This is a genomic window from Variovorax sp. DXTD-1 (genome assembly GCF_003984625.1).
Classification (GTDB): domain Bacteria; phylum Pseudomonadota; class Gammaproteobacteria; order Burkholderiales; family Burkholderiaceae_C; genus Variovorax.
The window spans coordinates 55,235-110,981 of sequence record NZ_RWKH01000009.1 but is presented as its reverse complement, the minus strand read 5'-3'; the positions used below and the strand labels follow the sequence as shown (position 1 = coordinate 110,981).

Here is a 55,747-nt window from a genome sequence, read left to right as displayed (position 1 = left end):
CCGGGTCGATCTAGTGCAGCTCAGCCGCGGCGTGAATGGTTTCGCGCACGCGCGGATAGATCTGCGCATTCCACTTGCTGCCGCTGAAAACGCCGTAGTGGCCCACGCCGGCCTGCAGGTGGTGCGCCTTCAGGTAAGGCCGGATGCCGGTGCACAGGTCTTGCGCCGCCACCGTCTGGCCGACAGCGCAGATGTCGTCGCGCTCGCCTTCGACCGTGAGCAGCGCGGTGCGGCGGATGGCGGCGGGGTTGACCGTGCGGTCGCCCACGATGAGCACGCCGCGCGGCAGGTCGTAGGTCTGGAACACGCGCTCCACCGTCTCCAGGTAGAACTCGGCCGGCAGGTCGTTCACCGCCAGGTATTCCTCGTAGAAGGCGGCGATGGTGCGCGCCTTCTCGATCTCGCCCTCGACCAGGTGCTTGGCCATGTCCTCGAACTGCTTCTTGTGGCGCTCCGGGTTCATGCTCATGAAGGCCGAAAGCTGCAGGAAGCCCGGGTACACGCGCCGCATCATGCCGGCGTGCGGCCATGGCACGTGGCTGATCAGGTTGCGCCGGAACCACTCGATAGGCTTGCTGGTGGCGAGCTTGTTCACACCAGTGGGGTTGATGCGGCAATCGACCGGGCCGGCCATGAGCGTGAGGCTGCGCGGCGTGGCGGGGTTGTCGTCTTCGGCCATGAGCGCTGTGGCGGCCAGCGCAGCCACGCAGGGCTGGCACACGGCCACCATGTGCACGCCCGGGCCGACCGCTTCCAGAAACTGGATGAGCTGCAGCGTGTAGTCGTCAAGGCTGAAGCCGCCATGCCACAGCGGCACGTCGCGCGCGTTGTGCCAGTCGGTCAGGTACACGTCGTTGTCGCGCAGCAGCGTGCGCACGGTTTCGCGCAGCAGCGTGGCAAAGTGGCCCGACAGTGGTGCAACCAGCAGCACGGGCGGGTGCACGGCCTTCGTGTCCTTGCGGAAGTGCAGCAGCGTGCCGAAAGGCGAAACCAGTGTTTTCTCTTCGTGCACGGCGGTTTCCACACCGTCCACCACAACGCTGCGAATGGCGTAGGCCGGCCGCGAATGGGTGAGCCGCATGCGCGAAAACACCTCGAACTGCGCGGCCATGCGCCGCACCATGGTGCGTTCGGTGCCGTCCTTCCAGAGTGCCTGGCCGAGGTACTGGGCTGCGAGCCGGGAGGGCGAGAGCAGGTCGGCTTGGTTCTGGTAGGCCCGGTACAACATATAAGCAGTACAGGCAAGTTGCGGGCCAAGCGGTGGCACAGGCCTTGCACGGCAATGGGAGCCAACCCGGCAGCTAGGCAGACCCGCCAAGGAGACCCACGATGGCCAAACCCGTTCTCACCATCAGCAGCAAGAACTACGGCGCCTGGGCGCTGCGCGGCTGGCTGATGTGCAGGCTGGCCGGGCTGGACTTCAGCGAAAAGATCATTCCGCCCGACGACCCGGCCATGAAGGCCGAGATGCTGCTGCTCTCGTCGTCGATGCTGGTGCCCTCGCTGCAGCACGGCGGCGTGAAGGTGTGGGACACGCTGGCCATCGGCGAATACCTGAACGAGATCAAGCCCAAGGCCGGATTGCTGCCGGCGGACATCCAGGCGCGCGCGCATTGCCGCGCGATCTGCGGCGAAATGCATTCCGGCTTTGCTTCGATGCGCGGGGCCTTGCCGATGAACATCAAGGCCCGTTTTCCGGGTTTCAAGATCTGGTCGCGCGCGCAGGCCGACATCGACCGCATCGTCGCCATCTGGCGCGAATGCCTCAAGACCTACGGCGGCCCCTTCCTCTTCGGCAAACAGCCCGGCATGGCCGACGCCATGTACGCCCCGGTGGTCACGCGCTTTCTGAGCTACGACGTGCCGCTCGACACCGTTTGCGCCTCTTACTGCAAGCGAGTGATGGACTTGCCCGCCATGCAGGAGTGGGTGGCCGCCGCGAAGCAGGAACCCGAGGAAATCGACGAACTGGATGCGGAGTTCTGAGCGGAGCCGGCCGCCTAGTGCCGGAACATCCGCAGGTCGAGGGCGCTTTCCTCGCCCAGCCACATGGCATGCGCCGTGTGGTCGGCCAGGTCGTCGCCCGTGACGCCGTGCACAAAAATGTCGAGACCGTTGCGGTTGGCCTCCAGCCATTCGATCACCTGGTCGAACTCGGCCGCGTCGAACGCCAGCTGGCAGCTCCAGTGCGGATGCGGCCCGACCAGGCGCTCATGCACCCGGCCGACCACCACCATCAGCTCGCGGCCCGCGCGCTCGCACAGCTGCCTTGCCTGTGCGACGGTGTCGGGGCCGAAGTAGACGTGGGCGTGGTATTGCGGATAGAGGTTTTCAGGGCGGCGCGGCATAGCGGCTCATTGTGGCCCTAACCTGAAGCGCCCGCTGTAGCGGAACACGTCGCCGAACCAGCGGTGGCGCAGCACCATCTTCATGGTGAAGCCGTCGGCATCGGCCGGGTCGGGCCGCTCCTCGACGTAGGCCGTGCCCAGCAGCAGGCCCAGCGGCAGCGGCAAGCGCATCCTGCCAAGGCGCCAGATGTAGCCTTTGTCGCGAAACACCAGCGCGCCTTCCTCCGCGCTCACGGCCAGGCGCATGCCGATGCCGAAGCGCACGTATTCGACGACCTCGCTGCCGCGCTCTGCCACATGGGCCATGTGCGAGCGAAAGTGAAACGGCGCGCGGCCTTCGAAGCGGAAGACACGGTCCCAGTACAAGAGAGCATCGTCCGGCCGGCAGCGGTAGTGCACATCGATCGGCACGCCGGTGCCGGTGTAGGGAACCAGCGCCCCGAACAGGCGGCCGAAGGGCATGAGCAGCCTTGCCCACGGTGCGTGGTGCACTTCGTCCATGGTGCCACGCACGCAGACGTGGGCATTCGAGAACGGCGCCATGGTGTAGTGGCGGCGGATCACCTCGCCCAGCCGCTCCCAGGCGGGGCCGAGCACTTGCTGGAACACGGGCCGGATGTCGCTCATGCGGCCGCCGCGGCCGCTTCGCTGCGCACCTTGTAGAAGCGCAGGATGTGCTCGGAAAAATCGCCGAGGAGAAAGTGCGCCACGCGGTCGGCATACCAGTTGAAGCGCGTGCTCACGCGCCATGAAACGTCGATGCGAAGTTCCGTGCCGCCGTCGCGCGGCGTGAGCGTGTAGGCCGAGTCGCGCAGGTCGAAATAGTGGCCGCCGATGACCACGTGGTCGTCGAGCGCACCGGCCGGAAAAGAGTCGGGCGAGAAGCGGTAGCGCCACTTCACGCGCTGCAGCGGCTGCCAGTCGGTGACGATTTCATCGAAGTGCACGTTCTTCTGCCACTGCACCTTGCGCACGCGGCCTTCGGGCGTTTGCTCGGTGACGGCCGCCACCGGCATGGGCACGCCGATGCGATACGCCCAAGCGTCGCCGACTTCGCTGGGGCGGATGTCGCGCGCATCGTTGAGCTCATTCCACACGCGTTCGGCGGGCGCGGCGATGAAGACCGTGCGCGACGTTTTCGAGATCAGTTCCGGGTTGGGCAACTGCGGCTCGATGGCGCCAAGCAGCAGCGGCAGCACCGCAAAGCTGTAGAGCGCGGGCTTGGGCCAGTTGGTAACGCGGCAGACCAGCCCCATGGCCAGCCCGCCGAGGCTGCCCATGAAGGCGAACATCGGCACGATCACGATGGCGCAGATCATTCCCTCGATGTAGACCAGCAGCGTGCCGACCACGAACAGCGCGGTGGCGACCCAGGGCGCCCAGATGTAGTAGCCCCAGCCGCGGCGCTCGATGCGCTCGGCCATGTAGACCGTGACGGCACCGCACACCGCGGGGGCAAGGTAGATGAAGGAGCCCAGCATGGCCGAGAAGCGTTGGCCCGGCAATCCGCTGAAGGCAATGCGCAGCACGAAGGCGGCCGCGGCGCCCACCAGCAGTGGCCAGAACCAGGCAAAGGGCATGCGGCGCTCCGGCGTCTCCTGCATTTCTGCTGAGCTGGCCGCGGCGGGTGGCAACTCGCGCGGTGCGGCGTCTTCGGGTTCGGTGCTCATGAAGGTTTCTTCTCCTCTTTGTGTTTGCTGTCTTGTTGTTTCGGTGGCGCTTGTTGTCAGCCGCTGCGCCTGGCGGTCACCATGCAGTAGTCGAAGTCGCGCCAGAAAGCGCCCAGCACCAGGGCGCAGTAGCTCGCGACGATGTGCTTGCGGCGCCAGGGGCTGAGCTTGCCGCGCGCCTTCCAGAGCTCGGCCAGCGCAAAGCGCGTGGCCAGCGCCGGAATGTGCAGCGCGCTGGGCGCCACACGCCACCGCAAAGACCTCACCTCGATGTCTTCGAACCCGTTGTCGCGCAGCGCGGCCACAAAGTCTTCCTTTACGGCCAGCGTGGGCACGGCCCAGCTGTCGGCCCACAGGCGGTGCAGCCAGCCGGCAACGCGACCGGGCTGGCGCCGCAGCAGAAAGCCATCGACCACCGCCAGCCGGGCGCCGGGCTTCAGCAGGCGGGCCGCCTCGCGCACGAAATCGGCCTTGGCCGTACCGCTGGCGTAACAGGCGCTCTCCACCGCCCACGCGCCGTCGGCTTGCGCTGCCGGCAGCCCGGTGCGCGTGTAGTCGGCCTCGATGTGCGCCATGCGATCGGCCACGCCGGCCCGGGCGTCGAGCCGCGCGGCGATGCTGTTCTGCACGGCCACGTTCGTGACGGTGACGGCATACAGCGACGGGTCTTCGCTCACCAGCGTGCGCGCGGTGGCGCCGGCGCCGCAGCCCAGGTCGATCACGCAGCGGCGTGGATGTGCGGCCTCCTGCTTCGAATTCGGAGCGTCGGCCTCGTCGAGCTTCAGTGCGCGGCCGACCGTTCGGTTCATCTCCACGAGCATGCCTTCGCGCCGCAATGGGTTGAGGCCGAGCCGCCAGAAGCCGAAATGCATGTTGTAGCTGGGGCTCCATGCGCGGTAGTCGTCGGCCACCTCGGTGAAGTAGTCCTGCGTGTCCGCGCGTGTGATGGCCGGGTTGGACAGCGGAGCTTCAGGCGTCTGCGCCGCGTGGAAATCGGGCTGAAAAACAGTGGGCACAAAAGCTCCTTTTTTCTTTTCAGATTCGGCAATTGCCGCCGGCACATGTGGCCGACGAGCGGGCGGCCTTTCCGGCCAGCAGGGTGACCAGCCAGCGCGGCAGCCGGTAGCGGTTGCGCGCGAGCACCGCATAGGCGCGGTCGGCCAGCGGCGCGACGAGCGGCAGGTCGAGAAGGAAGCTTCCGCTCGGCAGCCCGACGGCATCGCGGCAGGCCCGAAGGGCGGGGACGCCCGCGAACACCTGGCCGGCGGCGTCTACCGCGTGAATCGCCGTCATCAGCGCCTCGCGCGGCGCGGGCCCTTCGCTGAAGCCGGACGGCGAGCAGTCGACCAGTTGAAGGCGTTCCGCGGCATCGCGCGCTTTCATGCCGTTCATCTCGGCCGTGCAGAGGGCGCAAGTGGCGTCGTAGTAGACCGTGAGAGGGTAGGTGACAGCAGGGTGCATGGTTTTGTTTCGTTATTTCTGTCAAAACAGAAATGCAGGGCAAAAAAGAGAAGCTCAGATCATCGGCGGGCTGGCGTGATGGGCGTCCGGGTCATCGTCGTTTTTCATCGATGCCGCGGGCGCTGCCGGAGGCACATCGCCGCGAACGAACTTCTGCACGCTGGCGCCCAGCGTCAGCACCTTGTCGAGCGTGCCGGGCGAGAGCCGCAGCATTTCGTCGGCCCAGGTGGCAAGCTTGGTCATCAGGTCCATGGTGGAGCGGATGCGGTCTTGCGCATCGGCGGGCTCCTTCTGGAAGTCGGGGCTCGAGACGATTTCGCGCAGCACGCGGATGGTGGGATCGAACTCGCGTTCCTTGCGCTCGCGCACCACGGTGCGAAACAGCTCCCACACGTCCACGCTGGTTTCGAAGTAGTCGCGGCGGTCGCCAAGGATGTGCGTGACCCGCACCAGGTTCCACGCCTGGAGTTCCTTCAGGCTGTTGCTCACGTTGGAGCGGGCCACGCCCAAAGTGTCGGCGAGCTCTTCGGCATGCATGGGCTTGCCATGGGCGAACAGCAGCGCATGAATTTGCGAGACCGTGCGGTTGACACCCCACATGGAGCCCATTTCGCCCCAGTGGAGGACGAACTTGCGTTGGATGTCGGTGAGTTCCATGCTTCGAAGTCTAGGATTCTTGAAATTTCTGTCAATAGAGAAATGAAAATTCATTTGCGCATGCTGCTGGTTTGGAATACTGTATGAATAAACAGTATCTTCAGCTGAAAGAAGGAACCGCCATGCCAGCTGCCCGCATTCCCATCCACGCCATCAAGGGCCGCGGCGCGGCCACGCACCTGGCGCACCGCTTTTCGCGCGATGAGCGTAACGCCTTCGACGACGGCTGGGGCACGCTCGAAGAAGGCGCGGCCGAAGCGGAAGACCTGCCTCCGCTGGCGACCGAGGTGCGTTTCGAAGACGTGAAGTCGGTGCTCAACGAAAACGAATCGCCCGACGTGTCGTTCGATCGTTCGCTCAACCCGTATCGCGGCTGCGAGCACGGCTGCATCTATTGCTTTGCACGGCCCACCCACAGCTACCTCAACCTCTCGCCGGGGCTCGACTTCGAAACCAAGCTCATTGCCAAGCGCAACATCGTCGAGGTGCTGCGTGCCGAACTCGGCCGAAAAAGCTACAAGCCGAGCCATGTCGCCATCGGCACCGCCACCGATTGCTATCAGCCCATCGAGCGCGACTTGCGGCTCACCCGTTCGATCATCGAGCTGCTGCAAGAAACGCAGCATCCGTTTGCGCTGGTCACCAAGTCGAGCGCGGTGGAGCGCGACCTCGACCTGATCGCGCCCATGGCCGCCCAGCACCTGGCCGCGGTGTACGTGACAGTGACCACGCTCGACGGCGAACTGGCCCGCAAGCTCGAGCCGCGCGCGGCCGCGCCGCATCGGAGGCTGCGCACTATTCGCACTTTGGCCGAGGCGGGCGTGCCGGTGGGCGTGAGCGTGGCGCCGCAGATTCCGTTCGTCAACGAAGACATGGAACAGGTGCTCGAAGCGGCCTGGGAGGCTGGTGCGCGCAGCGCCTTCTACACGGTGATACGGCTGCCGTGGGAGGTGGCGCCGCTCTTCAAGGAGTGGCTGGCATTGCACTACCCGCAGCGCGCCGACCGCATCATGGCGCGCATCCACGAAATGCGCGGCGGCAAGGACTACGACGCCGACTTTGCGACGCGCATGAAGGGTACCGGCCTCTGGGCCGACCTGATCCGCCAGCGATTCGAGAAGGCGGCAAACCGTATCGGCTTCAACCGCGAGCGCATTCCACTCGACTTGGGCGCCTTTCGGCCGCCCGGGGCAGCGGGGCAGGGCAGTCTTTTCTGAGGGCTCTTCGCGTGCGGCCCGCAGCCGGGTATCGGATCGAATCCGCTTCAAAATAAGCGGTAGATTCAACCCGCCGGCGGCATCGACCGTCCGGCCTTGGCTGCAAAGGTACGCATGAACGGGATATGGATGGTGGTAATGGGAGTTTCAGGCTGCGGCAAATCGAGCCTGGGGGCGGCGCTTGCCACCGCCTTTGCGCTGCCGCTGATCGAAGGGGACGACCACCACCCTGGGTCGAACGTCGAAAAAATGCGCCAGGGCATTCCGTTGACCGATGCCGACCGCGCCGGCTGGCTTGCCACGCTGGGTCGCGCGCTTGCCGACAAGCCGCAGGGTGCGGTGCTGACATGCTCTGCGCTCAAGCGTGCCTACCGCGAGCAGTTGCGTGCGGCCGTGCCGGACCTGCGGTTCGTGTTCATGTCCATCGAACGCGACGAGGCCGAGCGCCGCGTGGCCGCGCGTGCGGGGGCGGGCGAGCACATGTTTCCGGCCAGCCTGGTGGCCAACCAGTTCGCGACGCTTGAATCGCCGGTGGGCGAGGCGGGCGTGGTGGCCGTCGACGCCACCGCGCCGCTCACGGAACTGGTCGCACAGGTGAAGCGCGAAATACCCGACGCAGCGCGCCGCTAGAGCGCAAGTACCTCGCTCTCTGCGCCGGCCGTCAGATCACATCAGGCCAGTTGGTATGGAAGAACTCGCCCGCGGGCTTGTCGACCCGCTCATACGTGTGCGCGCCGAAGAAGTCGCGCTGCGCCTGCAGCAGGTTTGCCGATAGCCGCTCGGTGCGGTAGCTGTCGTAGTAGGCGAGCGATGCGCTGAACGCCGGCACCGGTATGCCGTTGCTCACTGCCAGCGCCACCACTTCGCGCCAGTTCTGCTGCGTTCGGTTGAGCAGGTCCTTGAAGAACGGGTCTAGCATCAGGTTGCCCAGCGCGGGATCGGTGCGGTAGGCATCGGTGATGCGGTTCAGGAAGCGGGCGCGAATGATGCAGCCGCCGCGCCATATTGCCGCGATGCGGCCGAGGTCGAGCTTCCACTCTTTCTTTTCGCCCATCGTCTTGATGAGGTCGAAGCCTTGGGTGTAGCTGATGACCTTCGAGGCATAGAGCGCATCGTGCACCTTGGCAACGAGCGCCTTCTTCTCGAGCGAAAGCTCGGCCTTCGGCCCCTGCAGCAGCTTGCTTGCGGCCACGCGCTGCTTCTTCTGCGAAGACAGCACGCGTGCTTCAACGGCTGCGTTGATGGTGCTGATGACCACCGCGTTCTCGGCCGCGTTGATGAGCGTCCATTGACCCGTGCCCTTCTGGCCCGCCTTGTCGAGAATCACGTCGACGATCGGCTTGCCCGTTTCCGGGTCTTTCTGTTCGAGTGCCTTGGCGGTGATCTGGATCAGGTAGCTCTGCAGCTCTCCGTCGTTCCATTCGTTGAAGACCGCGGCCATTTCGTCGGTGGTGAAGCCCGCGGCCTTGAACAGGCTGTAGGCCTCGCAGATCAGCTGCATGTCGCCATATTCGATGCCGTTGTGCACCATCTTCACGTAGTGGCCCGCACCACCGGGACCGATGTGAATCACGCAAGGCTCGCCGTCGACCTTGGCCGCGATGCTCTCGAAGATCGGCTTCATCACTTCCCAGGTGGAAAGCGGTCCGCCCGGCATGATCGAAGGGCCCTTGCGCGCGCCTTCCTCGCCGCCCGACACGCCCGCGCCGATGAAGCGCAGGCCCTTGTCCGCGAGATACGCATCGCGGCGCTCGGTGTCGGTATAGAGGCTGTTGCCGCCATCGATGACGATGTCGTCCTTGTCGAGCAGCGGAATCAGCTGTTCGATGACCTGGTCGACTGGCGCGCCGGCCTTCACCATGATCTGGATCTTGCGCGGCTTGGCAAGGCTCTGAACGAACTCCTCCAGCGTCTTCGCGCCTACCAGCTTCTTGCCCGGGTTCGCGGCAATGAAGGCCTCGGTGGTGGCTTCGGTGCGGTTATACACGCTGACCTGGAAGCCGCGGCTTTCCACGTTCAGCACCAGGTTCTGGCCCATCACGGCCAGGCCGATCAAACCGAAATCGCTTTTGTTGCTCATGGCCCTTCTTTCGTGTGCGATAGATGTGACCGGCATTGTGCCGGGGGTGCCGCGGAGCTGCTGCCGGAGCGCGCCTATGGCCGAGCGGGCCGCAGGGGCGGCAGTTCAGCCGCCGAAGAGCGCATCGAACACGCGGATCGAGGCATACGCATCGTTGGCCGCATAGCGGATCTGCGCCTCGGTCAGCTGCTTGTTGGCCCAGTTCGACGTGGTCGCCTTGCGCGACTTGACGAAGCGCCGGTTGAACACCAGCGCCACGGCCGTCTTCACGCCCACCGATTTGCGGTAGCCCTGGCGGCGAAACTCGGTGTCGATGTCGAACACCGCCTTCGGCTCGATGTCGAGGCGGTTGCGTATGAGCGTGAGGTCGCTCGAAAGCCCGAAGCCGACCTTCTTGAGTTCGGTCGAGGCGAGCAGCGCCGCGACGACCGGGTTGCATTCGGTGCGGTGCAGCTGGAACAGCCAGGCCTTCTCGCGCGTGGAAAACTGCACCACGTGCGGGCCGCCAGACACTTCGTTCTTGGCGAAGGTGGGTTTCGATTCGGTGTCGAAGCCTGCAACGCCGGCGGCCAGCAGCGCGGCGGCGGCGTGCTCGGCGTCTTGCAGCGTCGCGACGACGACGATGTCCTGGAGGCCGAGGCCTTCGAAGGCTTCCAGGAGCGCGATCTGCTCGCGTTCGGGAAGGGGCGGCAATGCGGTGACGTCGCCGCTCACGAGGTGGCTGCTTTCTTTTTCTTCACTGGGGCTTTCTTTGCTGGTGTTTTCCTGGTGGCCGACTTGCCGGCGGTGATTTTTTTCTGCTTTGGCGGCTGGCCCGAGCGCAAGGCTGCCTCGTAGGCCCGGCGACCCCAGAGCGCGGCTTCGTGCCGGTCCTCGAAGAGATCGGCAGGGGCCTGCCGGTACGACATCGGCATGGTCTTGCCGTTGCGCTCGTAGGTGAAGGGCGGCAGATTCAGTTTGTCGAAATGCTCGGCGCTGTCGGCATCGGACTTCAGGTAGAGCGTGTCCTTCAGGACGATCGCGATCATGCGCCCCTCATGAAAGATGCCATGGCCGCCGAACATGCGGCGCGTCTGGATGCGGCCGAGGCGCTCGAAAATCTCATGCAGGCTTTCTACGAATTCACTCATCGCGCAAGCCGCTCATGACGTGATCTCGACCCGGTTGCCATCCGGGTCGAGCACCACGCTTTCGTAGTAGCCGTCGCCGGTGCGGCGCGGGCCATCGAGCAGCGGGTAGCCGTCGGCCTTCAGGCGCTGCGTGAGCTCGTCCACCGCCGCGTCGGACCCCACGCTGATGGCCAGGTGCGTCCAGCCCATGCGCTGCGCGCCGGGTTCGGCGGGCACGGGCGAGAGGGTGCTGGTGGTCATGGCTTCGATGCGGGCCCCATCGCCCAGGCTCAGGAAGCACGATGCAAAACCCTTGGCCGGGTTGACATAGCCCGCGCCGGCCGTGGCACCGAAGTAGTCGACGTAGAAGCGCTTGCAGCGTTCGAGATCGGTGGTCCAGAGAGCGATGTGATCGATGCGCATGGAAAGACAAGACGAAGGAGATGAGCGTTCAGCCGATGCGTCGCGGCTGGCGTGGCGTGCCCTGCGGAAACCAATGGTAGGCGACCCGCTCGCGTCCGCTCGTGGGATGCCGGTCGACCGCGCCGCGCACGAGGCCGTAGCGCTCGTAGAAACGCTGTGCCGCGGTGTTGTTGATGGCAACGTGCAGCTTCCAGCCGAGCGGCATGCGCACGCTGGCCTCGTCGAGCAGCGCCTGCCCCAGGCCCTGGTTACGCAGATGCGGTTCGACGAACAGTTGGGCCACGTATTCGCGCCGGGCGAGCATCACCATGAAGGCGAGCACCTGGCCTTCGCGCTCGGCCAGCACCACGTCGGCCGGCGGTACGAATTCCGTTTGCACGCGCCGCAGCCAGTGCGTGATCGGCTCGATCACGGTGGCCCTGCGGTTGGCCGCTATCCAGGCCCGGCGCCAGATGCCGGCCAGCACCAGGCTCTCTTCGGGGGCGCCGTCGCGAGAGCGCAATTGAAACGCGGGAATCTGTGCTGCGGACATGCGACTCATGATACGGCGCCCGTGTGCCGCGGTCGATACGAGTGGCCGATCAGCCACGCAAGGTTTGGGCGTGGTGAGCGAGGTGGTCCGCCATGAAGGTCTGGATGAAGTAGTAGCCGTGGTCGTAGCCCGCGTGGCGGCGCAGCGTGAGCGGCTGGCCCGCGGCAAAGCAGGCGGCTTCGAAGGCTTCCGGATACAGCTGCTCGGCAAGGAATTTGTCGGCCAGTCCCTGGTCGATCAATATGCCTTGCGGGTACGGCGCGGCGGTCTGCGATTTCATGAGCGCGCTGGCGTCGTGCGCAAGCCATTGCGCACGGTCGCCGCCGGGCTCTCCCAGGTAGCCGCTGAACGCCTTTTCGCCCCACGGGCATTGCGTGGGCGCACAGATGGGCGCGAATGCCGAGAGCGACTTGAAGCGCCCCGGGTGCCGCATTGCCAGCGTGAGCGCGCCGTGGCCGCCCATCGAATGGCCGAAGATGCCAAGGCGCTGGTCGTCGACCGCGAAGTGCTTTGCCACGAAGGGCAGCAGCTCATGCACGATCCAGCTTTCCATGCGCCAGTGGGCAGACCACGGGGCCTCGGTGGCGTCGAGGTAGAAGCCCGCGCCAATGCCGAAGTCCCAGTTGGCGGTGGCGCCGGGCAGGCCTTCCACCGCGCTTCCGCGCGGACTGGTGTCGGGCGCGATCAGCGCCAGGCCCAGGCTGGCCGCCATGCGCTGCGCGCCCGCCTTCACTGCGAAGGTTTCTTCGTTGCAAGTGAGCCCTGCAAGGTAGAGCAGGGCCGGCACCCGCTCGTGCGCGGCTTGCGGCGGCAGGTAGACCGAGAAGCGCATCGGCAAGCCGATTTCGTGTGAGGCATGCTCGTGAAAACTTTGCACGCCGCTGAAGACATGGTGCTCGGAAAGGGTCTTGAAGATGTCGGTCATCAGGAGTTGTTGTTGGGCCGTAGCGCGGGCACGAGTTCGAGCACGGCGTCGGCAAATGTGCGCGGCGCCTCTTGCGGCATGTTGTGGCCCACGCCGGGCACCAGCCGGTGCGAGCGCGGCCCGCTGAAGCGGTGCGCGTGGGCAGAGGCTTCGGCGGGCGGGCGCACGCCGTCGTCCAGGCCGTCGAAGGTGATGGTGGGCACCGATATCGCAGGCTGCGCGGCCAGGCCGCGTTCGATGTCGGCGTAAGCCGGGTCGCCCGCCACCAACCCGAAGCGGTGGCGGTATGAATGAATCACCACTTCGACGAAGTCCGGATGGTCGAACGCCGCCGCGCTGCACTCGAAGGTGGCGTCGTCGAACTTCCATGTCGGCGACCAGAGCTGCCACAGCAGGCGGGTGAGCGCCTTGCGGTCCTTCGCCAGGCCGGCGCGGCCGCGCTCGCTGTGAAAGTAGTACTGGTACCAGAGGCTGTGTTCGTTCGCCGGCGTGTCGGGCTCCATCGCCTTGGCGATGTCCTGGATGTTGTAGCTGTTGAACGAGACCAGCCCCGCGCAACGCTCGGGCCAGAGCGCCGCCACCACGCACGCAGCGCGGCCGCCCCAGTCGTAGCCGGCAAGCACCGCGCGCTGGATGCCGAGCGCGTCGAGCAGCGCGAGCAGGTCGGCGCCGAGCGCGGCCTGTTCGCCGGAGCGCGGCGTGGCATCGCTCAGGAAGCGCGTGGCGCCGTAGCCTCGCAGGTAGGGCACGATGACGCGGCAGCCCTTGTCGGCGAGCATCGGCGCCACTTCGGCGTAGGTGTGAATGTCGTAGGGAAAGCCGTGCATCAGCAGCACGGGCGGGCCGTCGTCGGGCCCGGCTTCGTAATAGGCGATGTCGAGAACGCCCGCTTCGATCTTGCGCAAGGGCTCCATGCGGTTCATGGCCGGCGTTCTCCTCGAGAGGCTAGTAAAGAACCACGCCGCGGATCGACTCGCCGCGCTTCATCAGGTCGAAGCCCTTGTTGATGTCTTCGAGCGGCATGGTGTGGGTGATCAGGTCGTCGATGTTGATCTTGCCTTCCATGTACCAGTCGACGATCTTCGGCACGTCGGTGCGGCCGCGCGCGCCGCCGAAGGCCGAGCCTTCCCATTTGCGGCCGGTGACCAGCTGGAACGGCCGCGTGCTGATTTCCGCGCCGGCCTCGGCCACGCCGATGATGATGCTGCGGCCCCAGCCCTTGTGCGTGCATTCGAGCGCCTGGCGCATCACCTTGGTGTTGCCGATGCACTCGAAGCTGTAGTCGGCGCCGCCGTCGGTCAGCTGCACGATGGCATCGACCACGTTCTCGGTGTCCTTCGGGTTGATGAAATGCGTCATGCCGAACTTGCGCGCCATGGCTTCGCGCTCGGGGTTCAGGTCGACGCCGATGATCTTGTCGGCGCCCACCATCTTGGCGCCCTGGATCACGTTCAGGCCGATGCCGCCGAGCCCGAACACCACCACATTGGCGCCGGCTTCCACCTTGGCCGTGAAGATCACCGCGCCGATGCCGGTGGTCACGCCGCAGCCGATGTAGCAGACCTTGTCGAACGGGGCGTCTTCGCGGATCTTGGCCAGCGAAATCTCGGGCGCGACCGTGTAGTTGCTGAAGGTCGACGTGCCCATGTAGTGAAAGATCGGCTTGCCGTCGAGGCTGAAGCGCGAGGTTGCGTCGGGCATCAGCCCCTTGCCCTGCGTGCCGCGGATCAGCTGGCAGAGATTGGTCTTGCGCGACAGGCAGAACTTGCACTGGCGGCACTCGGGCGTGTAGAGCGGAATGACGTGGTCGCCCTTTTTCAGCGTGGTGACGCCGGGGCCCACGTCGACCACGATGCCCGCGCCTTCATGGCCGAGGATGGCCGGAAAGATGCCTTCGGGGTCGGCGCCGGAGAGCGTGTAGTAATCGGTGTGGCAGATGCCGGTGGCCTTGATCTCGACCAGCACCTCGCCGAATTTCGGGCCCTCGAGGTCGACGGTTTCGATGGTGAGGGGGGCTCCGGATTTCCAGGCGACGGCAGCTTTTGTTTTCATGGGCTTGAGGGCAAAAAGGAGAAGAGGGGCAAGGATACCCAGACCGGCGCTCAGGCCGGGCCGGCAGGAAAGATACCCGACATGCCGATGAAGCCGGGCAGATGGCGAAAGTCCCACATCCAGGTACGCAGCGCAGGGTATTCGTCCAAAGGGATGCCGCCTTCGCCGGCCAGCGCCACATACGGAAAACAGGCCAGGTCGGCCACGGTGGCGTGTTGCCCGACCAGCCATTGCAGCCCTTCGCAGGCGCGCTCGGCCAGGTGGTCGTCCAGCAAACGAAAGGCCGCGTGCGCGCCGCGCCGGCAGGCTTCGATGTCGAGATTTTCGTAGCCGAACGCGTCGTGCAGCCGGGCCGCCGATGCGGTGCGGGTAATTTCATCGGCGGTGGCGAACCACATCGCAACCTGGCCGCGCAGCTGCGGTTCGTCCGGGTACCAGCGGTGCTGTGCGTCGTACTTGCTCGCAAGATAGACGAGGATGCCTTGCGCTTCGCGCAGCACAAAGCCGTGGTCGTCGATCACCGGAATCTGCCCGAGCGGGTTGACGTGCGCCAGGAACGCAGCCGACTTGTGCTCGCGGCCGGGGTGAAAGTCGACCGGCACGCTCTGGTAGCCGAGGCCCAGCCAGGCCAGCATCTGCCGCACCTTGAAGCAGTTGCCGGAAAGGGCGTAGTCGTAGAGCTTGATCATGCGGCTTGCCTCACGCCAAAGCGCATGCCGCGCTCGCGCAGCCAGCGCCGGTAGGTGACGGAGGTCGTGTCGCCGCGCGTCGGCGTTTCGGCGCGGCCTTCGAGCGGCATGCGCTTGAAGGCGTGGTTCTCGAGAATCGGCTTGTCCTGCCCGAAGATCGTCTGCTGGAAAGCGATGAGTTCGGCGTCTGTCGAGGTGTCGTCGTAGCAGGCGAGCAGTGTGTGGGCGATCACGCGCTCGTCATCGAGTGGCTGCAGGAACAGCGCGATGGCATCGAGCTCACCGGCGCGGTGGCTCGATTTGTAGAGCATGGCCGTGAGCGGCTGCATGACGCGGTATTTGTAGGTCACCTCCGCCCCGCTGTCGTGGGCGGCCGAGGCGCGGGGTTGCCAGAAGCGGCAATCGGTGGCCCAGATTTCCTGGGTGGCCGGGTCGACCTGCACCTGGTACTTTGCCACTTCGGTGTGCGGCACCTTGCCCAGGAAGCCGGCGTGCACGAAGGGGAAGTGCGCCATGTCCAGAAAGTTCTCGATCACGCGCAAGCCCGATACGGCCACGCCGATGCTGCCGCAGTCGACCATGCGGCGCCCCTGTTCGCCATATTCGGGAAAGTCGAACAGGGGCCGCGTCGGCTTGCCGCTTGGGCAGACCCAGAGGTAGCCGTAGCGCGACTGGACGGCGAGCGTTTGCGTGCCGAGCCGGCACTGCGGTGCACCGGACCCGTTGCTCCACACGTGCAGTGTTTCGCCGAGCAGGCGAGTCGTGCGGGGATGCACATCGGAGGTGCCGGCGAGCGTCGTCGAAGGGCCGACGACCAGCCAGTCGTCGAGCATGTTGGGATCGTCTGTGGTGAAGGGCATGGTTCTCTTCAGGCTGCCGATTGCGGTCGTCGACTTTCTTCTTCTTCTTCTTCTTCGATCTCGCTGCGGAGGCTGCGTGCGGCGATGTGCAGTGTCTTCATTGCGGCGGTGCCGGGCGCGGCATCTGTCCAGAGGTGGATGAAGGCCAGCAGCGGTTGTGCGTCGAGCACCAGTGCCACTGTGCCGGACTGGCCGAGCGGGCCGCGCCATGCCGCCGTTGCGGTGTCGCTCGCGAAGCCGCGCCGGGCGAGTGCATCGTGCAGGCTTGCCGCATCGGCGCGCACGGCGAGGGTGCGGCAGAACGACCATCCCGCAGGCACGATGTCGTCTTGCGGCTGGGCTTGTGCGGTCTCACCAGCGAGGTTCACCCACAGCATGCCCGCTGCATCCACGGCGCTGAACACCTTGGCGCACAGGTTGCTTGGCGGCGGCATATCGGGATGCGCAGGGATGCTCTTGCACTGCCCGCTGCCGGCGGCGTACTGCCAGCCGTGGTAAGCACAGGAGAGGCGGTTTTCCACCACCTGGCCGAGCGTGAACCGCACGCTGCGATGGGGGCAGCGGTTCTCCCATGCCTGGGGCGTGCCGTCGGCCGAACGCCAGAGCGCAAGCTCCTGCCCCTGCGCGAAGCCTGCAAAGATGTTGGCGCCGGGGCGCACATCGGCCGAACGGGCCACCGGATGCCAGGCTGAAATGCTGTCTGCGCTCATCATGATGCGCGCTACCTTAGCGCAAGTCCCAGGCGGGGCGCACACTCATAATGGAGGCATCGCCAGACGCTACTCATCATGAAGAAAATACTCGTCCTCAACGGCCCCAACCTCAACCTGCTTGGCACACGCGAACCCGAGCAATACGGCCGCGACACGCTGGCCGACGTCGAACGACTGTGCAAGGAGGCGGGCGCCGCGCACGGCGTGGAAATCGAGTGCCGCCAGTCGAACCACGAGGGCGTGCTGATCGACTGGATCCATGAGGCCGGCCGCGAGGTGGCCGCGGGCAACATGCTGGGCGTGGTGATGAACCCCGGCGCCTACACCCACACATCGATCGCGCTGCACGACGCCATCAAGGGCGCGAGCGTGCCGTTGATCGAACTGCACATCTCGAACGTGCACGCGCGCGAGGAGTTTCGCCACCGCTCGTACATTTCGCCGGCGGCGCGCGGCATCATCGTCGGCCTTGGCGTAAAGGGCTACGCACTGGCCATCGCGGCCCTGTTGCCCTGAGCCCTTCGGGCCGTTCCGATCAGTCGGTTTGCCTTGGAGCCGCGGCCTTCCAGCTGCGGCTGATGTGGCCTTGGGCGTCGACGCTCTCCAGGTGAACGTCAAAGCCCCACAGCCGGGCGACGTGCTTCAGCACTTCTTCCGCATCGTCGTGCAGCGGCAGGTTGTTGCGCTGCGTGTGGCGCAGCGTCAGGGCGCGGTCGCCTCGCATGTTGACGTTCCACACCTGGATGTCGGGCTCCCTGCTGCTGATGTCGTACTGGCGTGACAGCGATTCGCGCAGCGCGTGATAGCCGCTGTCGTCGTGAATGGCGGACACCTCGAGCTCGGGCTCGCTCTGGTGGTCGCGGATCGCGAACAGCCTGAAATCACGCATCGTCTTCGGGCTCAGGAACTGTCCGATGAAGCTCTCGTCCTTGAAGTTGCGCATTGCATAGTCGAGCGTCTTGACCCAGTCGGTGCCCGCAAAGTCGGGGAACCAGCGCTTGTCTTCGTCGTTGGGCTTTTCGCAGATACGCCGCAGCTCGGTGAACATGGCAAAACCCAGCGCGTAGGGGTTGATGCCGCTGTAGGCGCGGTGCCCCACCGGCGGCTGAAAGATCACGCCCGTGTGCGAACTGAGCCATTCCATCATGAAGCCGTCGGCGAGCTGGCCGCGGTCGTACATGGTGTTGAGCAGGGTGTAGTGCCAGAAGGTTGCCCAGCCTTCGTTCATGACCTGCGTCTGGCGCTGGGGATAGAAGTACTGGGCGATCTTGCGCACGATGCGCACCACCTCGCGCTGCCAGGGCTCGAGCAGCGCGGCGTTCTTCTCGATGAAGTAGAGCAGGTTCTCCTGCGGCTCCGAAGGAAAGCGGCGGGAAGCATCGGATTCCGTGGCCTGTTCGCTGCGGCGGGGCAGGGTGCGCCACAGGTCGTTCACCTGCTGCTGCATGTGGCGCTCGCGTTCGGCGCGCTGCATGCCCTCTTGCGCGAGTGAACGCTTCTGCGGACGGCGATAGCGGTCGACACCGTAGTTCATCAGTGCGTGGCAGGAGTCGAGCAGCTGCTCCACCGCATCGAGGCCATGGCGCTCTTCGCATTCGGCGATGTAGTGCCGCGCGTACACGAGGTAGTCGATGATCGACGACGCATCGGTCCACATGCGGAACAGGTAGTTGCCCTTGAAGAAGCTGTTGTGGCCGTAGGCCGCATGCGCAATCACCAGGGCCTGCATGGCCATGGTGTTTTCTTCCATCAGGTAGGCAATGCAGGGATCGGAGTTGATGACGATCTCGTAGGCCAGCCCCATGTGGCCGCGGCGGTAGTTCTTCTCGGTAGCGATGAACTGTTTGCCGTACGACCAGTGGCGGTAGATCATGGGCATGCCCACGCTGGCGTAGGCATCCATCATCTGCTCGGCGGTAATCACCTCGAGCTGGTTGGGGTACACGTCCAGCCCGAAGCCCTTGGCGGTTTTCGCTATCTCCGTGTGATAGGTCTCGATGAGGTCGAAGGTCCAGTCGGACGGGCTGGCCAGCCGCTCCAGGCGTCCGGTGGAGTTCATGCGCTCGAAGGGAGGGTGTTCGGAGGTCATGCGGGCACCCCTTCCTTCTTGAAGAGGTCGCGGAACACGGGGTAGATGTCGCTTGCGTCCGATACCTTGCGCATCGCGAAGTTGGGCTGCAGGCCCTCCAGCTGCGCGTATTCCTGCCACAGGTTCTGCTCGGTTTCGGCCACCTGCACGTAGGCGTAGTAGCGCACCACCGGAAGGATGTTTTCGACCAGCAGCTCGCGGCAGCGACCGCTGTCCTGGTGCCAGTTGTCGCCGTCGCTCGCCTGCGCGCCGTACACGTTCCACTCGCCGCTCGGGTAGCGAGCCTTGATGATCTCGTCCATCAATACCAGCGCGCTCGACACCACGGTGCCGCCGGTCTCGGTGGCATGGAAGAATTCTTCCTCGTTCACCTCCTGCGCCTGCGTGTGGTGGCGCAAAAAGACGAGGTCGATGCGTTCATAGTGCCGCGTGAGAAACAGATAGAGCAGCATGAAGAAGCGCTTCGCCATGTCCTTGCGGGCCTCGTCCATGGAGCCGGAAACGTCCATCAGGCAGAACATCACCGCCTTGGCGCTGGGCACAGGAGTCTTCACGCGGTTGCGGTAGCGCAGGTCGATCGGGTCGATGTAGGGCACATGCCGCGCGGTTCTACGCAGCTCTTCAATGTGCTCTTCAGTCTCGCGGATTTCTTTCTGGATGAAGGGCTGCTCCGCCTGCGGATGCTGCTTCAGGTGCAGCAGGTGCGCCTCCAGGCGCCGCAGCTCCTTGCGCGGCTCCCCGCCGAGCGCAATGCGCCGCGCAAGGGCGCCGCGCATCGAGCGCACCACGTGTAGGTTGTTGGGCGTGCCGTCGTTCGTGAAGCCGGCTCGGTGGCTCTTCCATTCGGGCACTTCGGCAATCTGCGTGCGAACCAGGTGCGGCAGCGCCAGGTCGTCGAAGAACACGCGCATGAACTCTTCGCGCGTGAGGCGGAACACGAAGTCGTCTTCGCCTTCGCCTCCGTCTCCGGCCTCTCCACTGCCCGAGCCGCCGCCGGCCTGCCCTTCGGGGCGTGCAATGCGGTCGCCCTTCAGGTATTCCTGGTTGCCCGGGTGCACGTACTCGCGGTCGCCGCCGCGCGCATGGCCGAACACTGGTTCGGACACATCGTGGCGCGGCAGGGTGACATCTTCGCCTTGCTCCAGTTCGCGGATGTTGCGCCCGCTGACCGCGCGCCGCACGGCTTCCTGGATCTGGCCTTTGTAGCGCCGGAGGAAGCGCTCCCGGTTGCCGATGGATTTGTTCTTGCCCGAGAGCCGGCGGTCGATGATCTGCTGCAGGATGGCCACGATGATGTCAAAGCTCCTTGCAAAAAGGGGGCGAGGCCCCGGCCTCGCCGCTATGGACTACCGCTATGAACTCTTGCGTACCCGCAGGTACCACTCGCAGAGCAGGCGAACCTGCTTGGCCGTATAGCCCTTTTCGACCATGCGGGTCACGAAGTCTTCGTGCTTCTTCTGTTCGTCGGCACTGCTCTTCGTGTTGAAGCTGATCACCGGCAGGAGTTCCTCGGTGTTGGAGAACATCTTCTTCTCGATGACGGCGCGCAGCTTTTCGTAGCTCGTCCATGCAGGGTTGCGCCCGGCGTTGCCGGCACGCGCACGCAGCACGAAGTTGACGATCTCGTTGCGGAAGTCCTTCGGATTGCCGATGCCTGCGGGCCGCTCGATCTTCTCGAGTTCGGCGTTGAGCGCGGCCCGGTCGAACACCTCGCCGGTGTCCACGTCGCGGAACTCCTGGTCCTGGATCCAGTAGTCGGCGTAGGTGACGTAACGGTCGAAGATGTTCTGGCCGTATTCGCTGTAGCTCTCCAGGTAGGCCGTCTGAATTTCCTTGCCGATGAATTCGGCATAGCGCGGCGCCAGCAGCTCCTTGATGTAGCTGATGTACTTCTGTTCTGTTTCCGGCGGAAACTGCTCACGTTCGATCTGCTGCTCGAGCACATACATCAGGTGCACCGGGTTGGCGGCCACCTCGGAACTGTCGAAGTTGAACACCTTGGAGATGATCTTGAACGCAAAGCGGGTGGAGACGCCGCTCATGCCTTCATCAACCCCGGCGTAGTCGCGGTATTCCTGGATCGACTTGGCCTTGGGATCGGTGTCCTTCAGGTTCTCGCCGTCGTACACCTGCATCTTGCTGTAGATGCTGGAGTTCTCGGGCTCCTTCAGCCGCGTGAGCACCGAGAGCTGGGCCATCATGCGCAGCGTGCCGGGAGCGCAGGGCGCCTTGGCCAAGGATGAGTTGCGCACCAGCTTCTCGTAGATCTTGATTTCTTCCGAGGCGCGCAGGCAATAGGGAATCTTGACGATGTAGATCCGGTCGAGAAAAGCCTCGTTGTTCTTGTTGTTGCGGAAGGCCTTCCATTCGCTCTCGTTGCTGTGCGCCAGCACGATGCCGTCGAACGGAATGGCGCCGAAGCCTTCGGTGCCCTTGAAGTTGCCTTCCTGCGTGGCGGTAAGCAGCGGGTGCAGCACCTTGATGGGTGCCTTGAACATTTCCACGAATTCGAGCAGGCCCTGGTTGGCCAGGCACAGGCCGCCGGAGTAGGCGTAGGCGTCGGGGTCGTCCTGGGCGTAGGTCTCGAGCTTGCGGATGTCGATCTTGCCGACCAGCGAGGAGATGTCCTGGTTGTTCTCATCGCCCGGCTCGGTCTTGGCAACGGCAATCTGCCGAAGCACGGAAGGGTAGCGCTTGACCACCTTGAACTGGCGGATGTCGCCGCCGTACTCTTCAAGGCGCTTGACGGCCCACGGCGAGAGGATGCGGTTCAGGTAGCGGCGCGGAATGCCGTATTCCTTTTCAAGGATCTCGCCGTCTTCCACCGCGTCGAAAAGGCCGAGCGGCGTTTCGTTGACCGGCGAACCCTGGATGGCATAGAAGGGCACATGCTCCATGAGCTGCTTCAGGCGCTCGGCAATCGAGCTCTTGCCGCCGCCGACGGGGCCCAGCAGGTAGAGGATCTGCTTCTTTTCCTCGAGGCCCTGGGCCGCATGCCTGAAGTACGACACCACCTGCTCGATGGCGTCCTCCATGCCGTAGAACTCCTTGAACGCGGGGTAGATCTTGATGACCTTATTCGCGAAGATTCGCGAAAGCCTGGGATCGTTGCGCGTGTCGACCAGCTCGGGTTCGCCGATCGCCTTGAGCATCCGCTCGGACGCAGTGGCATACGCTGTGGGATCGCGTTTGCAAATATCCAGGTAGTCCTGCAGCGAGAGGACTTCCTCGCGGGTGCGCTCGTAGCGGGCGGCAAAGTTGCTGATCACATCCATGGTCACGCCTCCATCAAGTCTGCGGGTTTTAATAACCCGAAGCCTGCAGCCGCAATGCGTCGCAACTTTTTAAAGGTGTGCCCGCCCCATGGCTGCAAGCCGTGGAAAACTCCCTTAATCACATCTGCACAAACAGCATAAAGCAAAGAGTGCACCCGGAATATTGTTTGTTAAATCAGAACCACAGTGCCGAGTAAAGTTCCCAAGAAAAACCCGCACCATTTCTCAATTCCAGCTAAATTCCAAGGTTCGGCAAACGGACTCGGTGCTATCCCGATGCCCAGTGAAAATACCTATGGCAATCGGTCTATGCACTCATTGCTTCTTTTCCGGGGAAAGCACCTCCTATTGAGCCCCCCGCGGCCCAAAAACGGTTACACCACAATAACGCGCCATGTGCTGTTTGGGTTTATTGCTCAAACCAAAAATATATAAAAGCAATCTGCGCGCCATCTTTTGATGGGCAAGTCGCGCATGTCCGCGTGGGAACGCGCGCCAATCGCCGGTCGGCGTGGTTCTGGCGGGAGCCTTCATGGTGCGCGGCACCGAACAAGGTCGGCAGGCACCGTTCGCGTGCATGAACGAAGACAGGGGCCGCATGGGCCCCTGTGTTTGCTACTTCAGCTTCTTCAGCTGAAGAATTCCTTGGCCTTGTCGAGCCAGCCCTTGTCGGTGGGGCTGTGCTTGTCGCCACCCTTCTTGAGCGACTCATCAAGCTCCTTCAGCAGCTTGCGCTGGTGCTCGGTGAGCTTGACCGGCGTTTCGACACGCACGTGGCAATACAGGTCGCCCGGGTAGCTTGACCGCACGCCCTTGATGCCCTTGCCGCGCAGGCGGAACTGCTTGCCGCTTTGCGTGCCGTCGGGAATGTCGATGGCGGCCGGTCCCTTGAGCGTGGGCACGCTGATCTCGCCGCCCAGCGCGGCCGTGGTCACGCTGACGGGCACCACGCAGTGCAGGTCGTCGCCGTCGCGTTCGAAGAGCTCGTGCTTCTTGAGGCGGATCTCGATGTAGAGGTCGCCCGGTGGCCCGCCATTGGTGCCCGGCTCGCCGTTGCCGGTGCTGCGAATGCGCATGCCGTCGTCGATGCCCGCCGGGATCTTGACCTCGAGCGTCTTGTTGTTCTTGATCTTGCCCTGGCCGTGGCACACCGTGCAGGGCTCGGGAATGATCTTGCCGCTGCCGTGGCAGGTGGGGCAGGTCTGCTGCACGCTGAAGAAGCCCTGGCGCATCTGCACGGCGCCGGCGCCGTGGCAGGTGGTGCAGGTGATGGGCTTGGTGCCGGGCTTGGCGCCCGAGCCGTGGCAGGTGCCGCAGTCATCCCAGCTCGGAATGCGGATCTGCGCTTCCTTGCCTTCTGCGGCCTCTTCGAGCGTGACCTCCATGGCGTAGCTCAGGTCGCTGCCGCGGAACACCTGGCGCCCGCCGCTGGTGCGGCCGCGGCCGCCGCCGAACACGTCGCCGAAGATGTCGCCGAACGCTTCCGCGAATCCGCCGAAGCCCTCTGCACCCGGGCCGCCGCGCATGTTGGGGTCGACGCCGGCGTGGCCGTACTGGTCGTAAGCCGCGCGCTTCTGGCTGTCCGACAGCATTTCATAGGCTTCCTTCACCTCCTTGAACTTGGCCTCGGCGTCCTTGCTGGTGTCGCCGTGGTTGCGGTCAGGGTGGTGCTTCATCGCGAGCTTGCGATAAGCCTTCTTGATTTCTTCCTCGCTCGCATTCTTGGGAACACCGAGGGTTTCGTAGTAGTCGCGTTTTGTGGCCATGGCTGGTTCGGTCGGGGCGGGCGTGAAGCCGTAACTTGAAGCGAGAAAGGCTGGAACACCCGCTCAGGTATTCCAGCCTTGTTCGAAGGGCTGAGGATCAGTCCTTCTTGACTTCCTTGACTTCGGCGTCGACCACGTTGTCATCGGCCGGTGCGCTCGCAGCTTCCGGGCCAGCGGCAGCGCCCGGGCCGCCGGCGGCGCCTGCCGCGGCCTGCGCCTCGGCATACATCTTTTCGCCTAGCTTCTGGCTTGCGGTCATCAGCGTGTTGGTCTTATCCTCGATCGAGGCCTTGTCCTCGCCCTTCAGGGCTTCTTCCAGGTCCTTGATCGCGGCTTCGATCTTTTCCTTCTCGCCGGCGTCCAGGCTCGCGCCGTGTTCGCCTAGCGACTTCTTCACGCTGTGCACCATGGCTTCACCCTGGTTGCGGGCCTGCACGATCTCAAGCTTCTTCTTGTCGTCGGCCGCGTTCAGCTCGGCGTCCTTCACCATCTTCTGGATCTCGTCTTCCGAGAGGCCCGAGTTTGCCTTGATGGTGATCTTGTTTTCCTTGCCGGTGCCCTTGTCCTTGGCGCCCACGTGCAGGATGCCGTTGGCGTCGATGTCGAAGCTCACCTCGATCTGCGGCGTGCCGCGCGCTGCCGGCGGAATGCCCTCGAGGTTGAACTCGCCGAGCAGCTTGTTGCCCGCGGCAATGTCGCGCTCGCCCTGGAACACCTTGATGGTCACGGCCGGCTGGTTGTCCTCGGCCGTCGAGAAGGTCTGCGCGAACTTCGTCGGGATCGTGGTGTTCTTCGTGATCATCTTGGTCATCACGCCGCCCATGGTCTCGATGCCCAGCGACAGCGGGGTCACGTCGAGCAGCAGCACGTCCTTGCGGTCGCCCGAGAGCACCTGGCCCTGGATGGCGGCGCCGACGGCCACGGCTTCATCGGGGTTCACGTCCTTGCGCGGCTCCTTGCCGAAGAAGGCCTTCACCTTTTCCTGCACCTTGGGCATGCGGGTCATGCCGCCGACCAGGATCACGTCGTTGATGTCCGAAACGCTGATGCCGGCGTCCTTGATGGCCAGGCGGCAGGGCGCAATGGTGCGCTCGACCAGCTCGTCGACCAGGCTCTCGAGCTTGGCGCGCGTGAGCTTGATGTTCAGGTGCTTCGGGCCCGAGGCATCGGCCGTGATGTACGGCAGGTTGATGTCGGTCTGCGCGCTGTTCGAGAGCTCGATCTTGGCTTTCTCGGCCGCTTCCTTCAGGCGCTGCAGTGCCAGCACGTCCTTGCTCAGGTCGACGCCTTGCTCTTTCTTGAACTCGGCAATGATGTAGTCGATGATGCGCTGGTCGAAGTCTTCGCCGCCCAGGAAGGTGTCGCCGTTGGTCGACAGCACTTCGAACTGCTTCTCGCCGTCCACGTCGGCAATTTCGATGATCGACACGTCGAAGGTACCGCCGCCCAGGTCGTACACGGCAATCTTGCGGTCGCCCTTGTCCTGCTTGTCCAGGCCGAAGGCCAGGGCCGCGGCGGTGGGCTCGTTGATGATGCGCTTGACGTCCAGGCCCGCGATGCGGCCGGCGTCCTTGGTGGCCTGGCGCTGTGCGTCGTTGAAGTAGGCCGGCACCGTGATCACGGCTTCGGTCACGGCTTCGCCGAGGTAGTCTTCGGCGGTCTTCTTCATCTTGCGCAGGATGTCGGCGCTCACCTGCTGGGGCGCGATCTTCTTGCCGCGCACTTCCACCCATGCGTCGCCGTTGTCGGCCTTGGCAATGGTGTAGGGCATCAGGTCGATGTCCTTCTGGACTTCTTTTTCTTCGAACTTGCGGCCGATCAGGCGCTTGATTGCGTAGAGCGTGTTCTTGGGGTTCGTCACCGCCTGGCGCTTGGCCGAGGCACCGACCAGCACTTCGCCGTCTTCCTGGTAAGCCACGATCGAGGGCGTGGTGCGCGCACCTTCCGAGTTCTCGATCACACGCGTGGTGTTGCCTTCCATGATCGACACGCACGAGTTGGTGGTGCCGAGGTCGATGCCGATGATCTTTGCCATGTTCTTTACTCCTGAAAGCCTGAAAAATATGTTGTTATGAACTTGTGGATAACCCGGCGCGATTCAAGGTATGAAGCGGGGATTTCCTGTGGGAATCGTGTGTATCGTTAGAGCGGATTACTTGGGCGCGCTGACCGTGACCAGCGCCGGGCGCAGCACGCGCTCGTTGATGGTGTAGCCCTTCTGCAGCACGCTCACCACGGTGTTGGGCTCCTGGTCGGGCGCGGGCACCACCGAGATGGCCTGATGCTGGTGCGGGTCGAACTTGGTGCCGGGGGCCGGAGCCACCTCGATGACCTTGTTGCGTTCGAGCGCGCTCTTCAGCTGGCGCAGCGTGGCTTCGGCGCCTTCGCGGATTTGTTCAGGCGTGGCGTCCATGATGGCCAGGCCGGCTTCGAGGCTGTCCGTCACTGGCAGCAGGCTCTCCGCAAAGGCTTCGACTGCAAACTTGCGCGCCTTGGTGATCTCGTCGTCGGCACGGCGGCGCGCGTTCTGCACGTCGGCCTGCGCGCGCAGGTATTGATCGGCCAGTTCGGCATTCTTGGCCTGCAGTGCGGCGAGTTCGCCTTGGGCTGCAGCCAGGGCGTCTTGCGCCTCGGCTTCGTTGGCAGCCTGTGCGGCCTCCAGTTCTTCGGGGCTTGGCTCGCCTTGCAGCATTTGAGAATTCTGTGCGGATTGTTGCGGGTCAGACATTTTTCAAAGAACCGGCGTGTGCCGGGAAACAAACGATAGCCAGCCACTTGGGGCTGGTCAGGGGCATTTCAAGCGAAAAAATGCGGCCTAAGTGGCCGCAACAGGGGGTGCGAAGTGAATTTCACGTGGGACACCGCGGAACCGGCTTTGCCGGGCCGCTGGTGTCGCCCCCGGTAGGGGGTGGGCGAAGCGGACACGAAGTGCCGCGCAGCCTGGGGGCGAGCCTGGCCTGTTCAGTGCGCGTCGAGCAGCTCGACGTCGAACTTCAGCGTGGCATTGGGAGGAATCACGCCGCCGGCGCCGCGTGCGCCGTAGCCCAGCGAGGCGGGAATGATCAGCGTGCGCTTGCCGCCGATCTTCATGCCGGCAACGCCTTCGTCCCAGCCCTTGATGACTTGTCCGGCGCCCAGCGAAAACGCGAAGGGGTCGTTGCGGTCGCGGCTCGAATCGAACTTGGCGCCTTGCACACCGTCGTTGTAGAGCCAGCCGGTGTAGTGCACGTGCACGTGCTGGCCGGCCTTGGCTTCGGCGCCGTCGCCCACGGTGGTGTCTTCGTATTGGAGGCCGGAGGGAGTGGTAGGCATGTGAACGCTCCTTGCGTCAATTTGGATGATGAATGGATGGACCAGCGAAGGCGCGAAGTTTACCGATGCCCCGCGGCCGGCCTGCCGGCCTGCTCAATTGGCAGGGTCGGCGGGCGGGGTAGATGATGAGGGCGGGGCGGACGGTGCCGGCGCCGGAGATTCCGCCGAGCCGGAAGCAGCGGGTGCCGCAGGCGTGGCAGCCGCCGGCGATGAAGCAGGCGCGGCAGGCGCCGGTGCCGCGGCCTTCTTGACCTGGCCCAGCTGCCACTTGCTCGCAAAGGCCTGCAGGTCGGACAGCCGCTTGAGCAGGTCTTGCCCGCTCACCGTGAGGCTGTAGCCGTCGCCGCCATGGCTGACGAGACCGGCCTCGCGCAATTCCTTGATGCGCGTATTGAGCGTGTTGGGAGTAATGCCGCCGACACTGTCCTGTAGCAGCCTGAAGGTTTGCGCATGCCCGTCCCGTAGCGCCCAGAGCACGCGCAGTGCATAGCGTGCTTCGAGCAATGCGAGCAGCTGGCTGATGGCTGCGTTTTCCTTGGTACTCATCGACATCATCTCCTCGGGGCTGGGCGGGCCATCGGTCCTGGCGGCAGGGCCGGTGCCTCGCGTTCTTGTTGGCTTGCTATGGCCGCTCGTTGGTCGGCGACTATAGCGCAAGGATCACGATGCTACTAGTTTTATAGCTACGGGTGCATGCTGCATGCGGGCCCTGAGACAAAGCCTCACAAACTGACAAAATCGGCCATGGCTTCGCCCAGGCGAACGGCACGGGTCGGCGACCAATCGGGGTTGAACACCAGCGCGGGCGCCGGGAACAGCATGACCACGGTGGAGCCGAGCAAGAAGCGACCCATCTCCTCGCCCTTCTTGAGCACGATCTCTTGGTCGGCGTAATTCCATTCGCGCAGCTCGCCGCCGCGCGGCGGATTGATCACGCCATGCCACACGGTGGCCATGCTGCCGACGATGGTGGCACCCACCAGCACCAGCACGAAGGGGCCGCGCGCGGTTTCGAAAACGCACACCACGCGCTCGTTGCGCGCAAACAGGCCGGGCACGCCGCGCGCGGTGGCCGGGTTGACCGAGAACAGGTCGCCGGGCACGTAGATCATGCGCAGCAGCCGGCCGTCGCACGGCATGTGAATGCGGTGGTAGTCCCTGGGGCTCAGGTACAGCGTGGCAAAGCTGCCGTGCGCGAAGCGGGCCGCCAGCGTCGAGTCGCCGCCGACCAGCGCGGTGGTCGTGTAGTTGTGGCCCTTGGCCTGGAAGATCTGGTCGCCCTCGATGGCGCCGAACTGGCTGATTGCGCCGTCCACCGGGCACACCAGGTCGGCATCGGCCAGGGGGCGCACGCCCGGCTTGAGCGCGCGCGTGAAAAACTGGTTGAAGCTCTTGTAGTGGTTGATGTCCGACTCGAGCGCTTCGTCCATGTCGACACCGTACTTGGCCACGAAGCGCCGGATGATCCAGGTGGTGACGGCGCCGCGTTCCTTGCCTGCGACCCAGCCGGCAAAATTTGTCAGTGCCTGCTTGGGAAACAGGTATTGGTGCAGTACGGCTGAGCGGTCGGACACGTGTGAATGGCCGGGCAGGCCTGGAATGCAAATCGGAGGGGCATTCTATAAAGGCCCCCGGCGTCCGGACGTAGGAAGCTTCCCTTGTATTGCGCACCGGCTAACCGGGCGCGCAAGCGGGCAGGGGGCTCGCCGGCCCCCGGGGCGAAATCAATCCGCCTTGATGCCCGCCGCCTTGATTACCTGAGCCCACTTCTCGACTTCGGATTTCTGGAAGGCCGCGATCTTTGCCGTGCTCAGGTCCGCGGGCTCCATGCCGAAGCCCTTGAGCTTTTCCTGCATTTCGGGCGTTGCAAGAATCTTGCGGATCTCGGTGTGCAGCCGGTCGACGATGGGCGCCGGCGTGCCCGCGGGCACGAAGATCGCCTGCCACGACAGCACCTCGAAGTCCTGCAGCCCCGCAATGCCGGATTCCGCAACCGTCGGCACGTCGGGCATCGAGGCCAGGCGCTTGGCCGAGGTCACGGCAATGGCGCGCAGCTTGCCGCTCTGCACATGCGGGCCCGCCACCACGGAGGTGTCGAACATCATGTCGACCTGGCCGCCGATCACGTCCTGGATGGCCGGGCCGCTGCCCTTGTAAGGAATGTGCGTGAACTTCACGCCCGACTTGAACGCCAGCAGCTCGAGCGACAGGTGTTGCGACGTGCCCGTGCCGGCCGACGCCGATGAAAGCCCGCCCGACTTGGTCTTGCTGGCTTCCAGCACGTCCTTCAAGGTCTTGTAGGGGCTGGCCTGGTTCACCACCAGCACCAGCGGGTTGGTGCCGATGAGCGTAACGGGCGCAAACGACTTCTGCGGGTCGTAGCCGAGCTTCGGGTACAGGCTGATGTTGATGGCATGCGAGCTGATCGTGCCGCCCACCATCGTGAAGCCGTCGGGTGCGGCGCGCGCGCCGATTTCGGAGCCCACGCTGCCGCCGGCGCCGCCCTTGTTGTCGATGATCACGCTGGTGCCCAGCACCGTGCCGAGCTTCTGCCCGATCAGGCGGGCCAGCACGTCGGTGGTGCCGCCCGCGGGAAACGGCACGAGATAGGTGATGGCTTTGCCCGTGGGCCAGTTGCCGGGGCCCTGCGCGAAGGCGGGCAGGCCCACGGCAATCGAAGAGGCGAGAGCGGTGCGGATGAGTGTGCGGCGTTGCATGGCGAGGTCTCCTTTGATGATGTTGCGGGTCGTCGTCACGGCGTGTCGACGATTTCGATCCAGTTCGGGTTCTTGCCCACGCTGATGCGTGAAGGCTTGCCCAGGGCGCCGGTGGCCGAGTCGATGGCGTACAGCGCAACGCTGTGCGACTCCTGCCCGGCGGCAACCAGGTAGCGGCCGCTCGAATCGATGGCAAAGCCGCGCGGCGTTTTCTCGGTCGGTGTCTGGCCGAGCGGTTTCAGCTGACCGGTGGACGCGTCCACCCTGAAGGCTGAAATCGTGCTCGACGTGCGCTCCGATGCGTACAGAAAGCGCCCGTCGGGCGTCAGGTGCAGATCGGCCGCCCAGGGCTTGCCGGTGAATCCGGGCGGCAGCGTGGTGGTGCTCTGCTCCAGCTTGAGCGTGCCGCGCGCGGCGTCCCAGCCGTACACGTGCAGGCTCGCGTCGAGTTCGTTCAGCAGGTAGACGCGGCGTTGCGCCTTGTCCCAGACGAAGTGGCGCGGGCCCGACTTCGCGGCGGCCATGGTCAGCGGCGGATCGTTGGGCGAGAGCAGGCCCTTGTCCGCATCGAAGCGCCAGCTCGACACGTTGTCACCGCCCAGGCTGGTGGCAAGCACGAAGCGGTTGCTCGCGTCCGCGTGGATCGCGTGCGCATTCGGCCCGGTCTGCACCAGCTGCTGGATTGCGCCCGCGGCACCGTCCTTGCCGATGGCATTGACCGAGATCTTGCCGCCCTGGTAAGAGGCCGCGAAGAGCCACTTGCCGCTTGCATCGAGATCGATGTTGGCCATGCTGTCGGCCAGCGGCGCTTCGCCGATTTTCTGCAGCTTGCCGGTGGCCGGGTCGATGGACATGCTGACCACGCGGAACGGCTGCGAACGGAGCGCGGCATGCAGCACGCGCTTGTCGGGGCTCACCGCCATCGGCATCACGGTGCCGCCAACATTCAGCGCCTGCACCGGCTTGAGCACGCCGAGCGCGCGGTCCAGCTCGAGCACGGAGACTTCCTGGCTGTCGGCGTTGGAAACGTAAACCCAGGTGCCCGCCGAGGCGTGCCCCGCGGCAGCCAGCGACAGCAGCGCAACCGCGCCGCGAAGCGCGCGAATGATGGGCGTGCGGTTCATGGCTTGATGTTGAGTTTGGCGATCAGCGCCTTGAAGTAGGCGTTGTCCTTGGCCAGCGTTTCCTTGAACACCGCGCCATCGGTGTAGACATAGCCGAGGTTCTGCTTGTCCATCACTTCATGCATGAGCGGCTCGGCCGCCGTCTTGGCCGTGATCTCGCGCAGCTTTGCCATCACTTCGGGCGGCGTGTTCTTGGGCGCGCCCAGGCCGCGCCACGTGCCGATCGACAGGTCGATGCCGCGCTCCTTGGCGGTGGGCACCTTGTCGAAGCCCTTCACCCGCTTGTCGGCCATGACCATCAGCACCTTGAGCTTGCCGGACTGCACGTGCGTGGTGACCTCGGCCGGGCTCACCGCCACCGCCTCGATGTGTCCGCCCAAGAGGGCCAGCACCGCGGGCGCCGCGCCCTGGAACGGAATGTGGCCGAACTTGGTGCCGGTCTTGTCTTCGAGCGCGGCCGCGGCCAGGTGCCAGATCGAGCCGTTGCCCGAGTTTCCGACGCGCACGCTTTCGGGCGACTTCTTTGCCGCGGCCAGGAACTCCTCGATGGTGTTCCAGGGCGCATCGGCCTTGACGGTGATGGCGGCCGGGTCGGCATTGAGTTGCGCAATCGGCTGGAAGTCGTCGTAGTTGAACTTGGCCAGGCCCAGGTGCGGCAGCGTGAGCAGCTCTACCGTCAGCACCGCGAGCTTGTAGCCGTCGGGCCGGGCGTTGATCACCTCGGTCCAGCCGATGGCGCCACCGGCGCCCGGGCGGTTGACGATCACGATGCTCTGCGACGTGTGCTTGCGGCTCGCTTCGGAAAACGCGCGCGCCAGACCGTCGGTGCCGCCGCCCGGCTGGTAGGGCACCAGCAGCTCGATGGCGTGATTTGGAAAGTTGTTGCTGTTGCTCTGGGCCGTGGCCAATGCCGCGTAGCCGAACGAAAGGCCCGCTGTCGCCGAAAGGGCGGCCAGGCCGCGCAGGAATCTGTTTCTTCTCATTGGTTGTTGTCTCCGTTATTGATCTTGATTCGCAAGCCTCGGGAAAAAGGCTGAAATTCGTCTGGCCGTCAGGGCATGTACTGCCCGCCGTTCACCTCGATCACTTGGCCCGTCACGTAGCCCGAAAGCTGCTCGGAGGCCAAGTAGAGGAAAGCGCCCACGCATTCGTCCGGCGTGCCGATGCGCCCCATCGGAATGCCGGCACGGAACGACTCGAGCATCGCGGGCGTGGAAAAGCGGTCCTGGAACGGTGTCTGGATCACGCCTGGCGCCACCGCGTTGACACGGATCTTGTCGCCGACGAGTTCCCGTGCGAGCCCGTGCGTGGCCGTGCTCACGAAGCCCTTCGAGCCTGCATACAGGTAGGCGCCGGGCCCGCCGCCAGTGCGCGCCGCCACCGACGTCACGTTGATGATGTTGCCGCCGCCGTGGGTGCGCATGAGCGGCACCACCTCGCGCGCAAACGCGAGCACCGAGCGCGCGTTGATGTGCATCACTTCGTCGAACAGCGCATCGTCGAACTCCGCAATGGGCACGCGCTTCACCAGGCTGCCCGCGTTGTTCACCAGCACGTCGATGCGGCCGAACCGGGCGGCCGTCTGCTTCACGCATTCGCGGATGGCGGCTGTGTCGAGCACGTCACCCTGCAGCGCGAAGGCGTCGCCGCCGGCCTTGCGGATCGTCTCGACGACCTGGTTGGCGGCGTCGGCCGAGCTGTTGTAGTGCACCGCCACGCGCATGCCGCGCGCCGCGAATGCAACGGCCACAGCCGCGCCGATGCCGGTGCTGGCGCCGGTGATGAGGGCTGTCTTGCCCTTGAGGTCTTCCATGGTGTTTCCTTTCGAGGTCGTCGAATGAAGTCAGGTCACGGGTGCGGGGTTGAACAGCACCAGCGCGTTGTGCAGCTTCCACTGTTCGGCCCAGGTTTTCTTGCGGCCGCTGGCCACGTCGAGCATCAGGCGGAACATTTCCCAGCCCACGTCCTCGATGGTGGCGTCGCCGTCGGCAATGCGGCCTGCGTTCACGTCCATCAGGTCGTGCCAGCGGCGCGCAAGGTCGCTGCGCGTGGCGACCTTGATCACCGGCACTTCGGCCAGGCCGTACGGCGTGCCGCGGCCGGTGGTGAACACGTGCAGGTTCATGCCGGCCGCCAGCTGCAGCGTGCCGCAGATGAAGTCGCTGGCGGGTGTTGCGGCGTAGAGCAGGCCTTTCTGCCTTGCCTTCTCGCCCGGCGAGACCACGCCGGAGATCGGCGCGCTGCCGCTCTTCACGATCGAGCCCATGGCCTTTTCGACGATGTTCGAGAGCCCGCCCTTCTTGTTGCCGGGCGTGGTGTTGGCGCTGCGGTCGACGCGGCCGCGGTCCAGGTAGGCGTCGTACCAGGCCATTTCGCGGATCATGGCCTCGGCCACTTCGGGCGTGGTTGCGCGCGAGGTGAGCTGGTCGATGCCGTCGCGCACCTCGGTCACTTCCGAGAACATCACGGTGGCGCCGGCGCGCACCAGCAGGTCGGTGCAAAAGCCCACGGCCGGGTTGGCCGTGACGCCCGAAAACGCATCGCTGCCGCCGCACTGCACGCCCACCACCAGCTCGCTGGCCGGCACGGTCTCGCGCCTGCGGGCGTTCAGCCGCTCCAGGTGTTCCTCGGCCTGCCGCATGATCGAATCGATCATCGACATGAAGCCCACGTGGGCGTCGTCCTGCAGGCACACCACGTCGAGCTTGGCATTGGCCGTCTCACCGATGTCGGCCACATTGCGCTCGTCCACCAGCGCAATGCTGCCCGGCGGCAGCAGGCGCTCGGGCTGCAGCTTTTCGCAGCCCAGGCTGATGACCATCACCTCGCCGCCGAAATTCGGGTTGAGGCTGATGTTGCGCAGCGTACGGATTGGAATCACCGCATCGGGTGCGTCGATGGCCACGCCGCAGCCGTAGCTGTGCGAAAGGCCCACCACATCGTCGACGTTGGGGTACTTCGGCAGCAGCTCGGCCTTGATGCGCTGGACCGCAAAGTCGACCACGCCCGCCACGCACTGCACGGTCTGCGTAATGGCAAGGATGTTGCGCGTGCCCACCGATCCGTCCAGGTTGCGGTAGCCCTCGAAGGTGTAGCCCTCGAGCGGCGCTTGCGCAGGCGGCTTGACGGTGGCGATCGGCAGGCCCTCGAGCTCGCGCGCGGCGGGCATCCTGAGCAGCCGCTCGTGCACCCAGCTGCCGCGCGGAATGGCCTTGAGCGCGTAGCCGATTGGCACGTTGTAGCGGACGACTGCATCGCCTTCGGCCAAGTCGGTCAGCGAGACCTTGTGGCCCTGCGGCACGTTGTCGACCAGCACCAGGCCATCGGCGAACGTGGCGCCGGCCTTCAGCCCGCCGTCGTTGGCAACAATGGCGACGTTGTCCGCCGCGTGCATGTGGATGCGGTGGGGCGGGCGCGCCGCCGCGGAAGAGGGGAGGGGTGAGTCGGCCATCGGGAAACGAGCGTTGCGTTGCGGGTCTTTGCTGTTACTTCACCGCGTTGACGAGGTCGGGCAGCCACATCGAGAACGCCGGCACGTAGGTCACGAGCATCAGGCAGATCAAGAGAGCACCATAGAACGGCCAGATCGACCGCATCACCTGCCCGACCGATACCCCTCCGATCGCGCAGCCTATGAACTGCGTGGTGCCCACCGGCGGCGTGTTCAGACCGAGCGCGCAGTTGATCAGCATCACGATGCCGAACTGCACCGGGCTCATGCCGAACTGCATGGCAATGGGCAGGAAGATGGGCGTGCAGATCAGGATCGTGGCGGCCATGTCCAGGAAGGTGCCCAGCACGAACAGCAGCACGTTGATCATCAGGAAGATGACCCACGGATCGCTCGAGACGCTGGTCATGAGCTCGCCGGTCTTCTGCGGCACTTCGTACAGCGCCATGAAGTAGCCGAAGGCGGAAGAGATGCCGATCAGCAGCAGCACCACGCCGGTCGTCTTGCATGCCTTGGCGCAGGCCTTGAGAAAGTCCTTGCGGCTGAGCGAGCGGTAGACAAGCACCGTTACGCCCAACGCCCACAGCACGGCCGTTGCGGCCGATTCGGTGGCGGTGAACACGCCCGACAGAATGCCCACCAGGATGATCACCACGATCATCAAGCCGGGCAGCGCGCCGATGAACGCTGCCAGCACCTCGCCCCAGCCGGGGAAGGCGCCGCGGATCGGATAGCCGCGGCGGATTGCCACGTAGTAGGCGGCGGCCAGGTTGCACACCGTGAGCAGCAGCGCGGGAATCAGGCCCGCCAGAATCAGGCTCAGCACGCTGACCGATGCGATGCCGGTGGTCGCGAGCGTGAAGATGATCAGGTTGTGCGACGTGGGCATCAGCGCGCCCACCAGGGCCGCGTGCGTCGTCACGTTGACGGCGTAGTCGGCGTCGTAGCCTTCCTTCTTCATGAGCGGAATCATCACCGAGCCCATGGCCGAGACGTCGGCCACCGGCGAGCCGGCAACGCCGCCGAACAGCGTGCAGCCGATCACGTTGCTCATGCCCAGGCCGCCGCGCACGTGGCCCACCAGGCTGTTCGCAAAGCGCACGATGCGCTGCGCAATGCCGCCGTAGAGCATGAGTTCACCGGCAAACACGAAGAACGGAATCGCGAGGAAAGAGAAGATCTGCATGCCGCCGACCATCTTCTGGAACACGACGGCAACGGGCAGGCCCGCATACAGCACCGTGGCAACGGAGGCCAGGCCGATCGAGAACGCGACCGGTACGCCCAGCACCAGCAGCACCAGGAAAACGAGAGAGAGGACAGTCAGTTCCACGCGGGCACCACTTCTTCATCGCGCAGCAGGGCGACGATATGTTCAATCGAAAAAAGTACGATCAGGAGGCCCGCGATCACGAGCGCCAGATAGTCCAGGCCCACCGGAATGCCCATCATGGGCTTGATGTCGGTCCACTTGAGCGATGTCCAGATCCAGCCGCTCCACGCCATGATTCCGCCGAAGAGCGCAACCAGCGCATGAATCAGCACTTCGATCTTCAGGCGCAGCGATTCGGGCAGCAGCACCACCAGCGAGTCGAGCCCGATGTGGCCGGCATCCCGCACGCCCACGGCAACGCCGAGCGCGGTGACATACAGCACCAGCTGCAGCGCAAGGCCTTCGGCCCAGGTCGGCGTGTCGTTGAATACATAGCGGCCGACCACCTGGTACTGAACGCACACGATGATGGTGATGAGCATCGCCACGGCGAGCATCAGGCTGGCCTTGGAGAGAAACGCGCAAAAGCGGGAATAGGCGTGGTTGGACGGAGGGCGTCCGTTCGGATTCACCAGGTCTTCGAGCTCGACCGGCACGCCGGTCGCCATCGTGTCTACCGCGGGAACGGTCAGTGTCATGGGAAATTCCCTGAATATGGGTGGGGCCCTCCCCGCAGGACGGGAAGGGCCGGGGCGCGCTACTTGTTGTCTTGCACGGCCTTGACCAGGCGCTGCAGGTCAGGCGTCGAGATGAACTTGGTGTAGACCGGCGTCATGGCCGAGCGGAACGAGGCCTTGTCCACGTCGGCCACGATCTGGGCGCCGCCCTTGGTCACGACTTCGAGCGACTTGGCTTCCTGCTCGTCCCACTTCTTGCGCTGGAACGCGACCGATTCCTTGGCCGTGGCGCGGAACAGGTCCTGATCGGCCTTGGGCAGCTTGTCGTAGATGGCCTTGGACATCACGAGCATTTCAGGCGCCATGGAATGTTCGGTGCGCGAATAGAACTTCACTGCTTCGTAGTGCTTGAAACCGTCGTACGAAGGAATGTTGTTTTCGGCGGCGTCGATGAGGCCGGTCTTGAGCGCGGTGAACACCTCGCCAGCGGGCATTGGCGTGGCGTTGGCACCCATGGCGCTCACAAGCGCAACCCACAGGTCGGACTGCTGCACGCGGATCTTCAGCCCCTTGGCGTCGGCCAGCGTCTTCACCGGCTTCTTGGCGTAGATGGAGCGCGCGCCGCTGTCGTAGAAGGCCAGGCCGACCAGGCCTTCGTGCTCGCAGCCCTTCAAGATTTCTTCGCCGATGGGGCCGTCGAGCGACTTGCGCATATGGGCGATCGAGTCGAACAGGAAGGGCATCGTCGGCACCAGCGTCTTGGGGCAGATCGAATTCAGCGCGCTGATGTTCACGCGGTTCATTTCGAGCGCGCCGATCTTGACCTGGTCGAGCGTTTCCTTCTCGCTGCCCAGTGCGCTCTTGTTGAACACCTTGATCTTGTATTTGCCGTTGCTGCGCTTGTCGAGCAGTTCGCTCATGTGCTTGACGGCTGCGACCGTGGGGTAGTCGTCGCTGTTGTGCACGTCGGCCGAGCGGAACTCGACGGCGCCTGCAGCCATGGCGCACAGGCCGGCAGCCAGCGCAATCAGGTGACGGTTGTATTTCATTTGTCTTCCTCTTCGGGTTGGTGGTTAAAAAGCAATCAGAAACGGCATTCGGGTTCTGGAAGACCCTTGACGCCAGGACGCAGTGCAAAAACGCCGCCCGCCAGCGGTTGATCGGACAGGTCGCCGCCGGGGCGGATCGATGTCACGTAGAGGGTGTCGAGTTGCGGACCGCCAAAGGCGCACATGGCGGGCTTCTTGACCGGCACTTCGAGCGAACGGTCGAGCTTTCCCTCGGGCGTGAAGCGGTGCACCAGGCCTGCGTCGTTGCCGCAGATCCAGTAGCAGCCGTCGGCGTCGACCGCGGCGCCGTCGGGGCGGCCCGGCAGGGGCTTCATGTCGACGAACACGCGGCGGCCATGCGGAGTGCCGGTGTCGATGTCGTAGTCGAAGGCCCAGATGGTTTGAACCAGCGGATGCGAGTCAGAGAGGTACATCGTCTTGCCGTCCGGGCTGAAGGCGAGGCCGTTCGGAACGATCATGTGTTCGAACTGCGGGCGCAATGCGGCACCCGCGTTCACGTCGGCCTGGTAGCGGTAGACGCGGCCAACCTCGTGGGCCGCCGCCATGTCCATCTGCATGGTGCCGGCCCAGAAGCGACCCTGCCGGTCGCAGCGGCCGTCGTTGAAGCGCATGCCGTGTTCGGCATGGGCTGCGCCAGCAATGGGACTCGCGGCCAGCGTACCGTCGGCGCGCGTTGCGATCGCGAACAGGCCGCTCTCCATGCCGGCAATCCATTCGCCCGAATGTCCGGCGCGCGGCGCAATGCAGGCGAGCATCTCGTCGCCGGTCCAGACGCTGTGTTCGCCGGTTGCGGCGTGCCAGCGGTGCAGCTGCTTCGCCGGAATGTCGACCCAGTAAAGTGCCTGCTCGTCGGCGCGCCAGACCGGGCTTTCGCCGGTCGCGCACTTCGCATCGAGAACGAGTTCCGCTTGCATGCCGGTTCTCATTGATCGCCGAACGGGCCTTGCGCCGTGAAGGCACCGCCTTGATAGATGGCATTGGGGTCGGTCGGCGCCACGGGAGGCTGGGCCTCGACCTTGTCGCGGAACACTTCGGAGGTGTCCTGCGGCACGAAGCCCAGGTGCGCCGCCGCGCTGTTGTCCCACCACACATCGCGGTTGGCCGACATGCCGTAGACCACCGTGTGCTTCACGTCGGGCGTGAAGAGCGATTTTTCGATCAGCGCAGTGAGGTCGCGGTAGCTGAGCCAGGTGCTCATCATCCGGCGGTTGAGCGGCTCGGGGAAAGACGAGCCGATGCGGATGCTCACGGTCTCGATGCCGTAGCGGTCGAAGTAGAACTGCGCCACATCTTCGCCGAACGATTTGGAAAGGCCGTAGTAGCCGTCGGGCCGGCGCGCAACGCCGGCGTCGAGCCGTTCGTCCTGCTTGTAGAAGCCGATCACGTGGTTCGAACTCGCGAACACCACGCGCTTCACCCCGTGGCGGCGGGCGGCTTCATAGATATGGAACACGCCCTTGATGTTGGCCTCGAGAATCTCCTCGAACGGACGCTCGACCGAAACGCCGCCAAGGTGCACGATCGCGTCGCAGCCCTCGACCAGCGCATGCACCGCTGCTTTGTCCGAAAGGTCGCAAGGCACCGTTTCTTCATGCGCGCCTTCGGAACGCGCGAGCGCTGCAATGTCGGAAAGGCGCAGGATCTCGGCATAGGGGCGCAGGCGTTCGCGCAACACCTTACCCAGGCCGCCGGCCGCACCGGTGAGCAGAATCCGGTGGAGCTTGTTGTTTGAAACTTGTGAGGACGTCGACATGTTTATTGGCGCGTGAATGGGTGGGTTCCTGTAGGCCGTGAATCCAGGCGGCCTAATCGGGCGGCAAACTTCATCCGGATATCGAGTCAGTCCAAATAACCGGCCGATGGATAGAGCGGCACTTACGAAGGATTGGAGTGATAAGTTATCTGTTGTCGTACAACTAATAGGGGATTATTATCTTGACCATGGTCCAAACGGCTACGGGTAATCCCTCAATTTCGGATGCGGCGACGGAAGTCGCCGGCGGCGGCTCCTTTGTGGGGCGCGCGCGCCCGCGCGGCTTGGCCCACGGGCTGGTCGAAGACCTGGGCGAAAAAATTCGCAACCAGTCGCTGCGCCCGGGTGACAAACTGCCCACCGAATCGGCCATCATGAAGTCGTTTGGCGTGAGCCGCACCGTGGTGCGCGAAGCGCTGTCGAAGCTGCAGGCCGCCGGCCTGGTGGAAACGCATCACGGCGTCGGCACCTTCGTGCTGCAGCCGCGCGCGGCAGGCATGTTCCGGCTCGATTCGACCGACATTGCCAACTCGGTCGACGTGCTGGCGGTGCTCGAGCTTCGCATCAGCCTCGAGACCGAATCCGCAGGGCTGGCCGCCTCGCGCCGCACGGAGGAGCACCTGCTGGCCATGCGCCAGGCGCTCGACGATTTCGAACGCAACGTGGCGGTGGCAGGGGACACGGTGGCGCCGGACTTCCGCTTTCACCTGCAGATCGCCCAGGCCACGGGCAACCCGTATTTCGCGGACATCATGAGCCACCTTGGCACCACGATCATTCCGCGCACGCGCATCACCGCGATCCGCAACTACGACCGGCGCGGCGAATACCTGAGCCGCGTGAACCGCGAGCATGAAGAGATCTACGCAGCCATTGCGCGCCGCGATCCTGAATCGGCCCGCGCGGCCATGCGCATCCACCTGACCAACAGCCGCGAGCGGTTGCGCGTGGCGCAGGAAGCGGCCCAGCAGACGGCCGCCACCACGCCGCCCGCGGCTTCCTGAGCGAAATTTCCAGCAATACGCTGGACAATCGTTGTTTGTAGTTGTACGATGACTGACAACACAAACCAGCTGGAGACTTGAATGAGTTTGAAAAGACGCGATCTGATGCTCGGCGCCCTCGGCGGCGGTGTACTTGCAGCCAGCGGCGCTGCGCATGCAGCCGACAACTGGCCATCGAAGCCGATTCGTATTGTGGTGCCTTACCCGCCGGGCGGTTCGTCCGACATCATTGCCCGCTCCATCAGCCAGCCACTGTCGGAAGCGCTCGGCCAGCCGGTCATCGTCGAGAACAAGCCGGGTGCCAACGGCAACCTCGGCGCCGACTACGTCGCCAAGTCCAAGCCCGATGGCTACACGCTGCTGCTGTGCGACGTGGGCGCGCTCGCCATCAGCCCCTCCGTCTATACGAAGCTGCCGTTCGATCCTTCGAAGGACCTGCGCGGCGTGACCATGCTGGCTTATTCGCCGCACTTGCTCGTGGTGCACCCGTCGGTGCAGGCCAACAGCCTGAAAGAGCTGATTGCGCTGTCGAAAAAGTCGGACATCAATTTTGCCGTGACCGCCACGGGCAGCGCGCCGCACCTTGCCGGCGTGGCGCTCGAGCGTGCCAGCGGCGCGCGCTGGCAGTACGTGCCCTACAAGGGCGGCGTGCAGGCAGTGCAAGACACCGTGGCCGGCCAGACGCAGATCCTGATGAACGGCATGCTCGCCACCTTGCCGCACGTGCAGAGCGGCAAGCTCAAGGTGCTCGGTGTTTCCAAGTCGACGCGCATGCCGCTCATCGGCGAAGTGCCCACCATCGCGGAGCAGGGCGTGACCGGCTTCGAGTCCGGCACGTGGCAGGGCGTGCGGGTTGCCAAGGGCACTCCGGACGCCGTCGTGCAGCGCCTCAACAAGGAGCTGATCACCGTCATCCGCTCGGCCGACATCCGCTCGCGCCTTGCGGGGCAGGGCGCCGAGGTCGTGACCATGGCGCCGGCCGAAGAAGAGCAGTTCTTCGGCAAGGAGCGCGTGCGCTGGGCCAAGGTCGTCGCCGACGCCGGCATCAAGCTGGATTAAGGCTCTCCCCCAGTCTGCGCGCACTTCGTGTCGCTTCGCCAACCCCCTTCCGGGGGCACTACCAGCGGCCCGGCAAAGCCGGTTCCGCGGTAGTCCCCGAAAAGAACAGATTCTTTTTTTATTACCCTTACTGGTGTCTCGATGAACCCTCAAGAACTCAAAACCATCATGGGCTCCGGCCTGCTCTCGTTCCCGTTGACCGACTTCGACGCGAACGGGGACTTCAACAAGAGCCGCTACGAGAAGCGTCTCGAGTGGCTTGCTCCCTACGGCGCAAGCGCGCTGTTCGCGGCCGGCGGCACGGGTGAGTTCTTCTCGCTGACGGGCGACGAGTACCCCGGCATCATCAAGACCGCGGTCGACACCTGCCGCGGCGTGGTGCCGATCATCGCGGGCGCCGGCGGCCCCACGCGCTTTGCCATCCAGTGCGCGCAAGAAGCCGAGAAGGCCGGCGCCCACGGCATCCTGCTGCTGCCGCACTACCTGACCGAAGCCGGCCAGGAAGGCCTGGCCGCGCACGTCGAGGCCGTGTGCAAGAGCGTGAAGTTCGGCGTGATCGTCTACAATCGCGCCACCAGCCGCCTCAAGCCCGACACGCTGGCCGGCCTGGCCGAGCGCAACCCGAACCTCGTCGGCTTCAAGGACGGCATCGGCGACATCGAAGCCATGGTTGCCATCTACCAGAAGATGGGCGACCGCTTTGCCTACCTGGGCGGCCTGCCCACGGCCGAGGTGTATGCAGCGGCCTACAAGGCCATGGGCACGCCGGTGTATTCGTCGGCTGTCTTCAACTTCATTCCGAAGACCGCGGTGCAGTTCTACGAAGCCGTGCGCGATGACGACATGGCCACCCAGCATCGCCTGCTGAAGAACTTCTTCATGCCGTACCTGGAGCTGCGCAACCGCACGCCCGGCTACGCAGTGAGCATCGTCAAGGCCGGCGCCAAGATCGTCGGCCACGACGCAGGCCCGGTGCGCGCACCGCTCACCGATCTGAAGCCCGCCGAGATGGAGCAACTGAAGGCGCTCATCGACGCGCTCGGCCCGCAGTAAGCAGAACGAACAGCCGAATCAATCAACAACAACAACGGAGACAACGACACATGTTCATCAAGAAGCTTTTTCTGGCCGCCGCATCGGCCATGCTGTTCACGGGCTGCGCGATGATGCCCGCGGGCGGCGGTGCATCGGCGGAGCCGGCGGTGGCGGCGGCCGCCGAGCGGCTGCGCGTGGCAATGATCGATCCGACCCCGGCCGCCCTTGGCGCGCTGGTGGCCGACGACCTGAGCTACGGCCATTCGGGCGGCAGGGTCGACACCAAGGACAGCTTCATCGGCGACCTGGTCGCCGGCAAGTCGGACTTCGTCAGCATCACCATCACCGAGCAGACCATCAAGGTGGTGGGCGGCGATACGGCCATCGTGCGCCACACGCTTGCGGCCGATACACTGGATTCGGGCAAGCCCGGCAAGGTGGCGCTGAAGATCCTCGGCATCTGGAAGAAGCAGGGCAACGACTGGAAGTTGCTGGCCCGGCAAGCCGTGCGCATCTAGCATTCGCTCTCCACCAGGTTTCGCGCAAATGACAAATCCAGCTTCCATCTCTTCCGTTTCCGGCGCGCCTGTGGTCACCGGCATGCGCGTGGTGCCCGTCGCGGGCCACGACAGCATGCTGATGAACCTGAGCGGTGCGCACGGCCCGTTTTTCACGCGCAACCTGCTGATCCTGACCGACAGCGCCGGCCACACCGGCGTTGGCGAAGTGCCCGGCGGCGAGAAGATCCGCCAGACGCTCGAAGATGCGCGCGGCCTCATCGTGGGCCAGCCCATCGGCAAGTACAACGCCGTGCTCAACAGCATGCGCAGCGCCTTCGCCAACCGCGACAGCGGCGGGCGCGGCCAGCAGACCTTCGACCTGCGCGTGACCATTCATGCGGTCACCGCCGTCGAAGCGGCGCTGCTCGACCTGCTGGGCCAACACCTCGAGGTGCCGGTGGCCGCACTGCTCGGCGAAGGCCAGCAGCGTGACGCGGTGCAGATGCTCGGCTACCTGTTCTACGTGGGCGACCGCAAGAAGACCGACCTGCCGTACGAGAGCGGCCCCGGCGCCGACAACGACTGGTTTCGCCTGCGCCACGAAGAAGCGATGACGCCCGAAGCCATCGTGCGGCTGGCCGAGGCCACGCATGCGCGCTACGGCTTCACCGACTTCAAGCTCAAGGGCGGCGTGCTGCGCGGCGAAGAAGAAGTCGAGGCCATTCGCGCGCTGCACGAGCGCTTTCCGCAAGCACGCGTCACGCTCGACCCGAACGGCGGCTGGCTGCTGCAAGACGCCATTCGCCTCTGCCGCGATCTGCACGGCGTCATGGCCTATGCCGAAGACCCGTGCGGTGCCGAAGGCGTGTTCTCCGGCCGCGAAGTCATGGCCGAGTTCCGCCGTGCCACCGGCCTGCCGACCGCCACCAACATGGTGGCCACCGACTGGCGCGAGATGGTGCACAGCCTCTCGCTGCAGTCGGTGGACATTCCGTTGGCCGACCCGCACTTCTGGACGCTGCAGGGCTCCGTGCGCGTGGCCCAGCTGTGCCAGGCCTGGGGCCTGACCTGGGGCTCGCATTCGAACAACCACTTCGATGTGTCGCTTGCCATGTTCACGCACGTGGCGGCGGCGGCGCCGGGCAAGGTCACGGCCATCGACACGCACTGGATCTGGCAGGACGGCCAGCACCTGACCAAGGCGCCGCTGCAGATCGAGGGCGGCTTCGTGAAGGTGCCGACCCGCGGCGGGCTGGGCATCGAGCTCGACATGGACGAGGTCGAGAAGGCGCACCAGCTCTACCTGAAGCACGGGCTGGGTGCGCGCAACGATGCGCAGGCCATGCAATACCTCATCCCCGGGTGGACTTTCGACAATAAGAAACCATGTCTGGTCCGCTGAAGGTTTAGTCTCCCGTTTCCATTTCCGCAGCCGGACACCCAGTGCCCGGCTTCTTTCTTTTCATCGAGCAGCAAGGAAAACACATGCAAAACTTCGACAACCTGATCGGCGGCGAATGGCGCGCGGGCAGCAGCTACAGCCCCAACCTGAACCCCAGCAACCTGGCCGACGTGCTGGGCCAGTACACCCAGGGCGACGCATCGCACGTGGAGGCCGCCGTGGCCGCAGCCACCGCCGCCTTCCCCGCCTGGGCGACCAGCGGCATTCAGGCACGCTCCGATGCGCTGGACAAGATCGGCACCGAAATCCTTGCGCGCAAGGAAGAGCTCGGCACCCTGCTCGCCCGTGAAGAAGGCAAGACCAAGGCCGAAGGCATCGGCGAGGCCACCCGCGCCGGCCAGATCTTCAAGTTCTTCGCCGGCGAATGCCTGCGCCTGTCGGGCGAGGTGCTGCCCTCTGTACGCCCCAACATCGGGGTTGAAATCACCCGCGAGCCCGTCGGCGTCGTCGGCCTTATCACGCCCTGGAACTTTCCCATTGCCATTCCGGCCTGGAAGATCGCGCCCGCGCTGGCCTTCGGCAACTGCGTGGTGTTGAAGCCCGCCGACCTGGTGCCCGGCAGCGCCTGGGCCCTGTCCGAAATCATCCACCGCTCGGGCATTCCAGCGGGCGTGTTCAATCTGGTGATGGGCCGCGGCAGCGTCATCGGCAACGCGCTGGTCAACCACCCCGGCATCCATGCCATCAGCTTCACCGGCTCGGTGGGCGTGGGCCGCAACATCGCCATCCAATGCGTGACCAACCACAAGAAGGTGCAGTTGGAGATGGGCGGCAAGAACCCGCAAGTCATCCTGGACGACGCCGACCTGGCCCAGGCCGTGGAACTGAGCGTGCAAAGCGCCTTCTATTCCACCGGCCAGCGTTGCACGGCTTCCAGCCGCCTGATCGTCACCGAAGGCATCTACCCCAAGTTCATCGAAGCGATGAAGGCCCGCATGGCCAAGATCAAGGTCGGCGACGCGCTGGCCCAGGGCACCGACATCGGCCCCGTCTCGTCCAAGTCGCAGCTCGACCAGGACATGGAATACATCGCCATCGGCAAGGGCGAAGGCGCCACGCTGGCGGCCGGCGGCGAGCTCCTGAAGCTGGAGACCGACGGCTACTACATGTCGCCGGCCCTCTTCAGCGAAACGGCTGCCGCCATGCGCATCAACAAGGAAGAAATCTTCGGCCCGGTGGCGAGCGTGATTCGCGTGAAGAACTACGAAGAAGCGCTGGCCACGGCCAACGACACGGAGTTTGGCTTGTCGGCCGGCATTGCGACCACGAGCCTGAAGTACGCCACGCATTTCAAGCGCCACAGCCAGGCCGGCATGGTGATGGTGAACCTGCCGACCGCGGGCGTGGACTATCACGTGCCGTTCGGCGGCCGCAAGGGTTCGAGCTACGGCCCGCGCGAGCAGGGCAAGTACGCGCAGGAGTTCTTCACCACGGTGAAGACGGCCTACACGCTGGCTTGATGTTCCCCCGGCCACCCGCCTTCAAAGTGGGTGGCCGCTGCGCGCCATCGAGCGCCGCAGGCCCAGTGCAAGCAGCACACCCATCGCGCCTGCCAGTGCGACGATGATGGCCGCCGCCGGCCAGCCCATCGAATCCACCGCACCCCCCACGACCACGGGGCCGATCATCTGGCCGAGATTGCTGCCCAGCATGAGCAGGCCCATCGACATCGGTACCAGCCGCGCACTCGGCGACACGATGGGGGAGGTGCCGATCAGCGTTGCAGGAAGCAGGCCCCCCGCGCCCGAAAAGGCCAGGCACAGCAAGAACGCCGGCAACGCGCCGAGCACCGGCAGGAAGATGCCGATGGCCGAGAGCCCCATCAATGCGCTGGCCACCGCTGCCAGCAGCCAGCGCGCCACGCCGCGTTTCAGCAGCACGCCGGCTGCAAGATTGCCCGCCACGTTGACGCAGCAGGCCACCGCGCTCAGCGATCCGGCGGCCGCCATGCCCACGCCCATGCGCTCGATCAGCAGCACCGGCAGAAAGCTGAAGAGCGCAAAGAACTGCAGGCTGTAGATCACGAACGAGGCCGCTATCAGTGCCGGCGCGCCAGCTCTGGCGGTGGCGGCCGCATCGCGAGCCATGCTGTGCCACGACACCGGCGCGGCACTGGTGGTGGTGCCCCCCGAAACGCCGAGCAGCAGTAACACCGCGAGCAAGGCCGCCAACGCGGCATTGCCCAGCCAGAAGCCCCGCCAGCCATCGAGCAGCGAACCGCTGAACAGCGCAATTGCAATGCCGGTCGGCATGAAGCAGCTCCAGATGGCAAAGGCCAGGTCCTTGCCGCCGGGCGAGACCATGCGCTGCAGCACCGACGGGCCGGCAATGGTGATCAGCACGAAGCCCAAGCCCTCGACAACGCGGCCGGCCAGCAGCATGGCCACGTCGTTTGCCAACGCGCCCGCCGTGCTGCCGGCGGCAATGGCCAGCAGCCCGGCGAGCACCAGGTGCCTGTCGCCGGCGCGCGCGACCCATGCGCCGACTGGCACGGCCCCGGCCACGCCCAGCAGCGAAAACATCGCCATCAGCCAGCCGACCATCGAGAGGTCGAGACCGAAATCGGCGCGCAGTTGCGGCACTGCAATGGCGACCTTGCCGACCTGGAGAGAGGCCACCACACCGGCGGCCACCACCAGCGCCACGCCGCGCCAGTGTGTTGAAGACGAGAGGGGGAGGGCGGCGGGCGGTGCGCCGGCCATTTCGAATTGCTTCTGCATGCCGCCACTTTGCAGCGAATGCGTGATCAATAAAAGCGAATAATATTGGCCAAGTCAATCGATTGAAAAGATCATGCTGGACATCCTCACGCTCAGCCAGATGCAGATGTTCGTCGCCGTGGCGGACGCGGGGAGTTTTCGCGCCGGCGCCGCGCGGCTGCACCGCGTGCAGTCGGCCGTGAGCCATGCCATTGCCAATCTCGAAGAGCAGCTCCAGGTGCGGCTCTTCGACCGGTCGGGCCACAAGCCGGTGCTCACGCCCACGGGCAAGGCGCTGCTTGGCGACGTGAGGGTCATCCTGTCGAAGGTCGAGGCGCTGCGCTCGCGTGCGCAGGGGCTCGAGCAAGGCATCGAGCTCGGGCTCGCGATAGCGGTCGACACGCTTTATCCGCCCGATCTCCTGGCCAGCGCGCTGCGCGGCATGCATGCGGTCTACCCGAGCATTGCCATTCGCGTGGAATACAGCTCGATGGGCGGCACCATCGATGCATTGAGCGCGGGCCGGTGCGATCTGGCCATTGCGGCCTTCGGCCATGCCGACGAAAAGATCAGCCGCGAATTTTTGATGGTGCTGCATACGCTGGCCGTAGCGGCGCCTTCCCACGCACTGGCCGTCCACGCGCGGCAACGCGGCGCCAAGGGCCTGGACACCGCCGCGGCGGAGCACGTGCAAATCGTGGTGGAAGACCCGAGCACGCTCAGCCAGGGCTACGACATCGACGTGCTCTCGCCTTCGACCTGGCGCGTGACCGACATGTACGCCAAGCTTGCGCTGCTGCGCGCGGGCCTGGGGTGGGGAAAGATGCCCTCGTGGCTCGTGGCGGGCGACCTGGCCGCCGGAACGCTGGTGCAATTGCCGGTGAGCCGCATCGGCCCTGAAGGCGCAACCAGCCAGCAGTGCCACTTTTGCCACCGTGCCGACAAGACACCGGGCGCAGGCGCCGCGCTGCTGCGCGAGTGCCTCATGGCGGAAGCGAAAGCGGCGGCGCCCGGCGGCGGCGCCGCATCAGCATTTCCACGAGCTCGAAAATCCCCTCGCTCAGCAGCGCCAGCGCCGCGGCCGGCAGCGCCCCGGCCAAGAGCAGCTCGCGGTCGTTGAGCGCGAGACCGGTCACGATGCGCTCGCCGAAGCCGCCCGCGCCGATGAAAGCCGCAATGGTGGCCGTGCCGATGGCAATGGCCGTGGCTGTTCGAATGCCCGCCAGCAGCGTGGGCAACGCAAGCGGCAGCAGCACCAGCAGCAGGCTCTGCGGCGGCGTCATGCCAAGGGCCGTGCCCGCCATGCGCAGGCCGTTCGGCACTTCGGCAAGGCCGGTCACCGTGTTGCGCATGATCGGCAGCAGCGAATAGAGCGTGAGCGCAATCAACGCCGGCAATGCACCGATGGCGCCGAGCAGTGAAATGAGCACCGCGAGCAATGCGAGCGACGGCACGGTCTGCAAGATGCTTGCAATACCAAGCACCGCCGCCCGCAGCCGCACATGCGAGAACACCAGGATCGCGAGCGGCACGCCAATCAGGATCGCGACGCCCACCGAAACGAACACCAGCACCAGGTGCTGCCGCGTAAGTTGCCAAAGGTCGGGCCCGAAGAGCTTGGCGGTGAAGCCGCACCGGAGGTCCTGGGGCTGGGCCGTGCCACCCTTGCCCGTGCTGGCGAGAAAGTCGCGCGCAATCGCATCGAAGGGCACGCTTTGCAGCTCGGCGCGCGCGTTCATCGCAATCATCGCGTGCTCGTCGATGCGGCCTTCGAGCGTCTGCAGCGCGGCCCAGGCTTTCGGTAGCCGCGCGGGCAGGTCGAGCCGGTACAGCAGCACGGCGTCGTAGCGTGGAAAGTACTTCTTGTCGTCTTCGAGCACGCGCAGGCCGAGGTGCTCGATCTTGGCGTCGGTGGTGTAGATGTCGATCGCATCAATCTGCTTCGCGGCCACGGCTTCGTAGGCCAGGCCGTGGTCGAGGCCGGTCGGCGTCTGCGTGAAGCCGTAGCGCGCGGCAAGGCCCTTCCAGCCGTCGGCGCGGCCGATGAACTCGTTCGACAGGCCGAGCTTGAGCTCGGGGTGGCGCGCCAGGTCGCTCAGCGTGCGCAGGCCGAGCCGTTCGGCATCGGCCGCGCGCACCGCGAGCGCATAGCCGTCGTTGAAGCCCAGCGGAACGGCCACGCCCAGGCCCAGCGGTGCCAGCGCGGCATTCATGGCTTCGCGCGTGTCGGCCGGCGAGCCCTTCAGGATTTCCAAAGCAATGGTGCCGGTGTATTCGGCGTACACATCGATGGCACCCGAACGCAGCGCCTCGTAAACGATGGCGGTGTTGCCCAGGCCCTGGCGCACCACCGGCGGCGATGCGGTGTGCGGCGCGGCCGTCTGCGCCAGCAGCTCGGCCAGGATGTACGACTCCGTGAAGCGTTTGGAACCGACGCGCAGCGTGCCGTCGGCCGGCTGCGCCGATGCGGTGGCGCCAATCCAGGCGAGGGTGAACAACAGCCAGGCGGCGCGCAGGATGCGGTGGGGCAGGTGCATCGGAGGGCAGTGTATAGAGATCGACGGCGGCCGGTTGCACCCGCCAATCTCCTACAAACCTTGGTGCGGGCTACCGATGCTTCGCAGAAGCCGACTCATCCATAGTCCTTGCCATGAACAAGAAAACCGATCTCCCGCCCGGCCCTGACGTTCACGGCCTGCGCGAACTCCCGGGGCTGCGGGTGGAGGGCTACAGCCTGCAGCTGCGCGACAAGGACGGCTTTGTGGGCGACCAGGCCAGCCAGACCGCGTTCCGGGAACTGCTCGAGCGCTGGCGCAAGCGCCGCCGCAAGACCGGCACCGACCCGCTCGGCAAGCAGCACTCGCGCGACCTCAGCAAGAAGCAGCTCGACCGCGTGCTGCAAAAGACCTCGGCCGCCGGCGACCTGATGCACGGTGCCATCGAGGAATTCGCCGAGGAGCTGTCCTTCGTGATCCAGCGGTTCACCCGGCAGCCTTCATGGAAGAAGGTCGAGCGCATCGTGGTGGGCGGCGGCTTCATCGAAAGCGACGTGGGCGAGCGCGCCATTCTGCAAACCGCAGCCATCCTCGAAGACATGGGCGTGCACGTTCAGCTCGGCCGGCTGTCGCACGATGTGGACGACGGCGGGCTGATCGGCTGGGTGCACCTGACCCCGCGCGCCATGCTGAAGAAGCACGACGCCATCCTGGCGGTGGACATCGGCGGCACCAACGTGCGCTGCGGTATCGTGAAGACGCGCCAGAGCAAGGCCTCGGACCTGTCGCAGGCCAAGGTGGTGCGCAGGGAGAAGTGGCGACATGCGGACGACGGGCCGAACCGCACCGACATGGTCGAGCGCATTGCGCTCATGCTCGAAGACATGGTTCGCTATTGCGAGCGCAAGGACATCCGCCTGGCGCCCTTCATCGGCATTGCGTGCCCGGGCCTGATCCGCAAGGACGGATCGATCGAGCGCGGAACGCAGAACCTGCCAGGCGACTGGCAGAGCCGCGCGTTCCACCTGCCCAGCGCGCTGTGGCGGCGCATGCCGATGATCGGCTCCGGCCCCACGCTCATCCTGATGCACAACGACGCGGTGGTGCAAGGGCTGAGCGAGCTGCCGTTCATGCGCGACGTTTCCCACTGGGGCGTGCTGACCATCGGCACGGGCCTTGGCAACGCGAGCTTCACCAATACCTTCTAGTCCGGCGGTGCGCTGGCTGCCGGCGGAACATTGCCGCCAAGAGCTTTGTAGACGGCCACCAGCCCCACGGCCAGCCGGCTCGTGCTTTGCGCCTGGTCGCGCCGTGCCTGCAGCAGCGTGCGGCGGGCGTCGAGCTCGACACCGAAATCCGTGAGCCCGTTGGCGTAGCGCGCCTGGGCCAGCGTGAGCGCGTCGCGGCTGTGGCGCTCGCGCTCGGCCAGTTCGGCGTGGCGCTGGCGTTCGGCGGCATAGGCGCTCAGCGCGGAATCGATCTCGTGCCACGCCTTGAGCACGGTCTGCTGAAAGGCCACCGCCGCCTCCTGCTGCTGCAGCTCGCGCAGCGTGACTGTGCTTCGGCGCCGGCCGTTGTCGAAGATGGGGAGGCTGATCGAAGGCCCGATATGCCATTGCCGGCTGCCCCATTCGCCGAAACGTTCGCTGCCCACCGATTCGAAGCCGAAGCCTGCTTCCAGTGTCACGCGCGGATAGAGATCCGCCACGGCTACGCCGATGCGCGCGGTGGCGGCATGCAGCTGCGCTTCCGCCGCGGCGATGTCGGGCCGGCGGCGCGCCAGGTCGGACGGCAGGCCGAGGGCAAGCTCGGGCAGCGGCGGTGCCTCGGGCATGTCGCTTGCGCGGCCGGACTCCGGCGCCGCAAGCTCGGCGTTCAGCGTGCCGGGCATGGCACCGGTCAGCAGCGTGATCTGGTTCATCGCCTGCGCCTCCTGCTGCAGCAGCGCCGGAATGCGCGCCTTCAGTTCGGCCAGCTGCGTGCGCTGGCGCGTCGGGTCCAGATCGGTGACCAGGCCGCCATTCGCACGCGCCTGCACCAGTTCGAGCGATTCGGCGGCGGCTTCGATGTCGGCGCGCGCCAGGCGCAACTCGCGCTGTGCACCGCGCAGTTCGAAGTAGTTGCGCGCCACCTCGGCCTCCACGCTCAGCTGCACCTGGCGCAGCAGCGCGGCCGATGCGCCCGTATCCGCATCGGCGGCTTCGATGCTGCGGCGCACGCGGCCCCACAGGTCGATTTCCCACGATGCGTCGAAGCCCGCCTGGTAGAGGTTGTAGGGCTCACTGAGCGTGCGAATCAACTGGTCGCGGTTGGACACCGACGAACCCAGTGCGTCGATCATCCGCGTGGCGGCGCCGGTCTCGCTTTGCCGCTGCCGGTTGACGCCGCCGCTGGCATTGAGTTGCGGACCCTGCTGCGCGGCCGCCGCCGTGCGTTGGACGCGGCTTTGCGCGAAGCGCAGGGCGGCGGTCTGCAGGTCGTGGTTGGCCGCGAGCGCAAGCGCCTGCAGGCGGTCGAGCAGCGGATCGTTGAAGGCTTTCCAGTCGCCGGACGCGGCGGCCATGGGCGCCGCATTCCGCTCGGCGCCGAGGAGCGCCGGCGAGCCGCCATGCCATGCGGACCAATCGGCCGGCGCCTGCGCCTGTGCGGGCCGATGGTCGGGCCCCACGGCACACCCCGCAAGAAGAAGCGCGAGCGCGGAACATGAGAGGGAGAAGAGGAGGGTTCGTGGTGCGGACATGCAAGGCTCCCGGGTTCAGGCCAGGCGATGGCGAAACAGCCAGGCTGCCAGCGGCAGCGTGACAAGGGCGATGATCGAAAGCGGAATCAGGTTGTGCCACACCGTGGCCAGGCCCACGCCCTCCAGGTACACGCGCTGTACCAGGTCGATTGCAAAGCGCAACGGGTTGGCCATGGTGATCACCTGCAGCACGTGAGGCATGTTGCGCACCGGCGTGGTCAGGCCTGACAGCAGCATCATCGGCATCAGCAGAACGAAGGTGTAGAGCATGGCCTGCTGCATGTTGGCCGACACCGCCGAGATCGACAGGCCGATGCCCACGCTGGCCACGGTGAAGAAGATCAGCCCGGTATAGAGCGTGGCCAGCGAGCCCGCCATCGGAATGCCGAACCAGAAGAGCGCCACCAGCAGAATGAGCGTCGACTGCGCAAGGCCGACCAGCACCGGCGGCAGCGCCTTGCCGATCATGATTTCGAGCGGCGACATCGGGGTGACCAGCAATTGGTCGAAGGTGCCTTGCTCACGCTCGCGTGCCACCGAAAGCGCGGTGAGCAGCAGCGTCTGCAGCATGCTGAGCGCGGCGATCAGGCCGGGCAGCAGGTTCCACCGCGTCTCGAGGTTCGGGTTGAACCATGCGCGCGATTCGATGGTGAGCGGGGCCATTGGCGCGCCGGCGCGCGTGCGCAGCTCGGCGTTGTAGCGCTCGACCACAGAGCCCACATAGCCGGCCGCCGAACCCGCGGTGTTCGAGTTGCGCGCGTCCAATATCAGCTGGATGGCCGCGAGCTGGCCGGCGCTCAGCTGCTGCTCGAAGTTGGGTGCGATCTGGATCACCATCAGCGCCTTCTCGGTGTCGATCACCTCGCGGATATCGGCCTGGGTGCGCAGCGTGGCCACGCGGTGAAAGACGCCGGTGCTGTCCAGATGCGCAATCAGCTCCGTCGACGCACCCGTGCGGCTCTGGTCGAGCAGCGCATAGGGCACGTTCGACAGGTCGTACGTGGCCCCGTAACCGAAGATGAGGCTTTGCATGATGGCCGGAACGAACAGGATCACGCGGCTTGCCGGGTCCTTGAGGATGGCGAGCAGCTCCTTGCGGCAGAGGTTGGCGATGCGCAGCAGAAAATCGGTCATGGGGCGCCTCCCTTCAGTCGAGGCTCTTGCGCGTGACGGCGCGGGCAAGCAGCAGCAGTCCGACCGCATAGGCCGTGAGGATTGCGCAGTTGCGCCAGATCAGCGGCCAGACGTCGCCCGCGAGAAACAGTGTCTTGATCAGATCCATGAAGTAGGTGGCCGGCAGCACATGGCCGATGGCGCGCACCACCGCGGGCACATTGCGCAGGTCGAACAAAAAGCCCGACAGCATCATCGAAGGCATGAAGGTTGCGATGAGCGCCACCTGGCTTGCAAGAAACTGGTTGCGCGTGACGGACGAGATCACGAGGCCGAGGCTTACCGCCACGATCAGGTAGAGCATCGAACTGAGCACCACCGCGAACAGCGAACCGACCATGGGCACCGCGAACAGGAAGCGCGCGGCCAGCAGGCACAGCACCAGGCCCAGCATGCCGACCGCAAAGTACGGAATAATTTTTGCCACCAGTATTTCCACCGGCCGCACCGGCGTGACGAACAGCGCCTCGAGCGTGCCGCGCTCCCATTCGCGGGCCATGACAAGCGCGGTAAGAAATGCGCCGACCAGCGTCATGATGAGCACGATGAGGCCGGGCACCAGGTACCAGGTGCTGGTGTTCGCGGTGTTGAACCACATGCGCTGCTCCACGGTCACTCGGCCCGCGGAGGCTGTTGCTGCACCGGCGGTGCCGCCGCCGCGGTCGGCCTGGCGCACAGCCGATTGGCCCAGGGCGCCGCTCACGTAGGCGAGGATGATGGTCGCGCGCCCCGCGTCGGCGCCGTGCACGAGGAGCTGCACGCGCGCGTTGCCCGCGGCCAGCGAGCGCGAAAAGTCGGCCGGCACGCGCACGATGCCGTCGATCTTGCGGTCGCGCATGAGCGCCTCGGCGTCGTGCATGGAGCCGAGCAGCACGGGCGCGATGGTGGGCGAAAGCTGCAGGCCTGCAATGGCTTCATGCGCCGTTGGCGAGGCGTCTTCGAGCACCACGCCCACCGGCGCGTTCTTCACGTCGAGCGACATGCCGTAGCCGAAGATCAGGATCAGCACCATCGGCAGCAGGATGCCGATGGCCAGGTTGCTGCGGTCGCGCAGCAGCTGGCGAAACTCCTTGCGCGTGAGCGAGACCAGCCGGGTCCAGAAGCCGCTCATGGCGCTACCTTCTCGCTTTCGTTCTCGCTCTTGTTCTGGCGCTCTGCCCGCCGGGCCTTCTCGACGATGCCGATGAACGCCTGCTCCATGTCGATGCGCCGGTCGCCCTGCTCGCCGTCGAGCGCCTGCGCCCGCACCTCCAGCGGAGTGCCGATGGCGAGCAGCTTGCCTGCGTCCTGGATCACGATGCGGTCGCAGTACTCCGCCTCTTCCATGAAATGGGTCGTGATGACGACGGTGGTGCCGCCTTCGGCCAGCGCGGTAATGCGGCGCCAGAACTCGCGGCGCGCGAGCGGGTCCGCGCCGCTCGTGGGCTCGTCCAGAAAGAGAATCTCGGGCTCGTGCAGCAGGCCCGTCGCCATGGCAAGGCGCTGCTTGTAGCCGCCGGGCAACTGCCCGCTGGGCGCGTCGAGTTCGCTCTGCAGGTCGAACTGGTGCAGCACCGTGTCCATGCGCGCCTGCAGCTTCTGCCCGCGCAGGCCGTAGGCGCCGCCAAAGAACGAGAGGTTCTCGCGCACCGAAAGGTTGCCGTAGAGCGCGAATTTCTGCGACACGTAGCCGATGCGCTGCCGGGCCTGTGCGCGCGCATGGCGCAAATCGACACCGGCCACGCGCAACTGGCCGCCGCTTGCGGGCAGCAGGCCGCACAGCATGCGAAAGGTGGTGGTCTTTCCCGCGCCGTTGGGGCCGAGCAGGCCGAAGATTTCGCCGCGCCGCACGGAGAAGCTGGTACTCGCCACAGCCACGAAGTCGCCGAAGCGGCGCACCAGGTCTTTCACTTCGATGACCACTTCGCCGGGCTCGCCCGCGGCCGGTGCGAGGTCGCTGGCCGCCGCCGATTGCTTGATGTCGGCGGCAGGGGCCTGCTGCGTGCGCAGCAGCGTCATGAAGCCGTCTTCGAGCCGGGGCGGCACCGGCTCGGCACGGGCGCCGGCCAGCAGCGCCGCAAGCGCGGCGTCGCCGGTGCCGGGCCGGCGAATGAAGCGCACCTCGCCGCCGTGCGGCACGGCATCGACGATATCTTGCTGCGCATCGAGCAGGCGGGCCTGCATCAGGCGCGGTGCCTCGCCCGGCGGCGGCGTGGCGACGAAGCACAGGCCCTCGGCGCTGTCGCGGATCTCCGCCGGCGTGCCCTCTGCAATCAGCTGGCCCTCGCGCAGCACGAACACATGGCTGCAGCGCTCGGCCTCGTCGAGGTACGCGGTGCTCACGATGACGGAAAGCTGCTCTTCGTCCACCAGCTGCTGAACGATCTGCCAAAGCTCGCGCCGCGAGAGCGGATCGAC

The 55,747-nt window shown here is 65.4% G+C and carries 54 protein-coding genes and 1 pseudogene (1 of these 55 only partly in view); 12 read left to right on the top strand and 43 right to left on the bottom strand.

Annotated features, from left to right (window positions below; translation table 11 throughout):
- Nucleotides 1-10: 10 nt before the first annotated feature.
- On the bottom strand, nt 11-1,228 hold the full coding sequence (locus EJI00_RS10715; protein WP_126747446.1) for a polyhydroxyalkanoate depolymerase: 1,218 nt from the start codon (nt 1,226-1,228) through the stop codon (nt 11-13).
- A 101-nt stretch (nt 1,229-1,329) separates the two neighbouring features.
- Here EJI00_RS10715 and EJI00_RS10710 point away from each other — a divergent pair, with 101 nt between their 5' ends.
- A complete protein-coding gene (locus tag EJI00_RS10710; RefSeq protein ID WP_126747445.1) occupies nt 1,330-1,986 on the top strand; it encodes a glutathione S-transferase in 657 nt (218 codons plus the stop codon).
- 14 nt (nt 1,987-2,000) lie between these two features.
- Here EJI00_RS10710 and EJI00_RS10705 read toward each other — a convergent pair whose 3' ends face one another.
- From EJI00_RS10705 to EJI00_RS10680, 6 genes are read right to left on the bottom strand one after another with little or no spacing between them, the layout of a single operon-like run.
- Nucleotides 2,001-2,348, bottom strand: a complete 348-nt coding sequence (locus tag EJI00_RS10705) for a DOPA 4,5-dioxygenase family protein (protein ID WP_126747444.1) — start codon at nt 2,346-2,348, stop codon at nt 2,001-2,003.
- Nucleotides 2,349-2,354: 6 nt separating this feature from the next.
- Nucleotides 2,355-2,975, bottom strand: coding sequence for a DUF4166 domain-containing protein (locus EJI00_RS10700; RefSeq protein ID WP_126747443.1), 621 nt, complete (start codon nt 2,973-2,975; stop codon nt 2,355-2,357).
- Nucleotides 2,972-4,018: an SRPBCC domain-containing protein gene (locus tag EJI00_RS10695; protein WP_126747442.1), complete on the bottom strand. Its 1,047-nt coding sequence runs from the start codon at nt 4,016-4,018 to the stop codon at nt 2,972-2,974. Before EJI00_RS10695 ends, EJI00_RS10700 begins: the two co-directional genes overlap by 4 nt.
- Nucleotides 4,019-4,074: 56 nt before the next feature.
- Nucleotides 4,075-5,034, bottom strand: a complete 960-nt coding sequence (locus tag EJI00_RS10690) for an SAM-dependent methyltransferase (RefSeq protein ID WP_126747441.1) — start codon at nt 5,032-5,034, stop codon at nt 4,075-4,077.
- Nucleotides 5,035-5,053: 19 nt separating this feature from the next.
- On the bottom strand, nt 5,054-5,479 hold the full coding sequence (locus EJI00_RS10685) for a thiol-disulfide oxidoreductase DCC family protein (protein WP_126747440.1): 426 nt from the start codon (nt 5,477-5,479) through the stop codon (nt 5,054-5,056).
- Between the two features lie 54 nt (nt 5,480-5,533).
- A complete protein-coding gene (locus EJI00_RS10680; protein WP_126747439.1) occupies nt 5,534-6,136 on the bottom strand; it encodes a GbsR/MarR family transcriptional regulator in 603 nt (200 codons plus the stop codon).
- Nucleotides 6,137-6,258: 122 nt separating this feature from the next.
- Here EJI00_RS10680 and EJI00_RS10675 point away from each other — a divergent pair, with 122 nt between their 5' ends.
- A complete protein-coding gene (locus tag EJI00_RS10675) occupies nt 6,259-7,353 on the top strand; it encodes a PA0069 family radical SAM protein (RefSeq protein WP_126747438.1) in 1,095 nt (364 codons plus the stop codon).
- Nucleotides 7,354-7,491: 138 nt separating this feature from the next.
- Entirely contained in the window at nt 7,492-7,983 is a 492-nt protein-coding gene (locus EJI00_RS10670) for a gluconokinase (RefSeq protein WP_126747527.1), read from the top strand.
- 31 nt (nt 7,984-8,014) lie between these two features.
- Here the strand turns inward: EJI00_RS10670 and gnd are convergent, their stop codons facing one another.
- The 11 genes from gnd to EJI00_RS10615 all read right to left on the bottom strand — a co-directional run bounded on the left by gnd (nt 8,015) and on the right by EJI00_RS10615 (nt 16,736).
- Nucleotides 8,015-9,433 carry a decarboxylating NADP(+)-dependent phosphogluconate dehydrogenase gene (gene gnd / locus EJI00_RS10665; RefSeq protein WP_126747437.1) on the bottom strand — a complete coding sequence of 473 codons (1,419 nt, stop codon included), beginning with the start codon at nt 9,431-9,433 and terminating at the stop codon, nt 8,015-8,017.
- Nucleotides 9,434-9,538: 105 nt separating this feature from the next.
- On the bottom strand, nt 9,539-10,147 hold the full coding sequence (locus EJI00_RS10660; protein ID WP_126747436.1) for a 3'-5' exonuclease: 609 nt from the start codon (nt 10,145-10,147) through the stop codon (nt 9,539-9,541).
- On the bottom strand, nt 10,144-10,563 hold the full coding sequence (locus EJI00_RS10655; RefSeq protein WP_126747435.1) for a TfoX/Sxy family protein: 420 nt from the start codon (nt 10,561-10,563) through the stop codon (nt 10,144-10,146). The genes EJI00_RS10660 and EJI00_RS10655 overlap by 4 nt, the downstream gene beginning before the upstream one ends.
- A gap of 12 nt (nt 10,564-10,575) precedes the next feature.
- On the bottom strand, nt 10,576-10,965 hold the full coding sequence (locus EJI00_RS10650) for a VOC family protein (protein ID WP_126747434.1): 390 nt from the start codon (nt 10,963-10,965) through the stop codon (nt 10,576-10,578).
- Nucleotides 10,966-10,993: 28 nt separating this feature from the next.
- Nucleotides 10,994-11,497: a GNAT family N-acetyltransferase gene (locus EJI00_RS10645; RefSeq protein WP_260590666.1), complete on the bottom strand. Its 504-nt coding sequence runs from the start codon at nt 11,495-11,497 to the stop codon at nt 10,994-10,996.
- A 49-nt stretch (nt 11,498-11,546) separates the two neighbouring features.
- Entirely contained in the window at nt 11,547-12,422 is an 876-nt protein-coding gene (fghA, locus tag EJI00_RS10640) for an S-formylglutathione hydrolase (RefSeq protein WP_126747432.1), read from the bottom strand.
- Nucleotides 12,422-13,345 carry an alpha/beta fold hydrolase gene (locus EJI00_RS10635; protein WP_126747431.1) on the bottom strand — a complete coding sequence of 308 codons (924 nt, stop codon included), beginning with the start codon at nt 13,343-13,345 and terminating at the stop codon, nt 12,422-12,424. The genes fghA and EJI00_RS10635 overlap by 1 nt, the downstream gene beginning before the upstream one ends.
- Before the next feature lie 22 nt (nt 13,346-13,367).
- Nucleotides 13,368-14,474 carry an S-(hydroxymethyl)glutathione dehydrogenase/class III alcohol dehydrogenase gene (locus tag EJI00_RS10630; protein WP_097201034.1) on the bottom strand — a complete coding sequence of 369 codons (1,107 nt, stop codon included), beginning with the start codon at nt 14,472-14,474 and terminating at the stop codon, nt 13,368-13,370.
- 50 nt (nt 14,475-14,524) lie between these two features.
- Nucleotides 14,525-15,163 (bottom strand): glutathione S-transferase family protein, encoded by a 639-nt coding sequence (locus EJI00_RS10625; RefSeq protein ID WP_126747430.1) that lies wholly within the window; start codon nt 15,161-15,163, stop codon nt 14,525-14,527.
- Nucleotides 15,160-16,023 (bottom strand): aromatic ring-hydroxylating oxygenase subunit alpha, encoded by an 864-nt coding sequence (locus EJI00_RS10620; RefSeq protein ID WP_126747429.1) that lies wholly within the window; start codon nt 16,021-16,023, stop codon nt 15,160-15,162. The genes EJI00_RS10625 and EJI00_RS10620 overlap by 4 nt, the downstream gene beginning before the upstream one ends.
- Nucleotides 16,024-16,031: 8 nt before the next feature.
- Entirely contained in the window at nt 16,032-16,736 is a 705-nt protein-coding gene (locus EJI00_RS10615) for a Rieske 2Fe-2S domain-containing protein (protein WP_260590663.1), read from the bottom strand.
- Between the two features lie 75 nt (nt 16,737-16,811).
- On the opposite strand from EJI00_RS10615, the gene aroQ reads away from it, so the two are divergent.
- A complete protein-coding gene (aroQ, locus tag EJI00_RS10610; RefSeq protein ID WP_126747428.1) occupies nt 16,812-17,252 on the top strand; it encodes a type II 3-dehydroquinate dehydratase in 441 nt (146 codons plus the stop codon).
- Between the two features lie 19 nt (nt 17,253-17,271).
- On the opposite strand, the gene EJI00_RS10605 is transcribed toward aroQ, so the two are convergent.
- The 19 genes from EJI00_RS10605 to EJI00_RS10515 all read right to left on the bottom strand — a co-directional run bounded on the left by EJI00_RS10605 (nt 17,272) and on the right by EJI00_RS10515 (nt 39,183).
- Nucleotides 17,272-18,825, bottom strand: coding sequence for a SpoVR family protein (locus tag EJI00_RS10605; protein WP_126747427.1), 1,554 nt, complete (start codon nt 18,823-18,825; stop codon nt 17,272-17,274).
- Nucleotides 18,822-20,114 carry a YeaH/YhbH family protein gene (locus EJI00_RS10600; protein ID WP_126747426.1) on the bottom strand — a complete coding sequence of 431 codons (1,293 nt, stop codon included), beginning with the start codon at nt 20,112-20,114 and terminating at the stop codon, nt 18,822-18,824. The genes EJI00_RS10605 and EJI00_RS10600 overlap by 4 nt, the downstream gene beginning before the upstream one ends.
- A 63-nt stretch (nt 20,115-20,177) precedes the next feature.
- Nucleotides 20,178-22,100 carry a PrkA family serine protein kinase gene (locus tag EJI00_RS10595; protein ID WP_126747425.1) on the bottom strand — a complete coding sequence of 641 codons (1,923 nt, stop codon included), beginning with the start codon at nt 22,098-22,100 and terminating at the stop codon, nt 20,178-20,180.
- Between the two features lie 629 nt (nt 22,101-22,729).
- Nucleotides 22,730-23,866, bottom strand: coding sequence for a molecular chaperone DnaJ (gene dnaJ / locus EJI00_RS10590; RefSeq protein WP_126747424.1), 1,137 nt, complete (start codon nt 23,864-23,866; stop codon nt 22,730-22,732).
- Between the two features lie 97 nt (nt 23,867-23,963).
- Entirely contained in the window at nt 23,964-25,901 is a 1,938-nt protein-coding gene (gene dnaK, locus EJI00_RS10585) for a molecular chaperone DnaK (protein WP_126747423.1), read from the bottom strand.
- A 117-nt stretch (nt 25,902-26,018) separates the two neighbouring features.
- Nucleotides 26,019-26,594: a nucleotide exchange factor GrpE gene (gene grpE / locus EJI00_RS10580; protein ID WP_126747422.1), complete on the bottom strand. Its 576-nt coding sequence runs from the start codon at nt 26,592-26,594 to the stop codon at nt 26,019-26,021.
- Nucleotides 26,595-26,827: 233 nt separating this feature from the next.
- The gene (locus tag EJI00_RS10575) at nt 26,828-27,178 is read right to left on the bottom strand and encodes an FKBP-type peptidyl-prolyl cis-trans isomerase (protein ID WP_012746856.1); all 351 of its coding nucleotides are present in this window, start codon (nt 27,176-27,178) and stop codon (nt 26,828-26,830) included.
- A 93-nt stretch (nt 27,179-27,271) separates the two neighbouring features.
- Nucleotides 27,272-27,724, bottom strand: coding sequence for a winged helix-turn-helix transcriptional regulator (locus tag EJI00_RS10570; RefSeq protein ID WP_126747421.1), 453 nt, complete (start codon nt 27,722-27,724; stop codon nt 27,272-27,274).
- 176 nt (nt 27,725-27,900) lie between these two features.
- A complete protein-coding gene (gene asd, locus EJI00_RS10565; RefSeq protein WP_126747420.1) occupies nt 27,901-28,752 on the bottom strand; it encodes an archaetidylserine decarboxylase in 852 nt (283 codons plus the stop codon).
- Between the two features lie 150 nt (nt 28,753-28,902).
- The gene (locus EJI00_RS10560) at nt 28,903-29,895 is read right to left on the bottom strand and encodes a Bug family tripartite tricarboxylate transporter substrate binding protein (protein ID WP_126747419.1); all 993 of its coding nucleotides are present in this window, start codon (nt 29,893-29,895) and stop codon (nt 28,903-28,905) included.
- Nucleotides 29,896-29,930: 35 nt separating this feature from the next.
- The gene (locus EJI00_RS10555; protein WP_126747418.1) at nt 29,931-31,019 is read right to left on the bottom strand and encodes a lactonase family protein; all 1,089 of its coding nucleotides are present in this window, start codon (nt 31,017-31,019) and stop codon (nt 29,931-29,933) included.
- A complete protein-coding gene (locus EJI00_RS10550) occupies nt 31,016-32,002 on the bottom strand; it encodes a Bug family tripartite tricarboxylate transporter substrate binding protein (RefSeq protein ID WP_126747417.1) in 987 nt (328 codons plus the stop codon). Before EJI00_RS10550 ends, EJI00_RS10555 begins: the two co-directional genes overlap by 4 nt.
- 68 nt (nt 32,003-32,070) lie before the next feature.
- Nucleotides 32,071-32,832, bottom strand: a complete 762-nt coding sequence (locus EJI00_RS10545) for an SDR family NAD(P)-dependent oxidoreductase (protein ID WP_126747416.1) — start codon at nt 32,830-32,832, stop codon at nt 32,071-32,073.
- A gap of 30 nt (nt 32,833-32,862) precedes the next feature.
- The gene (garD, locus tag EJI00_RS10540) at nt 32,863-34,470 is read right to left on the bottom strand and encodes a galactarate dehydratase (protein ID WP_126747415.1); all 1,608 of its coding nucleotides are present in this window, start codon (nt 34,468-34,470) and stop codon (nt 32,863-32,865) included.
- Nucleotides 34,471-34,504: 34 nt separating this feature from the next.
- On the bottom strand, nt 34,505-35,803 hold the full coding sequence (locus tag EJI00_RS10535; RefSeq protein WP_126747414.1) for a TRAP transporter large permease: 1,299 nt from the start codon (nt 35,801-35,803) through the stop codon (nt 34,505-34,507).
- Nucleotides 35,794-36,240 (bottom strand): TRAP transporter small permease, encoded by a 447-nt coding sequence (locus EJI00_RS10530; RefSeq protein WP_260590673.1) that lies wholly within the window; start codon nt 36,238-36,240, stop codon nt 35,794-35,796. Before EJI00_RS10530 ends, EJI00_RS10535 begins: the two co-directional genes overlap by 10 nt.
- Nucleotides 36,241-36,440: 200 nt before the next feature.
- Nucleotides 36,441-37,409: a TRAP transporter substrate-binding protein gene (locus EJI00_RS10525; RefSeq protein ID WP_126747413.1), complete on the bottom strand. Its 969-nt coding sequence runs from the start codon at nt 37,407-37,409 to the stop codon at nt 36,441-36,443.
- Nucleotides 37,410-37,444: 35 nt separating this feature from the next.
- A complete protein-coding gene (locus EJI00_RS10520) occupies nt 37,445-38,344 on the bottom strand; it encodes an SMP-30/gluconolactonase/LRE family protein (RefSeq protein ID WP_126747412.1) in 900 nt (299 codons plus the stop codon).
- A gap of 8 nt (nt 38,345-38,352) precedes the next feature.
- Nucleotides 38,353-39,183: an NAD-dependent epimerase/dehydratase family protein gene (locus tag EJI00_RS10515; RefSeq protein ID WP_126747411.1), complete on the bottom strand. Its 831-nt coding sequence runs from the start codon at nt 39,181-39,183 to the stop codon at nt 38,353-38,355.
- Between the two features lie 188 nt (nt 39,184-39,371).
- On the opposite strand from EJI00_RS10515, the gene EJI00_RS10510 reads away from it, so the two are divergent.
- From EJI00_RS10510 to EJI00_RS10485, 6 genes are all read left to right on the top strand, one after another.
- Nucleotides 39,372-40,187, top strand: coding sequence for a FadR/GntR family transcriptional regulator (locus EJI00_RS10510; RefSeq protein ID WP_126747524.1), 816 nt, complete (start codon nt 39,372-39,374; stop codon nt 40,185-40,187).
- Nucleotides 40,188-40,268: 81 nt separating this feature from the next.
- Nucleotides 40,269-41,246, top strand: a complete 978-nt coding sequence (locus EJI00_RS10505; protein ID WP_126747410.1) for a Bug family tripartite tricarboxylate transporter substrate binding protein — start codon at nt 40,269-40,271, stop codon at nt 41,244-41,246.
- Between the two features lie 141 nt (nt 41,247-41,387).
- Nucleotides 41,388-42,299 carry a 5-dehydro-4-deoxyglucarate dehydratase gene (gene kdgD, locus EJI00_RS10500; protein WP_126747409.1) on the top strand — a complete coding sequence of 304 codons (912 nt, stop codon included), beginning with the start codon at nt 41,388-41,390 and terminating at the stop codon, nt 42,297-42,299.
- Between the two features lie 50 nt (nt 42,300-42,349).
- Nucleotides 42,350-42,799, top strand: a complete 450-nt coding sequence (locus EJI00_RS10495; protein WP_126747408.1) for a nuclear transport factor 2 family protein — start codon at nt 42,350-42,352, stop codon at nt 42,797-42,799.
- Nucleotides 42,800-42,827: 28 nt separating this feature from the next.
- On the top strand, nt 42,828-44,183 hold the full coding sequence (gene gudD / locus EJI00_RS10490; RefSeq protein ID WP_126747407.1) for a glucarate dehydratase: 1,356 nt from the start codon (nt 42,828-42,830) through the stop codon (nt 44,181-44,183).
- Nucleotides 44,184-44,266: 83 nt separating this feature from the next.
- Nucleotides 44,267-45,703, top strand: a complete 1,437-nt coding sequence (locus EJI00_RS10485; protein WP_126747406.1) for an aldehyde dehydrogenase family protein — start codon at nt 44,267-44,269, stop codon at nt 45,701-45,703.
- A 21-nt stretch (nt 45,704-45,724) separates the two neighbouring features.
- Here EJI00_RS10485 and EJI00_RS10480 read toward each other — a convergent pair whose 3' ends face one another.
- On the bottom strand, nt 45,725-46,963 hold the full coding sequence (locus tag EJI00_RS10480) for a CynX/NimT family MFS transporter (RefSeq protein ID WP_126747405.1): 1,239 nt from the start codon (nt 46,961-46,963) through the stop codon (nt 45,725-45,727).
- 73 nt (nt 46,964-47,036) lie between these two features.
- Here EJI00_RS10480 and EJI00_RS10475 point away from each other — a divergent pair.
- Nucleotides 47,037-47,876, top strand: a pseudogene (locus tag EJI00_RS10475) (LysR family transcriptional regulator); the annotation flags it as partial.
- A 49-nt stretch (nt 47,877-47,925) separates the two neighbouring features.
- Here EJI00_RS10475 and EJI00_RS10470 read toward each other — a convergent pair.
- Nucleotides 47,926-49,479 (bottom strand): glycine betaine ABC transporter substrate-binding protein, encoded by a 1,554-nt coding sequence (locus EJI00_RS10470; protein WP_185868111.1) that lies wholly within the window; start codon nt 49,477-49,479, stop codon nt 47,926-47,928.
- A 113-nt stretch (nt 49,480-49,592) separates the two neighbouring features.
- Between EJI00_RS10470 and EJI00_RS10465 the strand changes: the two genes are divergently transcribed.
- Nucleotides 49,593-50,645, top strand: coding sequence for an ROK family protein (locus EJI00_RS10465; protein ID WP_126747404.1), 1,053 nt, complete (start codon nt 49,593-49,595; stop codon nt 50,643-50,645).
- Here the strand turns inward: EJI00_RS10465 and EJI00_RS10460 are convergent.
- The 4 genes in view from EJI00_RS10460 to EJI00_RS10445 are tightly spaced (at most 15 nt apart) and all read right to left on the bottom strand, a layout consistent with a single transcriptional unit that may run on beyond the window.
- Nucleotides 50,642-52,177: an efflux transporter outer membrane subunit gene (locus EJI00_RS10460; protein WP_126747403.1), complete on the bottom strand. Its 1,536-nt coding sequence runs from the start codon at nt 52,175-52,177 to the stop codon at nt 50,642-50,644. The two genes, EJI00_RS10465 and EJI00_RS10460, sit on opposite strands and share 4 nt — an antisense overlap.
- A gap of 15 nt (nt 52,178-52,192) precedes the next feature.
- Nucleotides 52,193-53,311, bottom strand: a complete 1,119-nt coding sequence (locus EJI00_RS10455) for an ABC transporter permease (RefSeq protein WP_126747402.1) — start codon at nt 53,309-53,311, stop codon at nt 52,193-52,195.
- A 13-nt stretch (nt 53,312-53,324) separates the two neighbouring features.
- On the bottom strand, nt 53,325-54,461 hold the full coding sequence (locus tag EJI00_RS10450) for an ABC transporter permease (protein WP_126747401.1): 1,137 nt from the start codon (nt 54,459-54,461) through the stop codon (nt 53,325-53,327).
- On the bottom strand, nt 54,458-55,747 hold the 3' portion of the coding sequence (locus EJI00_RS10445) for an ATP-binding cassette domain-containing protein (protein WP_126747400.1). It continues 522 nt past the right edge of the window; only the last 1,290 of its 1,812 coding nucleotides appear in the window; the start codon falls outside the window, past its right edge; it ends in the stop codon at nt 54,458-54,460. Before EJI00_RS10445 ends, EJI00_RS10450 begins: the two co-directional genes overlap by 4 nt.

Coding starts and splice junctions, on each gene's coding strand:
- EJI00_RS10715 (WP_126747446.1), bottom strand. CDS start 1,228: ATGTTGTACCGGGCCTACCAGAACCAAGCCGACCTGCTCTCGCCCTCC.
- EJI00_RS10710 (WP_126747445.1), top strand. CDS start 1,330: ATGGCCAAACCCGTTCTCACCATCAGCAGCAAGAACTACGGCGCCTGG.
- EJI00_RS10705 (WP_126747444.1), bottom strand. CDS start 2,348: ATGCCGCGCCGCCCTGAAAACCTCTATCCGCAATACCACGCCCACGTC.
- EJI00_RS10700 (WP_126747443.1), bottom strand. CDS start 2,975: ATGAGCGACATCCGGCCCGTGTTCCAGCAAGTGCTCGGCCCCGCCTGG.
- EJI00_RS10695 (WP_126747442.1), bottom strand. CDS start 4,018: ATGAGCACCGAACCCGAAGACGCCGCACCGCGCGAGTTGCCACCCGCC.
- EJI00_RS10685 (WP_126747440.1), bottom strand. CDS start 5,479: ATGCACCCTGCTGTCACCTACCCTCTCACGGTCTACTACGACGCCACT.
- EJI00_RS10680 (WP_126747439.1), bottom strand. CDS start 6,136: ATGGAACTCACCGACATCCAACGCAAGTTCGTCCTCCACTGGGGCGAA.
- EJI00_RS10675 (WP_126747438.1), top strand. CDS start 6,259: ATGCCAGCTGCCCGCATTCCCATCCACGCCATCAAGGGCCGCGGCGCG.
- EJI00_RS10670 (WP_126747527.1), top strand. CDS start 7,492: ATGGGAGTTTCAGGCTGCGGCAAATCGAGCCTGGGGGCGGCGCTTGCC.
- gnd (WP_126747437.1), bottom strand. CDS start 9,433: ATGAGCAACAAAAGCGATTTCGGTTTGATCGGCCTGGCCGTGATGGGC.
- EJI00_RS10655 (WP_126747435.1), bottom strand. CDS start 10,563: ATGAGTGAATTCGTAGAAAGCCTGCATGAGATTTTCGAGCGCCTCGGC.
- EJI00_RS10650 (WP_126747434.1), bottom strand. CDS start 10,965: ATGCGCATCGATCACATCGCTCTCTGGACCACCGATCTCGAACGCTGC.
- EJI00_RS10645 (WP_260590666.1), bottom strand. CDS start 11,497: ATGTCCGCAGCACAGATTCCCGCGTTTCAATTGCGCTCTCGCGACGGC.
- fghA (WP_126747432.1), bottom strand. CDS start 12,422: ATGACCGACATCTTCAAGACCCTTTCCGAGCACCATGTCTTCAGCGGC.
- EJI00_RS10635 (WP_126747431.1), bottom strand. CDS start 13,345: ATGAACCGCATGGAGCCCTTGCGCAAGATCGAAGCGGGCGTTCTCGAC.
- EJI00_RS10630 (WP_097201034.1), bottom strand. CDS start 14,474: ATGAAAACAAAAGCTGCCGTCGCCTGGAAATCCGGAGCCCCCCTCACC.
- EJI00_RS10625 (WP_126747430.1), bottom strand. CDS start 15,163: ATGATCAAGCTCTACGACTACGCCCTTTCCGGCAACTGCTTCAAGGTG.
- EJI00_RS10620 (WP_126747429.1), bottom strand. CDS start 16,023: ATGCCCTTCACCACAGACGATCCCAACATGCTCGACGACTGGCTGGTC.
- EJI00_RS10615 (WP_260590663.1), bottom strand. CDS start 16,736: ATGATGAGCGCAGACAGCATTTCAGCCTGGCATCCGGTGGCCCGTTCG.
- aroQ (WP_126747428.1), top strand. CDS start 16,812: ATGAAGAAAATACTCGTCCTCAACGGCCCCAACCTCAACCTGCTTGGC.
- EJI00_RS10605 (WP_126747427.1), bottom strand. CDS start 18,825: ATGACCTCCGAACACCCTCCCTTCGAGCGCATGAACTCCACCGGACGC.
- EJI00_RS10595 (WP_126747425.1), bottom strand. CDS start 22,100: ATGGATGTGATCAGCAACTTTGCCGCCCGCTACGAGCGCACCCGCGAG.
- dnaJ (WP_126747424.1), bottom strand. CDS start 23,866: ATGGCCACAAAACGCGACTACTACGAAACCCTCGGTGTTCCCAAGAAT.
- dnaK (WP_126747423.1), bottom strand. CDS start 25,901: ATGGCAAAGATCATCGGCATCGACCTCGGCACCACCAACTCGTGCGTG.
- grpE (WP_126747422.1), bottom strand. CDS start 26,594: ATGTCTGACCCGCAACAATCCGCACAGAATTCTCAAATGCTGCAAGGC.
- EJI00_RS10575 (WP_012746856.1), bottom strand. CDS start 27,178: ATGCCTACCACTCCCTCCGGCCTCCAATACGAAGACACCACCGTGGGC.
- EJI00_RS10570 (WP_126747421.1), bottom strand. CDS start 27,724: ATGAGTACCAAGGAAAACGCAGCCATCAGCCAGCTGCTCGCATTGCTC.
- EJI00_RS10560 (WP_126747419.1), bottom strand. CDS start 29,895: ATGCAACGCCGCACACTCATCCGCACCGCTCTCGCCTCTTCGATTGCC.
- EJI00_RS10555 (WP_126747418.1), bottom strand. CDS start 31,019: ATGAACCGCACGCCCATCATTCGCGCGCTTCGCGGCGCGGTTGCGCTG.
- EJI00_RS10550 (WP_126747417.1), bottom strand. CDS start 32,002: ATGAGAAGAAACAGATTCCTGCGCGGCCTGGCCGCCCTTTCGGCGACA.
- EJI00_RS10545 (WP_126747416.1), bottom strand. CDS start 32,832: ATGGAAGACCTCAAGGGCAAGACAGCCCTCATCACCGGCGCCAGCACC.
- garD (WP_126747415.1), bottom strand. CDS start 34,470: ATGGCCGACTCACCCCTCCCCTCTTCCGCGGCGGCGCGCCCGCCCCAC.
- EJI00_RS10530 (WP_260590673.1), bottom strand. CDS start 36,240: ATGCTCGCCGTGGCGATGCTCATCACCATCATCGTGTGCGTTCAGTAC.
- EJI00_RS10525 (WP_126747413.1), bottom strand. CDS start 37,409: ATGAAATACAACCGTCACCTGATTGCGCTGGCTGCCGGCCTGTGCGCC.
- EJI00_RS10520 (WP_126747412.1), bottom strand. CDS start 38,344: ATGCAAGCGGAACTCGTTCTCGATGCGAAGTGCGCGACCGGCGAAAGC.
- EJI00_RS10515 (WP_126747411.1), bottom strand. CDS start 39,183: ATGTCGACGTCCTCACAAGTTTCAAACAACAAGCTCCACCGGATTCTG.
- EJI00_RS10510 (WP_126747524.1), top strand. CDS start 39,372: ATGGTCCAAACGGCTACGGGTAATCCCTCAATTTCGGATGCGGCGACG.
- EJI00_RS10505 (WP_126747410.1), top strand. CDS start 40,269: ATGAGTTTGAAAAGACGCGATCTGATGCTCGGCGCCCTCGGCGGCGGT.
- kdgD (WP_126747409.1), top strand. CDS start 41,388: ATGAACCCTCAAGAACTCAAAACCATCATGGGCTCCGGCCTGCTCTCG.
- EJI00_RS10495 (WP_126747408.1), top strand. CDS start 42,350: ATGTTCATCAAGAAGCTTTTTCTGGCCGCCGCATCGGCCATGCTGTTC.
- gudD (WP_126747407.1), top strand. CDS start 42,828: ATGACAAATCCAGCTTCCATCTCTTCCGTTTCCGGCGCGCCTGTGGTC.
- EJI00_RS10485 (WP_126747406.1), top strand. CDS start 44,267: ATGCAAAACTTCGACAACCTGATCGGCGGCGAATGGCGCGCGGGCAGC.
- EJI00_RS10480 (WP_126747405.1), bottom strand. CDS start 46,963: ATGCAGAAGCAATTCGAAATGGCCGGCGCACCGCCCGCCGCCCTCCCC.
- EJI00_RS10470 (WP_185868111.1), bottom strand. CDS start 49,479: ATGCACCTGCCCCACCGCATCCTGCGCGCCGCCTGGCTGTTGTTCACC.
- EJI00_RS10465 (WP_126747404.1), top strand. CDS start 49,593: ATGAACAAGAAAACCGATCTCCCGCCCGGCCCTGACGTTCACGGCCTG.
- EJI00_RS10460 (WP_126747403.1), bottom strand. CDS start 52,177: ATGTCCGCACCACGAACCCTCCTCTTCTCCCTCTCATGTTCCGCGCTC.
- EJI00_RS10455 (WP_126747402.1), bottom strand. CDS start 53,311: ATGACCGATTTTCTGCTGCGCATCGCCAACCTCTGCCGCAAGGAGCTG.
- EJI00_RS10450 (WP_126747401.1), bottom strand. CDS start 54,461: ATGAGCGGCTTCTGGACCCGGCTGGTCTCGCTCACGCGCAAGGAGTTT.